Here is a 57671-nt window from a genome sequence, read left to right as displayed (position 1 = left end):
TACGTGCGCGGCGCCGAGGGCGCCTGGGTGGCCATGTCGCTCACCGCGCTCGCGGTGCTCGTCTGGCGCATGACGGAGCCGCCCGAGGGCTATCTGAAGGACGTCACGGCGGGGGTCTTCGCCGCCTTCTACGTGCCCTTCCTGGCCACGTTCGTCGCCCTGATGCTCACGGCGGACGACGGCCCGCAGCGGGTGCTCACCTTCCTGATCCTGACCGTGGTCAGCGACACCGGCGCGTACGCGGTCGGCTGGCGGTTCGGCAGGCACAAGCTGGCGCCGCGCATCAGCCCCGGCAAGACCCGCGAGGGCCTGCTCGGCGCGATCGCCTTCGCCATGGCGGCGGGCGCGCTCTGCGTGCACTTCATGATCGACGACGGCACCTGGTGGCAGGGCCTGGTCCTCGGCCTCGCGGTGGCGGCCAGCGCGACCCTCGGCGACCTCGGCGAGTCCATGATCAAGCGCGACCTCGGCATCAAGGACATGGGCACGCTCCTTCCGGGCCACGGCGGCATCATGGACCGCCTCGACTCGCTGCTGCCGACGGCGCCGGTGGTGTGGTTGCTGCTTGTGGTGTTCGTCGGGTCGGGGTGACCCGGTCGGCTCCATGTGATCCCGGCTGAGCTGGGGTTTTGTCGGTGAGGGGTCCGTTGTCCACAGGCGGCGGGCCCTTCGTCGTATCTCTGGGAGAATGGACGCATCATGCCCAAGCCCGGAGAACTCACGTTTGTCGCGCCGCGCGGAGCCAAGAAGCCACCGCGGCACCTCGCCGACCTCACGCCCGCCGAGCGCAAGGAAGCCGTCGCCGCCATCGGCGAGAAGCCGTTCCGCGCCAAGCAGCTCTCGCAGCACTACTTCGCGCGGTACGCCCACGACCCCGAGCAGTGGACGGACATCCCCGCCGGTGCCCGCGGCAAGCTCCAGGAGTCGCTGCTTCCGGAGCTGATGTCGGTCGTGCGGCACATCAGCTGCGATGACGACACCACCCGCAAGACGCTGTGGCGGCTGTTCGACGGCACGCTGGTCGAGTCGGTGCTCATGCGGTATCCCGACCGGGTCACCATGTGCATCAGCTCCCAGGCGGGCTGCGGCATGAACTGCCCGTTCTGCGCCACCGGCCAGGCGGGCCTCGACCGGAACCTGTCCACCGCCGAGATCGTGCACCAGATCGTGGACGGCATGCGGGCCCTGCGCGACGGCGAGATCCCGGGCGGCCCCGCGCGCCTCAGCAACATCGTCTTCATGGGCATGGGCGAGCCGCTGGCCAACTACAACCGCGTGGTGGGCGCGATCCGCCGCCTCACCGACCCCGAGCCGGACGGCGTGGGCCTCTCCCAGCGCGGCATCACCGTGTCGACGGTCGGCCTGGTGCCCGCCATCCACCGGTTCGCCGACGAGGGCTTCAAGTGCCGCCTCGCGATCTCCCTGCACGCGCCGGACGACGAGCTGCGCGACACCCTCGTCCCGGTGAACACGCGCTGGAAGGTCCGCGAGGTCCTGGACGCCGGCTGGGAGTACGCGGCGAAGTCGGGCCGCCGCCTGTCCATCGAGTACGCGCTGATCCGGGACATCAACGACCACGCGTGGCGCGGCGACCGCCTCGGGCGGCTGCTCAAGGGCAAGCCGGTGCACGTGAACCTGATCCCGCTCAACCCCACCCCGGGCTCGAAGTGGACGGCGTCGCGCCCCGAGGACGAGAAGGCGTTCGTCGAGGCCATCGCCGCCCACGGGGTGCCGGTGACCGTCCGCGACACCCGCGGCCAGGAGATCGACGGGGCCTGCGGCCAGCTCGCGGCGGCCGAGCGGTAGAGCGGTACGCTGACCGAAAGACAACCGCATATTCCACACATGCAGGCACCTGCATGTGCCGACAGGGGAGCGCCACAGCGCTGAGAGTGCGGCATCCGGCACCGGACGGCCGCAGACCCTCTGAACCTCGCCCAGGTCATTCTGGGTAGGAAGTTCGGTCACCACTCAAGCTGTTGCGCCCTGCCCGGGACCCGGTCGACGGTCCCGGGCGGGGCCGCGTCTCTTCCTGGTCATCTCCAGGAGGAATGAACTCACGTGAGCATCACCAAGAAGGTCACCGTCACCGCGGCCGCGGTGGGCCTCGGGCTCGTGGCGGTCACCGCGTGCGGATCGGACGACGGGGACTCCGCGAAGGACTCCAAGGACGTCACGCTCGTCACCCACGAGTCCTTCAACGTCTCCAAGGACGTCCTCAAGGACTTCGAGAAGGCTTCCGGCTACAAGGTCCGCCTGCTCAAGGACGGCGACGCGGGCGCCGCCGTGAACAAGGCGATCCTCTCCAAGGGCAACCCGCAGGGCGACGTGTTCTTCGGCGTCGACAACACCCTGCTGTCCCGCGCCCTCGACAACGGCCTCTTCCAGCCGTACGAGGCCAAGGGCGCGGACCAGGTCCTGCCCGCCTACCGGGCCGACGAGGGCAAGCACCGCGTGACCCCGGTCGACAGCGGCGACATCTGCGTCAACTACGACAAGAAGTACTTCGCCGACAAGAAGCTGGCCCCGCCGAAGACCCTCGACGACCTGGTCAAGCCCGCGTACAAGAACCTCCTTGTCACCGAGAACGCCTCGACCTCGTCCCCCGGCCTCGGCTTCCTGCTCGGCACCGCCGCGAAGTACGGCGACGACGGCTGGCAGGACTACTGGAAGAAGCTCAAGGACAACGGCGTCAAGGTCGTCGACGGCTGGACGCAGGCCTACGACCAGGAGTTCTCCGGCTCCGCGGGCGGCAAGAAGGCGGGCGGCGACCGTCCGCTCGTGGTGTCGTACGCCTCCTCGCCGCCCGTGGAGGTCCTGTACGCCAAGCCGCAGCCGAAGACCGCCCCGACCGGCGTCGCCACCGGCACCTGCTTCCGTCAGGTCGAGTACGCCGGGCTGCTCACCGGTGCCAAGAACGCCGAGGGCGGCAAGGCGCTCCTCGACTTCCTGCTGACCAAGCGGTTCCAGGAGGACATGCCGCTGAACATGTTCGTGAACCCGGTGCGCGAAGGCGCCAAGGTGCCCGAGCTGTTCACGAAGCACGGCGTCGAGGTCGACAAGCCGTACACCATGGACCCGAAGAAGATCGCCGACAACCGCGAGCCGTGGGTCAAGTCGTGGACCTCGCTCGTTCTGAAGTGACCGAGGCCCCGGCCCGCCGGGGCCGGTGGCTCACCCGGGGAGGCGCGGCGCGGCTCGGCCTGATGGCCCTGCCCGTCGCGTTCTTCGCCGTCTTCTTCGCCTACCCGGTCGCCATGATCGTCGCGCGCGGCCTGAAGGCGGACGGCGCCTGGCAGTTCGGGCGGTTCACCGAGGTGCTCGGCCAGTCCGACATCCAGCACGTCCTGTGGTTCACCACCTGGCAGGCGCTCGCGTCGACCGGGCTCACGCTGCTGCTCGCGCTCCCCGGCGCGTATGTCTTCGCGCGCTTCCACTTCCCCGGCAAGCAGCTCCTCCGGGCCGTCGTCACCGTGCCGTTCGTGCTGCCGACCGTCGTCGTGGGCACGGCCTTCCTCGCGGTCCTCGGGCGCGGCGGGCTCCTCGACGAGCTGTGGGGCGTGCGCCTGGACACCACGGTGTGGGCGATCCTGCTCGCGCACGTCTTCTTCAACTACGCCGTCGTCGTCCGCACGGTCGGCGGCCTGTGGGCCCAGCTCGACCCGCGCCAGGAGGAGGCCGCCCGTGTGCTCGGCGCCTCCCGGGCGCGCGCCTGGCGGACGGTGACGCTGCCCGCGCTCACGCCCGCCGTGGCCGCCGCCGCGCTCATGGTCTTCCTGTTCACCTTCACCTCCTTCGGCGTCGTACAGATCCTCGGCGGCCCCACGTACGCGACGCTCGAAGTGGAGATCTACCGGCAGACGGCCAACCTGCTCGACCTGCCGACCGCCGCCGTGCTGACGCTCGTGCAGTTCGTTGCGGTCGGCGCGGTGCTCGCCGTGCACGCCTGGACCGTGCGCCGGCGCGAGAGCGCGCTGCGCCTCGTCGACCCGGCGGTGACGGCGCGCAGGCCGCGCGGGGCCGGGCAGTGGGGCCTGCTCGGCTTCGTCCTGCTGACCGTGGCGGCGCTGGTCCTGCTGCCGCTCGGCGTCCTGGTGCAGCGCTCCCTCGACGCCCCCGGCGGCTACGGCTTCGCGTACTACCGGCAGCTCACCTCCACCGAGGGCGGCGCCTTCCTGGTCCCGCCGGTCGACGCGATCGGGAACTCGCTGCGGTACGCGGCCGTCGCCACGCTCATCGCGCTGGTCGTCGGCGGGCTCGCGGCCACCGCCCTGACCCGGCGCGCGGGCCGGTTCGTACGCGGGTTCGACGCGCTGCTCATGCTGCCGCTCGGCGTGTCCGCGGTGACCGTGGGCTTCGGGTTCCTGATCGCCCTCGACGAGCCGCCGCTCGACCTGCGGGCGTCGTGGTTCCTGGTGCCGCTCGCGCAGGCCCTCGTGGGCGTTCCCTTCGTGGTGCGCACGATGCTGCCCGTCCTGCGGGCGGTGGACGGACGGCTGCGCGAGGCGGCCGCCGTGCTCGGCGCGTCCCCGCTGCGGGCCTGGCGGGAGGTGGACCTGCCGCTGGTGCGGCGCGCGCTGCTCATCGCGGCCGGGTTCGCGTTCGCGGTGTCGCTCGGCGAGTTCGGCGCGACGGTGTTCATCGCGCGGCCCGACAACCCGACCCTGCCCGTCGCCGTGGCCCGGCTCTTCGGGCGCCCAGGCGACCTCAACTACGGCCAGGCGATGGCCCTTTCCACGATTCTGATGGTGGTGTGCGCGGTGTCGCTCCTGCTCCTGGAACGGCTGCGCACCACCCGCACGACGGGAGAGTTCTGATGACCGCCACGGCTGCCGCCACGGCCACCGCCACGGACGGGGCCGACGCGCTGCTGCGGCTCGAGGAGGCCACCGTGCGCTTCGGCGGGCGCGCCGTGCTCGACGGCGTCGGCCTCGACGTCGCCGAGCACGAGACCGTGTGCGTGCTCGGGCCGAGCGGCAGCGGCAAGTCCACCCTCCTGCGGGCCGTCGCCGGGCTCCAGCGCCTGGACGCCGGGCGGGTCCTGCTCGGCGGGCGCGACCAGGGCGGGGTGCCCACGCACAAGCGGGGCGTCGGCCTCATGTTCCAGGACCACCAGCTGTTCCCGCAGCGGGACGTGGCGGGCAACGTCGCCTTCGGGCTGCGCATGCGCGGCGCGCCGCGCGCCGAGCAGGCCCTGCGGGTCGCGGAACTCCTCGACCTGGTGGGCCTGCCGGGCGCCCAGAAGCGGGCCGTCGCCTCCCTGTCCGGCGGTGAGCAGCAGCGGGTGGCGCTCGCGCGGGCCCTCGCGCCCCGGCCCCGGCTGCTGATGCTCGACGAGCCGCTCGGCCAGCTCGACCGCTCGCTGCGCGAGCGCCTGGTCGCCGAACTCCGGGAGCTGTTCCAGGAGTTGGGCACGACCGTGCTCGCGGTCACGCACGACCAGGGGGAGGCGTTCGCGCTCGCCGACCGGGTCGTGGTGATGCGGGACGGCCGGATCGCCCAGTCCGGCACGCCCCTTGAGGTCTGGCGCAGGCCCGCCGACGAGTTCGTGGCGCGCTTCCTCGGCTTCGACAACGTGGTCGACGCGAGTGTCACCGGCGGGTCCGCCGAGACCGCCTGGGGCAAGGTCCCGGTGCCGGACGGCACGGCGGACGGCCGCTGCCGACTGCTCGTACGGCCCGCGGGCGTACGGCTCGTGGCGGCGGACGCGGGGCTCGCGTGCGTGGTGACGGGGCGGACGTTCCGGGGCACGCACGTCGCCGTGCGCCTGGAGCCCGTCGACGGTGAGGGCGTGCCGCGCATCGAGGCGGCGTGCGGGCTGCGGGAGGCGCCGGAGCCGGGCGCGCGGGTGGGCGTGCGCTTCGCCGCGGAGGAAATCGTCGTACTACGGAGGAAAACGTCGTACTGAGGCGGGCGGCCAGCCTTAGTGTCGAGGGATGACCACTCTCGCGTACGAGCGCTACTGCGCCGAGGTCGCCGTGCAGCTGCGGAGCCTGCGGGCGGCGCTGCACGGGGCCGACCTGTCCGTGACGGTGCCGACCTGCCCCGACTGGACCCTCGACCAGCTGGTGCGGCACGCGGGCGGCGCGGTGCGCTGGGTCGAACTGCACGTGCGCACCCGGGCGAAGGCGAACATCCCGAGCGAGGACGTGCCCGGCTTCGAGGGCCCGGAGGGCACAGGACCGGCCGCGCTCGACGCCTGGCTCGCCGAGACCGCCGAGCGGTTCGGCGAGACCATGCGGGGCGCCCAGGCCGACACCCCGGTGTGGACCTGGGCGGGCGAGGGCACCGCCGGGTTCTGGGCGCGGCGGATGACGCACGAGGTGGCGATCCACCGGGCGGACGCGGAGATCGCCGCGGGCGTGGAGTACGCGCTCGCGCCGGAGGTCGCCGTGGACGCGATCGACGAGTGGCTAGAGATCGTGCGGTACGCGCAGCGCTCCAAGATGGGCAAGCGGGCGGGTGAGCTGCGCGGCGAGGGCCGCACCCTGCATCTGCACGCGACGGACGCGGGGCCCGAACTGGGCGCCGAGTGGACCATCACGCTCGGCCCGGACGGGGTCGCCTGGGAGCACGGGCACACGAAGGCGGACGTCGCGCTGCGCGGGCCGCTGACGGAGGTGCTGCTCGCCTTCTACCGGCGGCGGTCGCTGGACTCGGGGCGGGTCGAGGTGCTGGGGGACCGGGGGCTGCTGGAGTTCTGGCTGGAGCGGGCTTCGTTTGGGTGAGGGTGGAGGTGGGGCGTGGTCCGCTGGTTTCAGCCGGTCTGTCGGGTCAGCGACGCCAGTGTCTCCGCGGCCTCGTCCACGTCGTCCACCAGCGCGATCCGCGGGGCCATCGGGCGGCCCTCGGCCAGGGCCCGCAGCAGGGGCCACGCCGGGAGCCGGGCCGTCCAGTGGTCCCGGCCCACGAGGACCATCGGGGTGGGCTCGCCGCGCGACTCGTAGTAGTTGGGCGTCGCGTTGTCGAAGATCTCCTGGACGGTCCCTGCGGCTCCGGGCAGGAAGATGACGCCTGCGGTCGAGCGGGTGAGCAGCCCGTCCTCGCGGGTGGCGTTGGCGAAGTACTTCGCGAGGTGCGCGGCGAAGGCGTTCGGCGGCTCGTGGCCGTAGAACCAGGTGGGGATGCCCACGGAGGGACCGCCGTCCGGCCACCGCTCGCGCACGGCGAACGCGGCCCTCGCCCACGCGGTGACCGACGGCGTGAACGACGGCGCCTTGGCGAGCAGTTCGAGCGATGCGTCCAGCATGGCGTCGTCGTACGCGGCGGCGTACCCGCCGAGGTTCGCCGCCTCCATGGCGCCCGGGCCGCCGCCCGTCGCCACCGTGAACCCGGCGCGCGCCAGGGCGCGCCCGAGCCGGGCCGCGCCCGCGTACGCGTCCGTGCCGCGGGCCAGCGCGTGGCCGCCCATGACGCCCACCACGCGGGCGCCGCGCAGCAGTTCGTCGAGCGCGTCGGAGATGGCGTCGTCGTGGACCGCGCGCAGCATCGAGGCGAAGACGTCGCCGTCGGCCTTCGTCCGCTGGAACCAGGCGTGGGCGCGGGCGTCCGGAGTCGCCTCGTAGCCCCCGTCGGCCAGGCCCGCGTACAGGTCGCCGGGCGGGTAGAGCCGGGCGCGGTACGGGTCGAAGGGCAGCCCCGGCACGGGCGGGAAGACCAGTGCCCCTGAGGCCCGCACATGGGCCGCCGCGTCCTGGCGCATGGGGCAGCCCAGGAAGACGGCGTCCGTGGTGTCGGCCGTGAGCAGGGCCTTCGTACGGTCCGTCAGGTCGACGGCCTGGACGCGGCAGCCGGTGAGCGAGCCGTGGTCCGCGATGACCGCGTCGAACTGGGCCAGCGTTTCGATCTCGCGGGCGCGGCCACGCGCTGGCCCGGGGCGGGCCGGTCCGCTCAGCCCTCGGCCTGCGCCGGGTCCATCCACATGATCTCCCAGGTGTGGCCGTCCAGGTCGTCGAACGACCGGCCGTACATGAAGCCGTAGTCCTGCGTCCGGCCCGCCGTGCCGCCCGCCGAGACGGCCTTGTCGACCAGGGTGTCGACCGCGGCGCGGCTCTCGGCGCTCAGACACAGCAGGACCTCGCTGGTCTTCTTGGAGTCCGCGATCTCCTTGGTCGTGAAGTCCTGGTAGCGCGGCTTGCTCAGGAGCATCGCGACGATCGTGTCGCTGATGACGACGCAGGCGCAGTCGTCCGAGGAGAACTGGGGGTTGAGGGTGTAGCCGAGCTCCGTGAAGAACTTCTGGGAGGCGGTGACGTCGGCGACGGCCAGGTTCACGAAGATCATCTGCTGGGTCATGGGGTGTCTCCCGAGGGGTGTGAGGTGGGGTGGGTGGGTTGTGCTCCTTACGAAGAGGTAGACGGGTGGGTGGGGCGGGACTCATCGATCGGGGGAAAGTTTTTTCGGGTGGGTGTGGGTGTGGGTGTGGGTGTGGGTGCGGGTGCGGGTGGGTGGTCCTCGCGGTGCGCCCCAGGCCCGCCCCTTCCCGAAACCGGGGCTGCCGCCCCGGGCCCCGCCCACAAGCATTGGCGCTTCGCGCCTCGTCCTCAAACGCCGGACGGGCTTGATGTTCAGCTCGTGAGGGGCATGGCCGCAAGTTCCGCCACTGTCCAGGTCAGGGGGATGAAGACCGCTGCCAGCGCGGCTGTTCTCAGGGCCGCTGAGGCGCGGAGGAGGGTGGCGGGGGCGCCTAGGCGGTGGAGGGCCGCCTGGGTGGGGGCGCGGGTGTGGCGGGCCTGGGTCGCGGCGGTGGCGAGGGTGAGGACCGTGCAGCCCGCGATGAGGAGGGAGCCCAGGGTGGTGAGGGGGCCGATGTCCGCGTGGCCCGTGGCGGCGTGGAGGGTGCCCGCCGCGTACGCCGCCGACGCCACCGCGCACACCACGCCCAGGGGCTGGCCGATCCGCCGGGCCTCGCGCATCAGGACGCGCCCGGCGAGCAGCCGAAGGGCGCCGGGCCGCACCGCCTGGAGCAGCCTGCCGCACAGATGGGTGAGGCCGGGCCCGGCGACGGCGAGGCCGGTCGCGGTGAGCGCCCATCCGGCGAGCACCTCGGCGGGGCTGCCGCCGAGGTTGCCGGGCATGCGGAGACCGCCGCCGCCGTCGGCCCCGCTCGCGTACGTCTCGACGGCGAGCCCGGCGGCGAGCAGCGCGACGCCCCAGGGCAGCCCGCCGGGCGCGGGGGCGGGCGCGTCGGGGTCGGGCGGCTCCTCGCCGGGCTTCGTGCGGCGCGGACGCAGCGCGAGCGCGGCGGCGACCGACGCGGCGACCGGTACGAGCGCGAGCAGGGTGAGGGCGGCGGCGAGCGGCAGCGGCCGGTCGGCGGCGAGGAGTTCACCGGCGGCGCCGTCGAAGGGCAGGCCGGTCAGGTCGCCGCGCAGATGCAGGAAGAACAGCAGCGCGACCATGGAGCCGAGCGCGCAGGCCACGGCGGTGGTCATGGCGGAGACGACCATGAGCCGCCCGGGGCCGAGGCCGACCGAGGCCAGGCCGGGGCGGGGCTTGGTGCCCGGGTCGGTGCGGGCCACGGCGACGGCGAAGTACACGGTGGCGGCGAGCGGCAGGGCGCACCAGGCGAGGCGCAGCGCGGAGCCGGTGGACCCCGGGTGGCTAAGGGCGTGGCCGAGCGCGCACAGGAGCAGGAACCCGGTCCCGGCGGCGGCGGTGGCGACGAGCAGCCGGCGCAGCAGGACCAGCGGGTGGGCGCCGCGGGCTAGACGGAGAGCGAGCACGCGGCCCGGCCTTCCGCGGGGGAGGAGACGGCGGCGAGGGTGTCGTCCGGCAGGTGGACCGTGTGGACGCGCCGCCCGTCGAGCAGCGCGACCGTGCGGTCGGCGAGGGTGGCGACCTCCGCGTCGTGCGTGGCGAGGACGACAGTGATGCCGTGCGAGCGGGCGGCGGTGGTGAGGGTGCGCAGCACGTGCGCGCGGTCGGCGCGGTGCAGGGGCGCCGTGGGTTCGTCGGCGAAGAGCACGGCGGGCGTGGCGGCCAGGGCGCGGGCGACGGACACGCGCTGGCACTCGGCGCGGGTGAGCGCGTGCGGGCGCTTGCGGGCGCAGTCACCGGCGTCGAGGCGCTCCAGCCACTCCAGGGCGGCGCGTTTGGCGGTGCGGTGCGGGGCGCCGCGCAGGAGCAGCGCGAGCGCGGCGTTCTCCCAGCCGGTCAGCTCGGGCACGAGCTGGGGTTCGGGGTCGATCCAGCCGAACCGGTCGCGGCGCAGCCGTTCGCGCGCGAGGGGGCTCATGGTGTGCACCGGCACGGAGTTGAACCAGACCTCGCCCTGCCCCGGCGGCAGTTGGGCGGACAGGCAGCGCAGCAGGGTGGTCTTGCCGCTGCCGCGCGGGCCGCCGACGGCGAGGATCTCGCCCTCGCGGACACCGAGCGAGACGCCGGTGAGCGCGGGAGAGCCGTTGAGCGTGACGTGCAGGGCGCGTGCCCACAGCACGTCGTTGTCCGGCGGGGCCACCATCGCGTACACCTCGGTTCAGATCAGATTGCCTCCCCCGTACGGGGGAACGAAGGCTGGGCCGATCGGTCACTGGGCACGCTAGGGATTCGGCGCCGGGCGCCGGACAAGGACGCGGCCCGGGTGCGCCCATCCCACTCGGATGGGCGCACCCGGGCCGTGCCGGGGTGACGGGTCAGATCTTGGTCCAGGCCTCGGTGAGGACCTGGCGGACGATCGACTCGATCTCGTCGAAGGTGGACTGGTCCGAGATCAGCGGCGGCGACAGCTGGATGACGGGGTCGCCGCGGTCGTCGGCGCGGCAGTACAGGCCGTACTCGAAGAGCTTCTTGGAGACGAAGCCGTACAGGATCCGCTCGGACTCCTCGTCCGTGAAGGACTCCTTGGTGGCCTTGTCCTTCACCAGCTCGATGCCGTAGAAGAAGCCGTTGCCGCGGACGTCGCCGACGATCGGCAGGTCGTGCAGCTTCTGGAGGGTGCTCAGGAACGCGCCCTCGTTGTCGAGCACGTGCTGGTTGAGGCCCTCGCGCTCGAAGAGGTCGAGGTTGGCGAGGCCGACGGCCGCGGAGACCGGGTGGCCGCCGAAGGTGTAGCCGTGCAGGAAGGTGTTGTCGCCCTTGTAGAACGGCTCGGCGATGCGGTCGGAGACGATCGCGGCGCCGATCGGGGAGTAGCCCGAGGTCATGCCCTTGGCGCAGGTGATGATGTCGGGGACGTAGCCGAACTTGTCGCAGGCGAACATCGTGCCGAGGCGGCCGAAGGCGCAGATGACCTCGTCCGAGACGAGAAGCACGCCGTACTTGTCGCAGATCTCGCGCACCCGCTGGAAGTAGCCGGGCGGGGGCGGGAAGCAGCCGCCCGCGTTCTGCACCGGCTCAAGGAAGACCGCGGCGACGGTCTCGGGGCCCTCGAAGAGGATCTCCTGCTCGATCTGGTCGGCGGCCCAGCGGCCGAAGGCCTCGGGGTCGTCGCCGTGGATCGGGGCGCGGTAGATGTTGGTGTTGGGGACCTTGTGGGCGCCGGGCACGAGCGGCTCGAAGGGGGCCTTCAGGGCGGGCAGGCCGGTGATGGCGAGGGCGCCCTGCGGGGTGCCGTGGTAGGCGACCGCGCGCGAGATGACCTTGTACTTCGTGGGGTTGCCGGTGAGCTTGTGGTACTGCTTCGCCAGCTTCCAGGCGGTCTCGACGGCCTCGCCGCCGCCGGTGGTGAAGAAGACCTTGTTCAGGTCGCCGGGCGCGTAGTGGGCGAGGCGTTCCGCCAGTTCCACGGCGCTCGGGTGGGCGTACGACCAGATGGGGAAGAAGGCGAGGTCGGCGGCCTGCTTGGCGGCGACTTCGGCGAGCTCCCTGCGGCCGTGCCCGGCCTGGACCACGAACAGGCCCGCGAGACCGTCGAGGTACTTCTTTCCCTTGTCGTCGTAGATGTAGGTGCCTTCACCGCGGACGATGGTGGGCACCGGCGCGTTCTCGTACGACGACATGCGCGTGAAGTGCATCCACAGGTGGTCGTACGCGGTTTTGCTGAGGTCCTTGCTCACGGCTATCGGGTTCCCCACATGTAGGTCTGCTTCTTCAGCTTGAGGTAGACGAAGCTCTCGGTGGAGCGCACGCCGGGGAGCGCGCGGATCCGCTTGTTGATGACGTCGAGCAGATGGTCGTCGTCCTCGCAGACGATCTCCACGAGCAGGTCGTGCGAGCCCGCGGTCATCACCACGTACTCCGCCTCGGGCATCGCGGCGACCGCGTCGGCGACCGGGTCCACATCGCCCTCCACGTTGATGCCGACCATCGCCTGCCGCCGGAAGCCCACGGTGAGCGGGTCCGTGACGGCGACGATCTGCATCACACCCTGGTCGAGGAGCTTCTGGACGCGCTGGCGCACGGCCGCCTCGGACAGGCCGACGGCCTTGCCGATGGCGGCGTACGGACGGCGGCCGTCCTCCTGGAGCTGCTCGATGATCGCCAGGGAGACGGCGTCGATCGTCGGGGATCCGCTCGGGCCGCGGGGGCTGGGGTCTGCGCTTCGACTGGCCACGACTTCACTGTGCACGACGTCTCGACAGTTCCGCAAGCCCGGATCAATGAAATTCGTTGTGGATGGTGCGTGGAAGCACGGATTTCGCAGTGATGGGCAGCTGGGTATGTTGAAAGCGTCGGTGTACGGACTAGGGTGGTGTCTCATCCACTGGACACTGACTGGAGGGCCGGAAGTGAGCACCGAGCTGCGGCGTCTGCGCAACTACATCGACGGAGAATTCCGGGACGCGGCCGACGGGCGGACCACCGAGGTGATCAACCCGGCGACCGGTGAGGCGTACGCCGAGGCGCCGCTGTCCGGCCAGGCCGACGTCGACGCGGCCATGAAGGCCGCCGCCGACGCCTTCCCCGCCTGGCGCGACCTCGTGCCCGCGGAGCGGCAGAAGGCCCTGCTGAAGATCGCGGACGCCTTCGAGGAGCGCGCCGAGGAGCTCATCGCCGCCGAGGTCGAGAACACGGGCAAGCCGATCGGCCTGACCCGCTCCGAAGAGATCCCGCCGATGGTCGACCAGATCCGCTTCTTCGCGGGCGCGGCCCGGATGCTGGAGGGCCGCGCCGCCGGTGAGTACATGGAGGGCCTGACCTCCATCATCCGCCGCGAGCCGGTCGGCGTCTGCGCGCAGGTCGCGCCGTGGAACTACCCGATGATGATGGCCGTGTGGAAGTTCGCCCCGGCCCTCGCCGCGGGCAACACGGTCGTCCTGAAGCCCTCGGACACCACCCCGGCGTCGACCGTCCTGATGGCCGAGATCATCGGCTCGATCGTGCCGAAGGGCGTCTTCAACGTCATCACCGGCGACCGCGACACCGGCCGCATGATGGTCGAGCACTCCACCCCGGCGATGGCCTCCATCACCGGTTCGGTGCGCGCGGGCATGCAGGTCGCCGAGTCCGCCGCCAAGGACCTCAAGCGCGTGCACCTGGAGCTCGGCGGCAAGGCGCCCGTCGTGGTCTTCGAGGACACCGACATCGCCAAGGCCGTCGAGGGCATCTCGGCGGCGGGCTTCTTCAACGCGGGCCAGGACTGTACGGCCGCGACCCGCGTCCTGGTCCACGAGTCCATCCACGACGAGTTCGTGACCGCCCTCGCCAAGGCCGCCGCCGACACCAAGACGGGCCAGCCGGACGACGAGGACGTGCTGTACGGGCCGCTGAACAACGCCAACCAGCTGAAGCAGGTCTCCGGCTTCATCGAGCGCCTTCCCGCGCACGCCAAGGTCGAGGCGGGCGGCCACCGGGTCGGCGAGAAGGGCTACTTCTACGCGCCGACCGTCGTCTCCGGGCTCAAGCAGGACGACGAGATCATCCAGAACGAGGTCTTCGGCCCGGTCATCACCGTCCAGCCCTTCGCCGACGAGGCCGAGGCCGTCGCCCACGCCAACGGCGTCGACTACGCCCTCGCCTCCTCGGTGTGGACCAAGGACCACGCCCGCGCGATGCGCCTGTCCAAGGCCCTCGACTTCGGCTGCGTCTGGATCAACACGCACATCCCGCTGGTCGCGGAGATGCCGCACGGCGGCTTCAAGAAGTCCGGCTACGGCAAGGACCTGTCGGCGTACGGCTTCGACGACTACACCCGCATCAAGCACGTGATGACGTCGCTCGACTGACGTCGTTCGCCCCGCGCGGCCGACTCCGCGCGGGGCTGACGTTCTGAGTCGTCTTCGGGGCGGGCGGTGGACACCTTGTCCATTGCCCGCCCCGTGTGCGTGAAGTGAGGGTGGGGGCATGACAGTTGCCGCACGTCGTGCGTTCCTCAAGGGCATCGGCGCGGCCGGAGCCCTCGGCGCCCTCGCGGGCTGCGGGGTGCCCGCCGCGTACATCGAGCCGTCCGACCGCGCCGCGCAGGACCTCTCGGGCCGGGACAAGAAGCTGACGTTCGCCAACTGGCCGCTGTACATCGACACCGACGACAAGGACAAGACCAGACGGCCCACCCTGGACGCCTTCGAGAAGCGGACCGGCATCGACGTCCGCTACACCGAGGAGATCAACGACAACGACGAGTTCTTCGGCAAGATCAGCCCGTCCCTGATGAACCACCAGGAGACAGGCCGGGACCTCATCGTCACCAGCGACTGGATGTGCGCGCGCTTCGTGCGCCTCGGTTGGGTCCAGGAGATGGACCGCTCCCGCCAGCCCCACGTGGCCGAGAACCTGGACCCGCTGCTGCGCTCGCCGCACTTCGACAAGGGCCGCGCGTTCACTGTGCCCTGGCAGTCCGGCATCACCGGCATCGCGTACAACAAGCGCAGGCTCGGCCGGGAGATCCGGCGGGTGTCGGACCTGTGGGCGAGCGACCTGAAGGGCCGCGTCACGCTCCTGTCCGGCCTGGACGAGGCGTTCGCGCTGCTGATGCAGGGCGACGGCGTCGACGTCACGCGGTGGACCGGCGACGACTTCCACCGCATGTGCGACCAGGTGGAGAAGCGCGTCCGCGGCCACCACATCCGGCGCTTCACCGGCAACGACTACATCAAGGACCTCGCCAGCGGCGACGTCCTCGCCTGCCAGGCCTACAGCGGCGACGTCATCCAGCTCCAGGCCGACGACCCGGACATCGTGTTCGTCGTGCCCGAGGAGGGCGCGGAGCTGTGGGCCGAGTCCCTGATGATCCCCAACCTCGCCCGCCACAAGCGCAACGCCGAGCGCCTCATCGACCACTACTACGTCCCCGAGGTCGCCGCGGAGCTCGCCGCCTGGGTCAACTACGTCTGCCCGGTGCCCGCCGCCCGCGACGTCCTCGCCGACTCCGGGGACAAGGAGCGCGCCGCGCTCGCCGAGGACCCGCTGGTCTTCCCCGACGGCGCGCTGCGCGAACGGCTCGCGATCGCACGGGACATCACGGCCAGCGAGCGCCCGGAGTTCGCCAAGCGGTGGAACTCCATGGTGGGCCTGTAGCCGGGTCCAGGGGTCCAGGGGCCCTCAGGCGGGCGGCATGACCACCACGTCCCAGGCCGCCATCGCCCGGTCCACCGTCTTGTGCAGGTCCGCGGCCGTCGCGCCGTCGCGGGCCTGCACCGACATGCCCTGGACGACGGTGGTGTAGAAGTCCGCCGCGGCCCGGGTGTCGGTGGCCGCGGGGAGTTCGCCCTCCGCGACGGCGCGGTCCAGGCGCTCGGCCATCAGGTCGGCGCCCGCCCTGCGCCACGTCGCCAGGTGCTCCCGCACCGGCTCGTTCGCCGCCGAGCAGTTCGTGGCGGCCAGCACGATCATGCAGCCGCTCGGTCTGCCCTGCTCGGCGTAGACGCGCGCGTTCTCACGCAGGACGGCCTCGACCGCGGCGCGCGCGGTGGGCTCCTCGGTGAACGCGCGCGTCATGGCCGCGCCCTCCGTGGCGTTGTACAGCGCCACGGCCTCCTGGAACAGCCGCTCCTTGGAGCCGAACGCGGCGTACAGGCTGGGCGAGGCGATGCCCATGGCGGAGGTGAGGTCGGTCATCGACGTCGCCTCGTACCCCCGCAGCCAGAACACCTCCATGGCCCGCCGCAGCGCCGTGGCCCGGTCGAAGCTCCGCGGGCGTCCGCGTCCCGCCATGGCCCGCACCTCCTTCTCACCGCTCCCGCTGTTTTCTGTAGTGACCGACAAATATAAGCCTTGACGTGGCGGAACGCCTGTGTGAAAGTTTCTGTGTCGATCGGCACAGAAATACGGCGAGCGACATCCGACGAGCGACCGCTCATGAGCGACACCTCATGAGTGACACATCGAGACATTTGGGGCTGGGATGAAGGACCTCCAGGGCAAGGCGGCGCTGGTCACGGGCGGCAGCCGGGGTATCGGGGCGGCGATCGTGAAGCGGCTCGCACGGGACGGCGCCGACGTGGCGTTCACCTATGTGAGCCCGGCGGGCAAGGCGAAGGCCGAGGCCGTGGTCGCCGAGGTGGAGGCCCTGGGGCGGCGGGCGGTGGCCATCCAGGCCGACGCGGCGGACGCCGACGCGGTGGTCGACGCCGTCGCCGGGGCCGCGCGCGAGCTTGGTCGCCTCGACATCCTCGTGAACAACGCGGGCGTCTACCCGCACGGGCCGTTCGAGGAGGTCACCCTCGAAGAGCTGGACCGCACGCTCGCGATCCACGCCCGCGCCGCCTTCGTCGGCGCGCAGGCCGCGCTCGCGCACCTGCCCGAGGGCGGGCGCATCGTCAGCATCGGCAGCAACCTCGTGGACCGCGTGCCGTTCCCCGGCATCGTCCTGTACTCGATGAGCAAGTCCGCCCTGATCGGCTTCACCAAGGGCCTCGCCCGCGAGCTCGGACCGCGCGGGATCACCGTCAACCTGGTCAACCCCGGCTCGACGGACACCGACATGAACCCGGCCGACGGCGCCGCCGCCGACTTCCAGCGCGGCCTCTCCGCCCTCGGCCGCTTCAACGAGGCCGAGGACATCGCGGCGACGGTCGCCCACCTGGTGGGCCCCGGCGGTCGCGCCATCACGGGCGCGGAGTTCACCGTGGACGGCGGGACGAACGTCTGAGCACGGCGGGAACGGGGGCACCGCCGCGGTGCCCCCGTCCGAGTGCGGGGGGCGGTGCGCGGGGTGCGGGGTCAGCGGGCGTCGCCCGCGTTCCTGAGCGCCGCCGCGATGATCCGCTGGATGACGGGGTTGGTCCCCTCGCTCTTGGCGTCGGTGGAGTTGACGGAGTAGACGAGCGTGACGTCCAGGTCGCGGGTGGCGGCGATGACCGAGCTGTAGCCGTGGCGGCTGCCGGTCTTCAGCCAGACGACCCGCTTGTCGGGCGTCTCGTACCGGGTCAGGCCCGCGCTCATCGAGGCGCCCTCGATGCCGGCGGGGACCGTGAACATCTCCTCCAGCTGCGGCTTCGGCACGAGCCCGCCGCTGAACAGGGCCACCGTCAGGCGCTCCAGGTCGGCGGTCGTCGAGATCAAGTCGCCGCCCGCGAACCGGTCCCGCTGGTTCCACTCGGTCACGTCGACGAACCGGGTGCCGCCGTCCGGCTGCCGCACGGCCTGGTAGCCGCGCTGGTGGGGGCCGCGGACGCGCGGGTCGGTGCCGGGGAAGGACGAGTGCCGCATCCCCGCCGCCCTGAGCACGCGCCGGGTGGCCTCGCGCTCGTACGAACGTCCCGTGACCTTCTCCACGAGGAGGCCGAGCAGCGTGTAGTTGACGCCCAGGTACTCCTGCCGCACCCCCGGGTCGTGCGCGGGGCCCTTGGCGATCGACGTGGCCGCGACCTCCTGGGGCGTGAGCGTCTCGAACCGGCGGGCGTACAGCTCGTCGAAGGTCTCGCCGAGGGCGCGTCCCGGCCGCAGGCCGCTGGTGTGGTTGAGGAGCTGCCGCACGGAGATGGGCTTGGTGAACGCGTCCGCGTTCGGCGCGAAGACCTCGGGGAGGTAGCGCTGGACGGGCGCGTTCAGGTCGACCTCGCCCTCGCTCGCGAGCTGGAGTACGACGGCCGCCGTGACCACCTTGGTGACGGACCCGGCGCGGAAGCGCGCGTGCGGGTCGGCGTCGCGGCGCGTCACCAGGTCCCGGACGCCCGAACTCCCCTGCCAGGCACCCCTCTTACCGCCGACGCGGACCAGGGCGGCGGTCGCGTCCGCGTTCGGGAGCCCGGCGAGCGCGGCCCGCAGGGCCTTGGCGTCGGGGCCCTGCGCGCGGGTCGCGGCGGCGGGCGCGTCGGCCAGGGCGGGGGCCGTGGCGGCGGCGGTCAGGCCGAGGGCCAGGACGACGGTGAGCGCGGCGGCGGTGCGGGAACGTCTGCGCATGGGCTGCTCCGGGGTGAGTGGCTGCTGTGCGCCTCATCCTTCGCGAGCCGCAGGCGCCACGGATCCTCACCTAGGAGGGCGGCGACCCTGCCCTGACGTCCGGGGCAACTGCCTGGTAGGTCAGGGGTGTTGGCGGGGTGATCCCTTAGGGGGCTGGGGCGCGCCACAGGGATGCGCTTCAACGGGCGGCGCGGCGGCCTCCGCCCGGTCCTGGGCCGCGAGCACCTCGTCCCCGTGCTGAGCCGCCCACAGTCCGAACGCCTTGATCGGCGGCAGCAGCGACTCGCCGAGCGCGGTCAGGCCGTACTCGACGCGCGGCGGTGACCCGGCGTACGCCCGCCGGTCCACCAGGCCGTTGTACTCCAGGCGGCGCAGCGTCTCGGTGAGCACCTTGGCGCTGATGCCGCCGATGCGCCCGCGGAGCTCGCCGGGGCGGCGCGGGCCGCCCCGCAGCGCCCACAGCACCACGGCGTTCCAGGTGTGGGAGAGCAGGTCGAAGGTCAGCCGGGCCCGGCAGTCGGCCAGGAAGTCATGGGGCTCGCTCACATCGTTCACGTACCGCATGGTGCCTGAGGTCCTTCCTACTGTCGTGCCGTGCCCCTGACCTGGGGCGCGACAGCAGGGAGGAACAGGCATGCGGATCGGTGTCATTGGTACGGGGAACATGGCGGACGCGCTCGGCGGGCAGTGGGCGCGGGCCGGACACGAGGTCTTCGTCGGCGGACGCGACCGGGGCGGGGCGGCGGCGCTCGCGGCGCGGATCGGGGCCGTGGGGCACGGCTCGCCGCGCGAGGCCGCGGAGTTCGGGGACGGCGCGGTCCTGTGCGCGCTGCCGTACGCGGTGGGCGAGGAGGTGGCCGCCGGGCTCGCGGACGCGCTGGCCGGACGGGTCCTGGTGGACTGCTGCAACCCCGTGGGGGAGGGCTTCTCCTTGCGCACCGGCGGGGGTCCGGCCGCCGCCGAGCGGCTCGCGGCCGCCTCGGGCGCGCGCGTGGTCAAGGCCTTCAACCTGTGCCACGAGAGCGTGTGGCGGCTGACGCCGCCGGTGTTCGACGGGCGGCCGCTCGGAGTGCCGCTGTGCGGGGACGACGCCGAAGCGCTCGCTGTCGTACGGGAGTTGGTCCGCGACCTGGGCTGCGCGCCCTACGACGCGGGCGGGCTCGACCGGGCGGGGCTCGTGGAGGCCACGGCGGCCCTGCTGATCGGCCTGTGGGTGGGGGAGGGCGTGGACGCCCAGGCGATCGCGCCGCCGCTGGAGCGGGCCGGGGGCGAAGGGGCCTGACGCGGCTGGGTCTTGAACCCGGACCTCGCTACGCCTTGAACCCGACCGCGCCGAACTGCGGCACGGCGGCCGCGCTCGGGAACCGCCAGCGCGAACAGGACTCGACGCCGGGTTCGAGCAGGTCGAGGCCCTCGAAGAAGGCCAGGAACTCCGCGCGGGTGCGGCCCCGGATCGGCGGGGTCGCGTTCGCGTTCCAGAAGTCCATCGCGGGCTGGTTGTCCGCGCCGCCGACGTCGGCGTCCAGGGTGGGGTGGGTCATCACGAGAAAGCTCCCCGACGGCACGCCCGCCATGAGGGTCCGCACGATGCCGAGGCAGTCCTCGGTGTCCGGGATGAAGTTCAGGATGCCCAGGAGCAGCACGGCGACCGGGCGCGAGAGGTCCAGGGTGCGGGCCGCGGTGTCGAGGATCGAGCGGGCGTTGCGGGCGTCCTCGTCGATGTACGTGGTGACGCCCTCGGGGGAGCTGGTGAGCAGCGCCTGGGCGTGGGTGAGGACGATCGGGTCGTTGTCGACGTACACGACGCGCGCGTCCGGCGCGTGGCGCTGGGCCACCTCGTGGGTGTTCTCGCCGGTGGGCAGGCCGGTGCCGATGTCGAGTAACTGGCGGACGTCCCGGTCGGCCACCAGGTGGGCGACCGCGCGGCCGAGGAACGCCCGGTCCGCGCGCGCCACTTCGCCGATGCCGGGGAACATCTCGGTGACCTGGTCGCCGACGGCCCGGTCCACCTGGTAGTTGTCCTTGCCGCCCAGCCAGTAGTTCCACACCCGGGCGTTGTGCGCGATGTCCGTGCGGATCCTGCCGATGCCCTCTGCTGCGCTCACGCGTGCGGTTCCTTCCCGGTGCCCTGGCTGGTGCCCTGGCCGTGTCGCCGCAGGACGTCGGCGAGCGCGTCCACGCGGTTGGTCGTGATCGAGTCCACTCCGTGGGAGAGGAGCTTACGCATGGTGCGGGGGGTGTCGGCGGTCCAGGCGGAGATCAGCAGACCGCGGGCGTGGACGTGGTCGACGAGCTCTGGACTCACCAGGCCGAAACGGTAGTTGAGCCAGCGCGGGGCGAGGGCGTCCAGCAGGACGGGCCGGGGCGGCGCGAGCGACTTCCAGGTCAGCGCGATCTCCGCGGCGGGGTCGGCGGCGCGCACCGCGAGCATCGCGTCGGGCCCCGCGCAGTAGTACACGCGGCTCTCCGCGCCGCAGTCGGCGACGGTGCCGACGACCGCGCGGGCCGTTTCGGGCGTCGCCTCGGGCAGGTCCACGAGGACGCGGTGGCCCTCGGTCTCCTTGAGGGCCCGGGCCAGCGTGGGCACGCCGCCCGCGGTGACGCCCCGCACCTCGTCGGAGGAGAGGGCGGCGAGCGGGCGGTCGTGCTCCCACAGCCGCTTCAGGGACGCGTCGTGCAGCAGCACGGGCACGCCGTCGGCGGTCAGGCGGACGTCGATCTCCACCGCGTCCGCGCCCCGGTCGTACGCGGAGCGCAGCGAGGGCAGGGTGTTCTCGCGGACGCGGTAGGGATCGCCTCGGTGGGCCACGGCGGTGACGGTGCGCATGGGCCCATTGTGACGTGGGGTGCGGCGGTCAGCGGGCCAGCCACGACTCGGTGTAGGCGTCGATCTCGGTGGTGATCCGCCGCTTGCCCGCCTCGTCCAGGAACGACACCTCGACGGCGTTCTTCGCGAGCGCCGCGATGCCGCGCTCGTCGAGGTCGAGGAGGCGGGCGGCGACCGCGTACTCGTTGTTGAGGTCGGTGCCGAACATCGGCGGGTCGTCGGAGTTGATCGTCACCACCACCCCGGCGTCCACGAACTGCTTCAGGGGGTGCTCGTCGAGCGTGGCGACGGCGCGCGTCGCTATGTTCGACGTCGGGCAGACCTCCAGCGGGATGCGGTGCTCGGCGAGGTGCGCGAGGAGCTCCGAGTCCTGGGCGGAGCTGGTGCCGTGGCCGATGCGCTCGGCGCGCAGGTGCGTCAGGGCGTCCCACACCGTCTGCGGGCCCGTGGTCTCGCCCGCGTGCGGCACCGAGCGCAGGCCCGCGGCGATCGCGCGGTCGAAGTACGGCTTGAACTGCGGGCGCGGCACGCCGATCTCGGGGCCGCCGAGGCCGAAGGAGACCAGGCCCTCGGGGCGGATGCCGTCGGTCGTGGCCAGGCGCAGGGTCTCCTCGGCGGAGACGAGCCCGGCCTCGCCCGGGATGTCGAAGCACCACCTGAGCACGACACCGAGCTCCGACTCGGCCGTCTTGCGGGCGTCCTCGATGGCGGCCATGAAGGCGCGCTCGTCGATGCCGCGGCGGGTGGAGGAGTACGGGGTGATGGTCAGCTCCGCGTAGCGCACGTTCTGGCGGGCCAGCTCGCGGGCGACCTCGAAGGTGAGCAGCCGCACGTCGTCCGGGGTGCGGATGAGGTCGACGACCGACAGATAGACGTCGATGAAGTGCGCGAAGTCCGTGAACGAGAAGTACTCCGCGAGCGCCTCGACGTCCCTCGGCACCTTGGAGTCGGGGTGGCGGGCGGCGAGGGCGGACACAATGCGCGGGGAGGCCGAGCCGACGTGGTGGACGTGCAGTTCCGCCTTGGGCAGCCCTGCGATGAAGGTGGTGTGCGTGCTCTCGGTCACGGCGGTTCCTCCCCGGAACGGTTTGATCGGCTGATCGGGCGACCCCAAGGGGTCCGGATCATCGTAGGCGCGCGCCGCTCGGGCCTTCGCGGGGCGCCCCAGGCCCGCCCCTTCCCGAACCATGGGGCTCCGCCCCCTGTCACCCCCGAAAAGCATTGGCGCTTCGCGCCTCGTCCTCAAACGCCGGACGGGCTGAAGATCCCCGGCCGTGGCTGAGACGGATTTCAGCCCGTCCGGCGTTTGAGGACGAGGCCGAAGGCCGATTGCTGTGAGCGGGGGAACGGGGGCAGCCGCACCCGGAGCGGGAAGGGGCGGGTCTGGGGCGCGCCGCGAGCGCCGCGTGCTTCGCCGTCACGGCCGCCGAGCGAATCCCGGCCGTATGCGCCCCCGCGATCTAGGTCATGCACGCCACCCCGGCACGGACCACGGACACTCCGTCCCCCCTTTCCCGGGCCGACTCGACACCTGGTCGACAGATTCCGTCGCGTAACCAAAAGGCAACTACGGAATCACTTGTTGGACTATCGGCCCTCTGTCAGGATCGGCACTCAAATCGATCTGGAGCTACGCCGTCCCCCTCGGTCGAGGGCGGTGGCGGAGGAGAGCGGTATGCACACAGCCCAGGCGCGCGACGGCCTCTTCCCGGCGCGGGAGCGCTTCGCGAACGGCGCGCAGTACATCGCGGGGCGGCTCACCCGCGGCACCTCGGGGCGGCGCCACGCCGTGGTGGACCCGGCCACCGGCGCGGAGGTCCTCGACTACGAGCTCGCGGGGGCCGCGGACGTGGACGCCGCCGTCGCCGCCGCGGCGCACGCGTTCCCCGGCTGGGCGGGCGCGAGCCCCGGCGAGCGCTCCGACGCCATGCACCGGTTCGCCGCCGAGCTCGCGGCCCGCGCCGAGGACCTGGCGCGCGCGGAGTCCCTCCAGTGCGGCAAGCCCATCAAGCTCAGCCGCGAGTTCGACGTCCCCGGCACCCTCGACAACACGGCCTTCTTCGCGGGCGCAGCCCGGCACCTGGCGGGCCAGTCCGCGGGCGAGTACGACGGCGGCGACCACACCTCGTACGTACGCCGTGAACCCATCGGCGTCGTCGGCTCCATCGCGCCCTGGAACTATCCGCTCCAGATGGCGGCCTGGAAGGTGCTCCCGGCCATCGCCGCCGGGAACACCATCGTGCTCAAGCCCTCCGAGCTGACGCCGTTCACCTCGCTGATGTTCGCCGAGGCCGCCACGGCTGCCGGGATTCCCGACGGGGTCGTCAACGTCGTTACCGGCGCGGGCCGTGACGCCGGGGAGCGCCTCGTCGGCCACCCGGGCGTCGCCATGACCTCCTTCACCGGGTCCACCGGCGTCGGCAAGCGCGTCGCGGAGATCGCCACCGCCACCGTCAAGCGCCTGCACCTGGAGCTCGGCGGCAAGGCGCCCTTCGTCGTCTTCGACGACGCCGACCTGGAGGCCGCCGTGCACGGCGCCGTCGCGGGCGCCCTCATCAACAGCGGCCAGGACTGCACGGCCGCGACCCGCGCCTATGTGCAGCGCCCCCTGTACGACGCCTTCGTCGACGGGGTCGCCGAGCTCATGGGGCAGGTGCGGCTCGGGGACCCCTTCGACCCCGCCACCGACCTCGGCCCCCTCATCTCGGGCGCCCACCGCGACCGCGTCGCGGGCTTCGTCGAGCGGGCCAGGGTCTACGCCCGCGTCGTCACCGGCGGCGCGGCGCCCGAGCACCCGGGCGCGTACTACAAGCCCACGCTCATCGCGGACGCGGCGCAGGACAGCGAGGTGGTCCAGGCCGAGATCTTCGGCCCCGTGCTCGTCGTGCTGCCCTTCGACGGCGACGACGAGGGGCTCCGGCTCGCCAACGACACGCCCTACGGCCTCGCCGCCTCCGCCTGGACCCGCGACGTCTTCCGCGCGAACCGCGCGACGCGCGAGATCAAGGCCGGGTGCGTCTGGGTCAACGACCACATCCCGATCCTCAGCGAGATGCCGCACGGCGGCTACAAGGCCTCCGGCTACGGCAAGGACATGTCCGCGTACTCGTTCGAGGAGTACACCCAGATCAAGCACGTCATGTTCGACAACACCGCGGTCGCGAGGAAGGACTGGCACCGCACGATCTTCGGGGACAGATAGCCAGCACGGGCCGGGGCGCCGCGAGACCGGGCGGCGCCCGCCCTCAACCCTCCCGCAAGGGACCCTCCCGAAAGGGCAGACCAGCGCATGGAGCAGTACGAGCCGGACCGTCTCTCCCCGGCCCAGCGGGCCGCCCTGCGGCGCGGCCTGACCAGCGGCCGGGCCGCGCTCACCCGCCGCTCCCTCCTCCGCGCCACCGGCGGCGGCGCCCTCGCCGCGGGCGGGCTCGGCGCCCTGAGCGCCTGCGGCATCCCCGCCGCGGGCAAGGGCACGGGCGGCATCGCCGCCGAGGACCGCTCGGCCAAGGAGAAGCGCGTGCACTTCTCCAACTGGACCGAGTACATGGACGTCGACGACGACAAGCGGCGGCCGACCCTGGAGGCGTTCACCAAGCGCACCGGCATCTCGGTCAAGTACACCGAGGACATCAACGACAACAACGAGTTCTTCGGGAAGGTCAAGCCGCAGCTCGCCGCGGGGCAGGACACCGGCCGCGACCTCATCTGCGTCACCGACTGGCTCGCCGCCCGCCTGATCCGCTTCGGCTGGGTGCAGCGGCTCGACGCCTCCCAGCTGCCGCACGCCTACGCCAACCTGTCCGCCCAGTTCCGCTCGCCGGACTGGGACCCCGGACGCGCCTACTCCTACCCCTGGACCGGCATCTCCGCCGTCATCGCGTACAACAAGAAGGCGACCGACGGCAAGGAGATCACCTCCGTCTCGCAGCTGCTCGACGAGCCGAAGCTGAAGGGGCGCGTCGGGTTCCTCTCCGAGATGCGCGACACCGTCGGCATGACGCTGCTCGACATGGGCAAGGACCCGTCCGACTTCAAGGACGACGACTTCGACGCGGCCATCGCCCGCCTCCAGAAGGCCGTCGACAAGCGGCAGATCCGCCGCTTCACCGGCAACGACTACACCGCCGACCTCGACAAGGGCGACATCGCCGCCTGCGTGGCCTGGGCCGGTGACGTCGTCCAGCTGAAACTGTCCAACCCCGACATCGAGTTCGCGATCCCCGACAGCGGCTACGTCACCTCCACGGACAACCTGCTGATCCCCAACAAGGCGCGCCACAAGCGCAACGCCGAACGGCTCATCGACTACTACTACGAGCCACAGCCCGCGGCCCGCCTGGCCGCGTACATCAACTACGTGTGCCCGGTCGACGGCGTCCGCGACGCCCTCGCCGAGATCGACCCCAAGGCGGCCCGCAACCCGCTGATCCTGCCCGACAAGGAGATGGCGGCGAAGTCCCGCGCCTTCCGGTCGCTCACGCCGAAGGAAGAGACCGCGTACGAGGGGAAGTTCGCCCGGCTCACCGGGTCCTGAACACCCTCTCCCGACCGCCGCCTTGACCGCTCACCACTTGGGAAGAACTCATGACCGACACCAGCGGCGACGTCCGCCTGACGGGGATCAGCAAGACGTACGGCTCCTTCACGGCCGTGCATCCGCTCGACCTCACCGTGCCCCAGGGCTCGTTCTACGCGCTGCTCGGCGCGTCCGGCTGCGGCAAGACCACCACCCTGCGCATGATCGCGGGCCTGGAGGAGCCGAGCACAGGGACCGTGTGCCTCGGCGAGCAGGACGTGACCGCGCTGCCGCCGTACAAGCGCCCCGTGAACACGGTCTTCCAGTCGTACGCGCTCTTCCCGCACCTCGACATCTTCGAGAACGTCGCCTTCGGTCTGCGCCGGCGCGGCATCAAGTCGGTGAAGAAGCAGGTCGGCGACATGCTCGACCTGGTCCAACTGGGCGAGCAGGCCCGCAAGAAGCCGCACCAGCTCTCCGGCGGCCAGCAGCAGCGCGTCGCCGTGGCCCGCGCCCTCATCAACCACCCCAAGGTGCTGCTCCTCGACGAGCCGCTCGGCGCCCTCGACCTCAAGCTGCGCCGCACGATGCAGCTGGAGCTCAAGCGCATCCAGACCGAGGTCGGGATCACCTTCGTGCACGTCACGCACGACCAGGAGGAGGCCATGACCATGGCCGACACCGTCGCCGTGATGAACGGGGGCCGCGTCGAACAGCAGGGCGCGCCCGCCGACCTGTACGAGAACCCGGGCACTACGTTCGTCGCCAACTTCCTCGGCACCTCCAACTTCATCGAGGCCGAGGTCGGCTCCGCCAGCGGCGGCGATCTCGTCCTGCGCGCGGGCGGCGGCAAGCTGACCCTGCCCAAGGCCCGCTGCCACGCCCCGCACGGCACCGGCGTCAAGGTTTACGTCGGCATCCGGCCCGAGAAGATCAGCCTCACCCACGCCGACGACGCGGGCACCGTCCCCGACGGCCGCAACCGCGTCACCGGCCGCATCGTCCACTCCAGCTTCATCGGCGTGTCCACCCAGTACGTGGTGGACACCCCCGTCTGCGCGGGCTTCCAGGTGTACGCGCAGAACATCGAGCGCGACCCGCGCCTGACCCCCGGCGCCGATGTCGTCCTGCACTGGAACCCCGCGCACACCTTCGGCCTCGACGCGGCGCAGGACGCCGAGGCGGGCATGGAGCAGACGGAGACAGCGAAGGCGGGGGAAGACGCGTGACCGCCCCCACCACGGCCCCGGCGGCCGAGGAGGCCCAGGACCCGGCGCCCTCCCCGCGTCGCAGGCGCGGCCGACTCGTCCCGTACTGGCTGCTGCTGCCCGGCATCCTGTGGCTGCTCGTCTTCTTCGCGCTGCCGCTGGTCTACCAGGCCTCCACGTCCGTCCAGACCGGCTCCCTCGAAGAGGGCTACAAGGTCACCTGGCACTTCGCCACCTACTGGGACGCGCTCGGCGACTACTGGCCGCAGTTCCTGCGGTCGGTGCTCTACGCGGGCGTCGCCACGGTCCTTTGCCTGCTGCTCGGCTATCCGCTGGCGTACCTCATCGCCTTTCGCGCGGGACGCTGGCGCAATCTGATCCTCGTCCTGGTCATCGCGCCGTTCTTCACCAGCTTCCTCATCCGGACGCTGGCGTGGAAGACGATCCTCGCGGACGGCGGGCCCGTCGTCGGCGCGCTGAACTCGCTGCACCTGCTCGACGTCACCAACTGGCTCGGCGCCACCGACGGCGACCGCGTGCTCGCCACGCCGCTGGCCGTGGTCTGCGGACTCACGTACAACTTCCTGCCGTTCATGATCCTGCCGCTGTACACGTCCCTGGAGCGGATCGACCCGCGCCTGCACGAGGCGGCGGGCGACCTCTACGCGCGGCCGTCCACGACCTTCCGCAAGGTCACCTTCCCGCTGTCGATGCCGGGCGTCGTCTCGGGCACGCTGCTCACCTTCATCCCGGCCGCCGGTGACTACGTGAACGCCGATCTGCTCGGCTCCACCGACACGCGCATGGTCGGCAACGTCATCCAGACGCAGTTCCTGCGCATTCTGGATTACCCCACGGCGGCCGCGCTCTCCTTCATCCTCATGGCCGCCATCTTGTTCATGGTGACCTTCTACATCCGCAAGTCCGGGACGGAGGACCTCGTCTGATGGCCGCATTCTTGCGCTGGCTGCGCAGAAACCTCGTCGTCATAGCGGGCTTGCTGACGCTCGCCTATCTGCTGCTGCCCAATGTCGTCGTCACGGTCTTCTCCTTCAACAAGCCCAAAGGCCGTTTCAACTACTCCTGGCAGGAGTTCTCGCTGGACGCGTGGAAGGAGCCGTGCGGCGTCGCCGACATGTGCGGCTCGCTGTCGCTGAGCCTGCGGATCGCCTTCTGGGCGACGCTCGGCGCCACCGTGCTCGGCACCATGATCGCCTTCGCCCTGGTGCGCTACCGCTTCCGGGCGCGCGGCGCGGTGAACTCGCTGATCTTCCTGCCGATGGCCATGCCCGAGGTGGTGATGGCGGCCTCGCTGCTCACCCTGTTCCTCAACATGGGGGCGCAGCTCGGCTTCTGGACCGTCCTGATCGCGCACATCATGTTCTGCCTGAGCTTCGTGGTGACGGCCGTGAAGGCGCGCGTCATGTCCATGGACCCGCGCCTGGAGCAGGCCGCGCAGGACCTCTACGCCGGGCCCGTGCAGACCTTCCTGCGGGTCACGCTGCCCATCGCGGCGCCGGGCATCGCGGCGGGCGCGCTGCTCGCCTTCGCCCTGTCGTTCGACGATTTCATCATCACGAACTTCAACGCCGGTTCGACTGTGACCTTCCCCATGTTCGTCTGGGGATCCGCGCAGCGCGGCACGCCCGTTCAGATCAATGTGATCGGTACGGCGATGTTCCTCATCGCCGTCATTCTCGTCCTGGCCGGAATGTTCGTCGGCAGGCGCCGCGACAAGAAGGCTCTCTGAGAATTCTGAAGGAGTTGGAAATCATGGCCCCACGTGCCATGAACCGCTGGACCGCCGCTCTCGCCGAAGCCAAGCCGGTCGCGTACTGGCTCGACGACCCCGGCAGGCCCGCCCCCGAACCCGCCCTCGTCGGCGACGAGCGCTGCGACCTGCTCGTCGTCGGCGGCGGCTACAGCGGCCTGTGGACCGCCCTGATCGCCAAGGAGCGCGACCCCCAGCGCGACGTCGTCCTCGTCGAGGGCCGCGAGATCGGCTGGGCCGCCTCCGGGCGCAACGGCGGCTTCTGCGCCGCGTCCCTCACCCACGGCGTGCCCAACGGCCTGGCCCGCTGGCCGGACGAGATCGCCGACCTTGAGCGGCTCGGCGCCCGCAACCTCGACGAGATCGAGGCCGCCGTCAAGCACTACGCCATCGACTGCGACTTCGAGCGCACCGGCGAGATCGACGTCGCGACGCAGCCGCACCAGCTCGCCGAACTCCACGAGATGTACGAGGAGATGGCCGCCCACGGCCTGACCGGCACCGCCGAGATGCTCGACGCGGACGAGGTGCGCGCACAGGTCGACTCGCCGACCTTCCTCGGCGGCTTCTGGGACCGCGAGGGCGTCGCCATGCTGCACCCGGCGAAGCTGGCCTGGGGCCTCAAGCGCGTCTGCCGCGAGCTCGGCGTGCGCGTCTACGAACACACCCCGGCGCTCGACCTCGCCTCCTCCGGCGCGGGCATGGCGATCCGCACGCCCTACGGCCGGGTCTTCTCGCGCCAGGTCGCGCTCGGGACCAACGTCTTCCCCTCGCTGGTCAAGCGGGCGCGCGCGTACACCGTCCCGGTGTACGACTACGCGCTCATGACCGAGCCGCTCACCCCCGAGCAACTGGCCTCGATCGGCTGGCAGGGCCGCCAGGGCCTCGGCGACGCGGCCAACCAGTTCCACTACTTCCGGCTCTCCGCGGACAACCGCATCCTGTGGGGCGGGTACGACGCGATCTACCCCTTCGGCGGCAAGGTGCGCGCCGAGTACGACCAGCGCCCCGAGACGTTCGCGAGGCTGGCCCGGCACTTCTTCACCTGCTTCCCGCAGCTGGAGGGGGTGCGCTTCACGCACGCGTGGGGCGGGGCGATCGACACGTGCACGCGGTTCTCGGCGTTCTTCGGCACGGCGCACGGGGGCCGGGTCGCCTACGCGGCGGGGTACACGGGCCTCGGTGTCGGGGCCACCCGCTTCGGCGCCGACGTGATGCTCGACCTGCTGGCGGGCGAGCGCACCGAGCGGACGTCCCTGGAGATGGTCCGCTCCAAGCCGCTGCCGTTCCCGCCCGAGCCGTTCGCCTGGACGGGCGTGACCGTCACCAAGTGGGCGCTGGCCCGCGCGGACGCCAACGGCGGGCGGCGCAATCTGTGGCTCAGGTCCCTGGACCGCCTCGGCCTGGGCTTCGACAGCTGACGCCGCCTCACCCGTGCGGGCGGCGCGCCGCCGCGCACCGGCCGTCGGCCGCCCCCCGGCGTACGCCCGTCCAGTGCCGTGAGCCGATTCACTACCAACGAGTAGCCGAAGCCGCGTAATGCCGGGGCCCCGGGCCCCTCTTCCACGTGCCGCGCACCCGCGCGGACCCGAAATCACGGGAAAACCACGGGAAGAGGGAGGTTGGTCCATGAGTGGCTCAGGGGCGAAAACGGCGGTGGAGTGGCTGGTGTCGGTGGCGCCGGATCCGGATGCCTGCCGCTGGGAGTGGGAGCGCAACCCGCTGGGGGTCACACTGCTTCCGGCGGGCAGGCTCTGGGACGTCCTGATCCTGCCGGGCGAGCTCGGCCACCCCACCCTCGACGTGCTGACGCGGGTGGTCGACCGGCCGGGTCCGGTGCTCGCCGACTTCGGCGACTCCCGGATGGGGTTCTTCGTGCCGCCGGGCACGGTGGCGCGCTGGGTGGGGACGGGGGTGCGGGGCGCGGGGCGCGGCACCTGGATCGTCGTTCCGTATCCCGGACGCTCCACGGGGGCGGTGCGCTGGCTGATCCCGCCGGACGGCTCGGGCACGCTCGTCGACCCCGCGCTCCTGGAGCTCGCCATGCACGAGGCGGCGGCACTGCTGGCACGGGAGCCGGGGGAGGGGCCCACGGAGTCGCCGTCAGGCTGACACGGGGTCGCCGTCAAGCTGACAGGGCCTTGACAAGTTTATTTGGTCTGGACCAACTTGAGTGTGTCCTGCTCTCCACCACCCCCACTTCCGGAGGCAGTTGTGGCACGCTCCCGTTCCCGGTCGCCCAGGCCCAGACTCCTCACCGCGACCGCCGCCCTGGCGCTCGCGGCATCCGGCATGCTCGTGGCGCAGAGCCCCGCCGACGCGTCGGCGGGCTCCACGCGCGCCCCGGCCACCGTCGACACGGCGGGTGCGGCCCTGCCCACCCACGCCCTGGTCGGCTACCTCCACACCAGCTTCGCCAACGGCTCCGGCTACACGCGCCTCGCGGACACCCCGGACAGCTGGGACGTCATCGACCTGGCCTTCGGCGAGCCGACCTCCGCGACCTCCGGCGACATCCGCTTCGGCCTCTGCCCGAAGACGGAGTGCCCCAACGTCGAGACCAAGGACGAGTTCAAGGCCGCGATCAAGGCCAAGCAGGCGGCGGGCAAGAAGGTCCTGATCTCCATCGGCGGCCAGAACGGCCAGGTCCAGCTCACCACCACGGCGGCCCGCGACAAGTTCGTCTCGTCCGTCTCGGCGATCATCGACGAGTACGGCCTCGACGGCCTCGACATCGACTTCGAGGGCCACTCGCTCTCGCTGAACGCGGGCGACAGCGACTTCAAGAACCCCAAGACCCCGGTGATCGTCAACCTGATCTCCGCCGTGAAGACCCTCAAGGCCAAGTACGGCTCCGGCTTCACCCTCACCATGGCGCCGGAGACGTTCTTCGTGCAGCTCGGCTACCAGCACTACGGCCCAGGACAGTGGGGCGGCGACCCGCGCGCGGGCGCGTATCTGCCCGTCATCCACGCGCTGCGCGACGAGCTGACCCTGCTGCACGTCCAGGACTACAACTCGGGCCCGGTCATGGGCCTCGACAACCAGTACCACCAGATGGGCGGCGCCGACTTCCACATCGCCATGACCGACATGCTGCTCACCGGCTTCCCGGTCAAGGGCAACACCGCGAACGTCTTCCCGCCGCTGCCGCCCGAGAAGGTGGCCATCGGCATGCCCGCCTCGCCCCAGGCGGGCAACGGCCACGTCGCGCCCGCCGAGGTCAACAAGGCCCTGGACTGCCTGACCAAGAAGACCAACTGCGGCTCGTACCGGACCCACGGCACCTGGCCCGCGCTGCGCGGCCTGATGACCTGGTCGATCAACTGGGACCGCTTCAACAACCGGGAGTTCTCGAAGAACTTCGACGCGTACTTCGGCTGACCCGCCCGGTCACCGCTCGGCGGGCCGCCGCCCGTGGCGCGCCCACACCAGGAGCACGCCCGTCAGGAGCGTCCCGCCGAGCAGCCAGCTCGCAAGGACGTCCGCGGGCCAGTGGTAGCCGCGCACGACCAGGCCGAGGCCGACCGCGAGGTTCAGCAGGGCGCAGCCGGTGAGCAGAGCGCGCGGGAAGCGGACACGGGGGAGCAGCAGGAGCGCGGCCGCGCCATAGGCGACGACGGCGGTCGCCGTGTGCCCGGAGGGGTAGTAGCCGGTGCCGTCCATGCCCGGCGGCGCGGGCCGGGCGACGGCCGCTTTCAGCGGTACGACGAGGGCGGGCACGGCGGCCATGGCGAGCGCCGCGGCCAGCGGCGGCAGCCACCACCGGAAATCGGCCGCGCGGCGCCCGCGCCAGGCGGCGTACCCGAGCGCGAGGGCGAGAACCGGCAGCGCGACCGCCATGTTGCCGAGGTCGGCGCAGAGTTCAGCGACGCCGCGCGGCAGCAGGCGGCCCCGCAGCGCGCGATCGAGACGCTCGTCGAGGCGGCGCACGGGGCCCTCGATGAGGATCAGCCAGGTGAGCAGCGCGAAGGCGAGGGCGCCGAGGCAGACAAGGACGGTCGGCCGCCCCAGGACAGGGGGCCTGCTGCCTTGCGGGGCAGGCGCGCGCTGAGGGGTCCGGTCCGAGGGGGCGATCATGGGCCACAGCCTGACAGGAAAGCTCCCTTACCGCTTTCCGCCGCCGGACCCCAGTCGCTACCGTGGTCGGGAGCCGGGCGCGGGTACAGCTCCCGCCCTCCGGCCACGCTCCACCGCAACGAGATTCCGCATGTCAGCTCAGCAACTCCATCTCACCGTCATGACGCCATCGCGACGCACTCACGACGCACTCACGACGAAAGAGGAGAACTGATGCACAGCTTACGGAAGTTCGTGATCCCAGCGGTCGTCCCCCTGATGGTGCTCGTCGGCGTCACCGCGAGCGCCTCCGCGGGCCCTCGCGAGGAGAAGCCGGCCACCTCGTCCTCGGACCTCAAGAGACTCGCTGGTGTGTGGCACAACCAGTTGGGGTCCGTCATGAGGCTGAAGGTCAGCCCTGACGGCCAGTTGAGTGGTACGTACGAGTCCGCGGTCGGCAACGCGGAGCGCCAGTACGTCCTGACCGGCCGCGTCGACGCCAAGCCCGCGGGCGGGGGTGAGGGCACGACGCTGGGGTGGACCGTCTCATGGCGCAATGAATTCCGGAACGCGCACTCGAACACCACGTGGAGCGGTCAGTTCTTCAGCGAGGGCAAGGAACGCATCAACACCCAGTGGCTGCTGACCCGCGACACCACGCCCGCCAGCGAGTGGGAATCCACCTGGATCGGCCATGACGAGTTCGCCAAGGGGCTGCCCCCGGCTGACCTCGCCAAGAAGGCGCAGCGGCCCGGCGGCAAGGCGTCCGCCCCCGACCTCTTGCCGTCCGGCGGGTGAGGACTTCGCCCACCACAACACTGAAGGGCCAGCGCAAGGGGGGGTATGCGCTAGCCCTTCAGTGGGACTCGGCCGTGTGGCCGACGTGACCGGGCTGCCGCGCGCCCCGGGGGGTTTGGGGCGGGTGGCCATCCGGTCGGTGAGGAGTTCCGGAGCCCAAGGCTCCGGGTGTGTGCGCGATGGCACGCCCAGGGCGGGGCTGGGGAGGCTCCGACCTGGAGTCGCTCACGGTCTCCCGTGAGCGGGTGTTTCTCTCATCTGCAGAAACCGTACGTCAGGAGTTCAGGGGTCGACAGGCGCAACGGCATCCCGCCATGGGGCTCGCACACGTTCTTCACAGGCCCTGACCGTCACCCCAGGTCACGGCTGCCGCACCGGGCGAGGTCCACACATGTCAGGAGGTGTTCCGCGGCTCATTCGCAGCAGGTCGCGGCATACGGAAAGCCGGGGCCGCCCCGCGTGGGACGGCCCCGGCTCCAGTGGTCCAGACCGGCGGCGGCGAGCCGCGCCCGCCGACGGGTCAGAGCGCGGCGAGTGCCGACTCGATGATGTCCAGGCCCTCGTTGAGGAGGTCCTCGCCGATCACGAGCGGCGGCAGGAAGCGCAGCACGTTGCCGTAGGTGCCGCAGGTCAGGACGAGCAGTCCCTCAGCGTGGCAGGCCTTGGCCAGGGCGCCGGCCGCCGCCGCGTCCGGCTCCTTGGTGGCGCGGTCCTTGACCAGCTCGATCGCGATCATCGCGCCCCGGCCGCGGATGTCGCCGATGAGCTCGTGCTTCTCGGCCATGGCGGTCAGCCGGGCCTTCATCACGGCCTCGATCCGCTTCGCCTTGGCGTTGAGGTCGAGCTCCTTCATGGTCTCGATGGCGCCGAGCGCGCCCGCGCAGGCCACCGGGTTGCCGCCGTAGGTGCCGCCGAGGCCGCCCGCGTGCGCGGCGTCCATGATCTCGGCGCGGCCGGTGACGGCGGCGAGCGGCAGGCCGCCCGCGATGCCCTTGGCCGTCGTGATCAGGTCGGGGACGATGCCCTCGTCCTCGCAGGCGAACCACTGGCCGGTGCGGCAGAAGCCGGACTGGATCTCGTCGGCCACGAAGACGATGCCGTTGTCTGAAGCGAACTGGCTGATCGCGGGCAGGAAGCCGGCGGCGGGCTCGATGAAGCCGCCCTCGCCGAGCACCGGCTCGATGATGATCGCGGCCACGTTGTCCGCGCCGACCTGCTTGGAGATCTGGTCGATCGCCTGGGCGGCGGCCTCGGGGCCGGCGTTCTCGGCACCGGTCGGCCAGCGGTAGCCGTACGCCACCGGCACCCGGTACACCTCGGGCGCGAACGGGCCGAAGCCCTGCTTGTACGGCATGTTCTTCGCCGTCAGGGCCATCGTGAGGTTGGTGCGGCCGTGGTAGCCGTGGTCGAAGACGACGACGGCCTGGCGCTTGGTGTACGCGCGGGCGATCTTGACGGCGTTCTCGACGGCCTCGGCGCCGCTGTTGAACAGCGCCGACTTCTTGGCGTGGTCACCGGGCGTGAGCTCGGCGAGGGCCTCGGCGACGGCCACGTAGCCCTCGTACGGCGTGACCATGAAACAGGTGTGGGTGAAGTCCGCCAGCTGCGCGGAGGCGCGGCGGACGACGGCCTCGGCGGAGGCGCCGACGCTCGTCACCGCGATGCCGGAGCCGAAGTCGATCAGACGGTTGCCGTCGACGTCCTCGATGATGCCGCCGCCCGCGCGCGCCGTGAACACGGGCAGGACGGAGCCCACGCCACCGGCCACCGCGGCGAGACGGCGGGCCTGCAGCTCCTGGGACTTCGGCCCGGGGATGGCGGTGACGACGCGGCGCTCCTGGGGAAGTGCGGTCATGAGGGGCTCCTGGGGGTGGATCGTGCGGACGTCCTCGGGGCACGCGGCTTGTGGACGTTTTCTTGGCCTTTCTCCGCAGGTTAGGGGCGGCGGGGGAGCACGGGCATGCTCCACGGGGGAGAGGTTGGGCGTGGCGCTTGTCCGTGGTGGACATAGCCAGGACATAGCCAGGAAAGGGACGGCCCGGCGGCCCGCCCTGGCGTGATCGGCGCGCACACGGCCCAACGACGCGGCGCGGGCACTAGATTGAGCCGCGAACCAGCAGACAGGGCAGGTCAGGGGGCAAGGGCCATGACTTCCGACGGCACGTACGACGCGCGCGGTACGCACGCCACTCCGGCGCCCCGCGTGGCGCCGCCGCGCGGTGGCGCGGCCCACCCGCCGGCGCCCGCGGCTCCGCCCCGGCCCGCTCAGGCGCCGGGCGCGCCCCCGGGGGCCCAGGGGGAGGAGTTCCTCGCCTGGCTGCGCGCGCCCCGGCCGAAGACGGCGCCGGGCGTCTGGCGCTTCGGGCATACGCCCCGGCCCGAGCTGGAGCCGGAGGTGATCCCGACGCGGCAACTGCTGAGCGGCGCGGTCATCGCCTTCCTGGTGGGCTGGCTCGTCTGGTCGCTGCTGTGGAACGGCTATCTGGGCGGCTGGTGGGTGGTGCCCCTGGAGCTGTTCCTGCCGGACGCCTGGATCTACACGGGCAGCAAGGTCGGCAACGCCGTCGTCTGGAACGTGTACTACACCGCGATCGCCCTCGCCATCATGGTCGGCGCCGGGCGGATCGGCCGCTGGGGCGAGGTGTGGCGCCGGTTCGTCGCGCCCCGCCTCAAGCGCCCCGAGCCCGCGGCGCCGCCGCCCCCGCCCGAGGACGACCCCGCCCTCTGGCCCCAGCTGCGGCAGGCGGGCGCGGGCCCCGCGGCCGACCGGCTCGCCGCCGACGCCCGCGCCGGTCTGATGAAGGACATCGACGCCGCCCGCATCGCCCGCGCCTGGCGCACGGTGCGCTCGGGGAACAACACGCTCGCCGCGTTCACCGAGGCCGTCGTGCGCGACGGCGCCGCCGCCTGCCCGCACCCCTCCGGCGACCGGGACCTGCCCGCCCGGGCCGCCCGGCACGACCTGCGCACCTCCCAGGTGCGGCTCGGCACCACCCTGGACGACCCGCGCAACCCGTACGCCTACCGCGACACCGGCCTCGGCATCGGCCCCGAGCTGATCGGCACCTCGCTGCTCGCCGTCGGGCCCGCCGGGTCCGGCAAGACCGGCAGCGTCGTCTGGCCGATCGCCGAGGCCTTGTGCCTGCAGGCGCTCGCCGGGCGGGCCGCCGTCGTCGTGGTCGGCGCGGCGGGCGCGGGCCTCGGCCCCGCCGACGACTACGACGTGGTCGTGCGGGTCGGCGCCCCCGACTCCGTGTACGACCTCGACCTGTACGGCGGCGCCACCGACCCGGACGAGGCCGCCGCCGTGCTCGCCGAGGCGCTCGTCGGCGACCTCGTCGACCCGCACCTGGGCGCCGACACGCGCCGCTCGACGACCGTCCTCGCCCAGCTCCTCGGCCCCTACCACGCGGTCAACGGCCGCTTCCCCGGCGTGCCCGAGCTGCGCGCCCTGCTCGACGGCGTGCCTGGACCGCTCGGCGAGCTCCGCAAGGGCCTGACCGAGGCCGGGCACGAGGCCATGCTCCGCGAACTCGACGCCCGCGAGCGGCAGCTGGGGCACCCCGGCGACCTGGGGGCCACCCTCGCCGACCGGATCGCGCTCCTGGACCGGCCCGCGTTCGCCGCGTTCTTCGACACCTCCGGGCAGAGCACCCCCTTCTCGCTGCGGGCCCTAGACCACCCCGTGCGGGTCCGCATCGACCTGCCCGAGCGCGGCCACGCCGACGCCTCGCGCATCCTCGCCCGGCTCGTCCTCGCCCAGTTCACGTCCAGCGCCGCCGCGCGCGACGACCGCTCGCTCTTCGCCTGCCTCGTCCTCGACGACGCCACCGGCACCGTGACCCCCGAGTCGGTGCGCAGGCTCCAGCGGCTGCGCTCGGCGAACGCGGGCGTCGTCATGACCCTGCGCACCCTCGACGACGTCCCGCGCCCCCTGCGCACCCCGCTGCTCGGCGCCGTCGGCTGCCGCATGGCCCTGTCCGGGCTCACCCCCTGGGACGGGCAGGACTTCGCCGAGGTGTGGGGCAAGGAGTGGACCGAGGCGCGGGACGTCACCGACCGGCAGATCATCGCCGAGACCCCCGCGGGCAAGGCCCTCCACGTCCTGCGCCGCGTGATCACCGGCAAGGCGCCCACCGCCCGCGCGGTGACCGTGCGCCAGGTCGAGCGCGAGCGCTGGTCCGCCTCCGAACTCGCGCACGCCGTGCCCCCCGGGCACGCGGTGCTCTCCCTGACGGACGTACGCGGGGAGCACGCGCCCCCGCTCCTGGTGGACCTGCGCGCCTAGGCTGCCGCCCGCTTCAGCCGCCGGGTGCCGCCGCTGCGCGGCTGGTCCTCAAACGCCGGACGGGCTGGATCGTTCGGGCCTGCGCTTGATCTCACGGTTGCGGGGATCGAGCCCGGGTGCGGAGGATCAAGCCCGTCCGGCGTTTGAGGACGAGGCCGAAGGCCGATACACGGGTCCCGGAAACCCGGCGGAGCCCCCGTGGCGACCGTACGGTGAGGCAGAATCGACGGTAGCCGTCATACGCGTCGGCCAAGAGAGATCAGCCACCCGCAGGCCCCCACCGCCGTACGACCTGAAGGTCCCATGCCCCCCACGCTCGCCTCGCTCGTCCAGCACTCCGCGCTCAAGCTCGTCGTGCGCGCGGGCGAGAGCGGCCTGGACACCCCCGTGCGCTGGGCCCACGTCAGCGAGCTCGCCGACCCCGTCCCGTACATGGAGGGCGGCGAACTGCTCCTGATCACCGCGCTCCAGCTGGACGCGGAGGACCCGGAGGCGATGCGGCGGTACGTGAAGCGGCTGGTCGGCGCGGGCGTCATCGGGCTCGGCTTCGCCGTCGGCGTCAACTACCCCGACATCCCCGACGCGCTGCTCGCCGCGGCGGCCGCGGAGGACCTGCCGCTCCTTGAGGTGCCACGGCGCACCCCCTTCCTCGCCATCAGCAAGGCCGTGTCGGCGGCCATCGCGGCCGACCAGTACCGCGCGGTCACCGCGGGCTTCGCCGCCCAGCGCGAGCTCACCCGGCAGGCCCTCGGCGAAGGCCCCGAGGGGCTGCTCGCCGCGCTCGCCGCGCAGGTCGACGGCTGGGCCTCGCTGTACGACGCCTCCGGCGCTGTCGTCGCCACCGCGCCCGAGTGGGCCGCGCGCCGCGCCGCCCGCCTGACCGCCGACGTCGAGCGGCTGCGGGAGCGCACCGCTCCCGCGAGCCTCGTCGTGGCCGGCGCCGAGGACCGCGTCGAGCTGCACTCCCTCGGCACCGGGCGCCGCCCCCGCGCCGCCCTCGCCGTCGGCACGGCCGGAGCCCTCGGCACCGCCGAGCGCTACGCCGTGCACTCCGCGATCGCCCTCCTCACCCTCACCACCGAGCGCTCCCGCTCCCTCCAGGCCGCCGAGGGGCGCATCGGGGCTGCCGTGCTGCGCATGCTGCTCGCCGCGGAGCCCGACCACGCCCGGGCCGTCGCCGGGGACCTGTACGGCGAGCTGCTCGACGCGCCGTTCCGCCTCGTCGTGACCGAGTCCGCGGCCACCCCGGCCACCCCGGACGCGCCCTGGTCCGGGCCGCTCGTCGACGCCGTCGAGTCGGCCGCCGCCCGCGTCGGCGAGGCCCTGCTCGTCGTGCCCGACGGCGAGCGGCTCGTCCTCCTCGTCCAGGACGGCGGGGCGGCGCAGCGGGCCGCCGTCGCCTACGCCTCCGGGTCCGGCGCGGCCGGTGACGGCGGCGAAGGGCCCGGGCTCCTGATGGGCCTGTCCGCGCCCGCCGGGCCCATCGCGGCCGCGCCCGCCTACAAGCAGGCCGAACAGGCGCTCTCCGTCGCGCGGCGGCGCGGGAAGGTCCTCGTGGAGCACGAGGAGCTGGCCGCCGGGTCGGTCCTTCCGCTGCTCGCCGACGACGCGGTGCGGGCGTTCGCGGACGGCCTCCTGCGGGCGCTGCGCGAGCACGACGCGACCGGGCGGGGCGATCTGGTCGCCTCGCTGCGGGCGTGGCTCTCCCGCCACGGGCAGTGGGACGCGGCCGCCGCCGACCTCGGCGTCCACCGGCACACCCTCCGGTACCGGATGCGGCGGGTCGAGGAGATCTTGGGGCGGTCCCTGGATGACCCCGATGTGCGGATGGAACTGTGGCTGTCCCTGAAGGCGACGTCTACGCCACCGGACTGAGGCCCGCGTGGGACGCCCCAGACCCACCCCTTCCCGAACCGGGTGCTGCCGCCCCCGTCCCCCCGCTCAAAGCGATCGGCGCTCCGCGCCTCGTCCTCAAACGCCGGACGGGCTGAAACCTGCCGGTTGCGGCAGGTGTTTCAGCCTCTCCGGCGTTTGAGGAGCGGGGTCTGGGGCGGAGCCCCAGTTCGGGAAGGGGCGGGTCTGGGGCGCACCGCGAGGGCACGCCAATACGGCGCGCCAGGCCCCACCAGTACGCCGACTCGGACAACCCCCCACAGATTCCCGCCCCCCTACGGTGGAACGCATGACTTCCATTCACGCCTTCTGGCTCGCCGGTCGCCAGACCACCGGCGAGACGACCCTCGACGTCACCTCGCCGTGGGACGGCCGGCTCGTCGGCAAGGCGGCCGTCCCGACCGACGCCCAGGTGGAGGAGGCCGTCGCCGCCGCGTACGCCGTGCGCGAGGAGTTCGCGGCCACCCCGGCGCACGTCCGCGCCGCCGCCCTCGACCACGTGAGCCGCAGGCTCGTGGAGCGCACCGAGGAGATCGCGCTGCTGATCTCCGCCGAGAACGGCAAGCCGATCAAGTGGGCGCGCGGCGAGGTCGGCCGCGCCATCTCCGTGTTCCGGTTCGCGGCCGAGGAGGCCCGCCGGTTCAACGGCGGCGAGGCGCAGCGCCTGGACACGGACGCGGGCGGCCAGGGCAGGCTCGCCCTCACGCGCCGCTTCCCCAAGGGCGTCGTCCTCGGCATCGCGCCGTTCAACTTCCCGCTGAACCTGTGCGCCCACAAGGTCGCCCCGGCGATCGCCGTCGGCACGCCGATCATCCTGAAGCCCGCCCCGGCGACCCCGCTGTCGGGCCTGATCCTCGGTGAGCTGCTCGCGGAGACCGAGCTGCCCGCCGGGTCCTGGTCGGTGCTCCCGGTCGCCAACGACAAGATGCCCGCCCTGGTCCAGGACGAGCGGCTTCCGGTCATCTCCTTCACCGGCTCCGACAAGGTCGGCTACGCGATCATGGACTCGGTGCCGCGCAAGCACTGCACCCTGGAGCTCGGCGGCAACGGCGCGGCCGTCGTCCTCGGCGACTTCTCCTCGGACGCCGACCTCGACTGGGCGGCCTCGCGCATCGCGACCTTCTCCAACTACCAGGGCGGCCAGTCCTGCATCTCGGTGCAGCGCGTCATCGCCGACGCCTCCGTCTACGACCGGCTCGTGGCGCGCGTCGTGAAGGCCGTCGAGGCGCAGGTCACCGGCGACCCCACGGACCCGGCGACGGAGGTGGGGCCGCTGGTGAACGAGGCCGCCGCCCAGCGCGTGGAGTCCTGGGTCGACGAGGCCGTCAAGGCGGGCGCCACCCTCCTGACCGGCGGCGAGCGCGACGGCGCCACGTACGCCCCGACCGTGCTCGCCGACGTGCCCGCCAACGTGACGCTCGCCCGCGAGGAGATCTTCGGGCCGGTCCTCACGGTCACGAAGGTGGACGGCGAGCAGGCCGCCTTCGACGCCGTGAACGACTCCAAGTACGGCCTCCAGGCGGGCGTGTTCACGCACGACCTGCAGACCGCCTTCCGCGCCCACCGCGCCCTGGAGGTCGGCGGCGTCGTCATCGGCGACGCGCCCTCCTACCGCGCGGACCAGATGCCGTACGGCGGCGTGAAGCAGTCCGGCGTGGGCCGCGAGGGCGTCCGCTACGCCATGGACGACTACACGTACGAGCGCGTCATGGTCCTCACGGGCCTGGACCTGTAGCGGCGGCACCACGTGGCGCGAGGACGGCCGGAGCCCGCTGTGCGGGGGCTCCGGCCGTCTCGTTGTGCGCCGTTCGCTACGAGAGGGCTGGTGACAATGGTCGGAATCGGGTACCAACGATCCAGTAGCACCGGTGAGTAACCATCCGGGGCGATCACGCCCTACGCGGTGATCGCACCGGTTCGGACCCATGATCCCGACTCGCGGCGAGGTGAGCCTCATGTCCGCACCACACACCCCACCCTCCGTACGCCCGGCCGTCACCGAACGCGAGGCGCGCCAGGTCGCCGAGGCCGCCCGGGAGCAGGAGTGGCGCAAGCCCAGCTTCGCCAAGGAGCTCTTCCTCGGCCGCTTCCGGCTCGACCTGATCCACCCGCACCCGCTGCCCGCCGCCGACGACGCCCGCAGGGGCGAGGAGTTCCTGGCCAGGCTGCGCGACTTCTGCGAGACGAAGGTCGACTCCGCCCGCATCGAGCGCGAGGCGCGCATCCCCGACGAGGTGGTCGCGGGCCTCAAGGAGCTCGGCTGCCTCGGCATGAAGATCGACACCAAGTACGGCGGGCTCGGCCTCACGCAGGTGTACTACAACAAGGCCCTCGCCCTGGTCGCCTCCGCGTCCCCGGCGATCGGCGCGCTCCTTTCCGCGCACCAGTCGATCGGCGTGCCGCAGCCCCTGAAGCTGTTCGGCACCCAGGAGCAGAAGGACGCCTATCTGCCCCGCTGCGCCCGCACCGACATCAGCGCGTTCCTGCTCACCGAGCCCGACGTCGGCTCGGACCCGGCACGGCTCGCCACGACGGCGGTCCCGGACGGCGACGACTACATCCTGGACGGCGTGAAGCTCTGGACGACCAACGGCGTCGTCGCCGACCTCCTTGTGGTCATGGCGCGGGTGCCGAAGTCGGAGGGCCACAAGGGCGGCATCACCGCGTTCGTCGTGGAGGCCGCGTCGCCCGGGGTCACCGTCGAGAACCGCAACGCCTTCATGGGCCTGCGCGGCCTGGAGAACGGCGTCACGCGCTTCCACCAGGTGCGGGTCCCCGCCACCGACCGCATCGGCCCGGAGGGCGCGGGCCTCAAGATCGCCCTGACCACGCTCAACACGGGCCGCCTCTCGCTGCCCGCGACCTGCGTCGGCGCGGGCAAGTGGTGCCTGAAGATCGCCCGCGAGTGGTCGGGCGCCCGCGAGCAGTGGGGCAAGCCCGTCGCGTACCACGAGGCCGTCGGCGCGAAGATCTCCTTCATCGCGGCGACGTCCTTCGCCCTGGAGGCCGTGCTCGACCTGTCCTCCCAGATGGCCGACGAGGACCGCAACGACATCCGCATCGAGGCCGCCCTCGCCAAGCTCTACGGCTCCGAGATGGCCTGCCTGATGGCCGACGAGCTGGTGCAGATCCGCGGCGGCCGCGGCTTCGAGACCGCCGCGTCCCTGAAGGCGCGCGGCGAGCGCGCGGTCCCCGCCGAGCAGATGCTGCGCGACCTGCGCATCAACCGCATCTTCGAGGGCTCGACGGAGATCATGCACCTGTTGATCGCCCGCGAGGCCGTCGACGCCCACCTGAAGGTCGCGGGCGACCTCATCGACCCGGACAAGACCCTCTCCGACAAGGCGCGCGCGGGCGCGGCGGCGGGCGCCTTCTACGCCCGCTGGCTGCCGAAGCTCGTCGCGGGCGCGGGGCAGCTCCCGGGCAGCTACGCCGAGTTCCACCCGGCGGGCCACCCCGACCTGTCCGGACATCTGCGCTACGTCGAGCGCTCGGCCCGCCGCCTGGCCCGCTCCACGTTCTACGCCATGTCGCGCTGGCAGGGCCGGATGGAGACCAAGCAGGGCTTCCTCGGCCGGATCGTCGACATCGGCGCGGAGCTGTTCGCGATGAGCGCGGCCTGCGTGCGCGCCGAGCTCCTGCGCTCCACCGAGGACTACGGCAAGTCCGCCTACCAGCTGGCCGACGTGTTCTGCCGCCAGTCCCGCATCCGCGTCGACGAACTGTTCGGCCGCCTGTGGACCAACACCGACGACCTGGACCGCAAGGTCGTGCGGGGCGTCCTCTCCGGTGCGTACACCTGGCTGGAACAGGGCGTCATCGACCCCAGCGACGACGGCCCCTGGATCGCGGACGCGACCCCGGGCCCCAGCGAACGGGAGAACGTCCACCGTCCCATCCACTGACGCGGAGGCCGGAAGCCCGCGTGGGACGCCCCAGGCCCGCCCCTTCCCGATCCTGGGGCTCCGCCCCAGACCCCGCTCCTCAAACGCCGGAGGGGCTGAATCTTCGCGGCCCGAGCCGGATGGTTCCAGCCCGTCCGGCGTTTGAGGACGAGGCGCGAAGCGCCAATGCAGTTGGGCGGGGGGCCGGGGGCGGCAGCCCCCGGTTCGGGAAGGGGCGGGCCTGGGGCGCACCGCGAGGCCCCTATCCGAGAGGCGCTGTCGGATAAGGGCCCCGCTCCGGCCACAATGGGGGCATGAGCGATAGCCCCGCCCCCCTCGCCGACCCGCACCTCGTCTTCGACCCCGTCCCCACGGACGGCCCGCGGGAGATCGCCGTCCTCGGCTCCACGGGCTCGATCGGCACGCAGGCGATCGACCTCGTCCTGCGCAACCCCGACCGCTTCCGGGTCACAGGCCTGTCCGCCGCGGGCGGCCGCGTGACGCTGCTCGCCGAGCAGGCCCGGCGGCTGCGCGTGCGCACCGTCGCGGTGGCCCGCGAGGACGTGGTGCCCGCGCTGCGCGAGGCCCTGCGCGAGGAGTACGGGGCGGGGGAGCCGCTGCCGGAGATCCTCGCGGGCCCGGACGCGGCCACCGAGCTCGCCGCCTCGCCCTGCCACACCGTCCTGAACGGCATCACGGGCTCCATCGGCCTCGCCCCCACGCTCGCCGCCCTGGAGGCGGGCCGCACGCTCGCCCTCGCCAACAAGGAGTCGCTGATCGTCGGAGGGCCGCTGGTGAAGGCCCTGGCCAAGCCCGGCCAGATCATCCCGGTGGACTCCGAGCACGCCGCGCTCTTCCAGGCGCTCGCCGCGGGCACCCGCGCCGACGTCCGCAAGCTGGTCGTCACGGCCTCCGGCGGCCCCTTCCGCGGCCGTACGAAGGCCGAGCTGGCGGACGTCACGCCGAAGGACGCCCTCGCGCACCCGACGTGGGCGATGGGCCCGGTGATCACGGTGAACTCGGCGACCCTGGTGAACAAGGGCCTGGAGGTGATCGAGGCCCACCTCCTGTACGACATCCCCTTCGACCGCATCGAGGTCGTCGTGCACCCCCAGTCGTACGTGCACTCCATGGTCGAGTTCACCGACGGCTCCACGCTCGCCCAGGCCACGCCGCCGGACATGCGCGGGCCCATCGCGATCGGGCTCGGCTGGCCCGAGCGGGTGCCGGACGCGGCGCCCGCGTTCGACTGGACGAAGGCCTCCACCTGGGAGTTCTTCCCGCTGGACACTGAGGCGTTCCCGTCCGTGGGGCTCGCCCGGCACGTCGGGGAGCTCGCCGGGACGGCTCCCGCGGTGTTCAATGCGGCCAACGAGGAGTGCGTGGACGCCTTCCTGGCGGGCACGCTGCCCTTCAACGGGATCATGGAGACCGTGACGCGGGTCGTCGCCGAGCACGGCACGCCCCGCTCGGGAACCTCCCTGACCGTGGCGGACGTCCTCGAAGCGGAGACCTGGGCGCGCGCCCGGGCCCGCGAACTGACGGCCGCGTCGACCCAGACGCCCCAGACGCCCCAGACAAAACAGTCGCCCCAGACGACCGCGGAGGCTCGTGCATGACGACCCTGATGATGATCCTCGGCATAGTCGTCTTCGTGGTCGGGCTGCTCTTCTCGATCGCCTGGCACGAGCTCGGCCATCTCTCTACGGCCAAGATGTTCGGCATCCGCGTGCCGCAGTACATGGTCGGCTTCGGCCCGACGCTCTTCTCCCGGAAGAAGGGCGACACCGAGTACGGCGTCAAGGCGATCCCCCTCGGCGGCTACATCCGCATGATCGGGATGTTCCCGCCGGGTCCCGACGGGCGCATAGAGGCGCGGTCCACCTCGCCCTGGCGCGGCATGATCGAGGACGCCCGCTCCGCGGCGTTCGAGGAGCTCAAGCCCGGCGACGAGTCCCGGCTCTTCTACACGCGCAAGCCGTGGAAGCGCGTGATCGTGATGTTCGCCGGTCCTTTCATGAACCTGATCCTGGCCGTCGTGATCTTCCTCGGCGTCATGATGACCTTCGGCATCAGCACCCAGACCACCAGCGTCGGCAAGGTCTCCGACTGTGTGATCGAGGCCAGCGAGAACCGCGCCACGTGCGCGAAGGGCGACAAGCCCGCCCCCGCCAAGGCCGCGGGCCTCAAGGCGGGCGACAAGATCGTCGCCTTCCAGGGCAAGTCCGTCGACGACTGGTCGGCGCTCCAGTCCCGCATCCGCGAGACCGTGGGCCCGGCCACGATCACCGTCGAGCGCGACGGCAAGCGGGTCGACCTGCACGCCAACCTGATCAAGAACCAGGTCAGCAAGACCGACGGCGACGGCGGCTACGTCGAGGGCAAGTACGTGTACGCCGGGTTCCTCGGCTTCACCCCCGCCTCCGGCATCGTCCAGCAGTCCTTCGGCCAGTCCGTGGACCGCATGGGCACCATGATGGAGAACGGCGTCGAGTCGATCATCGCCCTGCCCTCCAAGATCCCCGACCTGTGGGACGCGGCCTTCGGCGACGGCGACCGCAAGCAGGACTCCCCGATGGGCGTGGTGGGCGCGGCCCGCGTCGGCGGTGAGGTGTTCACCCTGGACATCCCGCCGCAGAACCAGATCGCGCTGATGCTGTTCCTGCTCGCCGGGTTCAACCTCTCGCTGTTCCTGTTCAACATGCTGCCGCTGTTGCCCCTGGACGGCGGGCACATCGCGGGTGCACTGTGGGAATCGCTGCGCCGGAACGTGGCGAAGGTCCTGCGGCGGCCCGACCCCGGCCCGTTCGACGTGGCGAAGCTGATGCCCGTGGCCTATGTGGTGGCGGGGATCTTCATCTGCTTCACCATTCTGGTGCTGATCGCGGATGTGGTGAACCCGGTCAGAATTTCCTAGTCGTACGAAGTTTGCGGTGGCCGGACACGGGGTGTGTCCGGCCACCGTCGTTTGTGCGGTACCACCCGCCAATGGGTGGACATCGGGGTGGGATGTGCTTGGGGCCTGTGGGGTGTCGTAACCTCGAACCCGCGAACTAGCGATGTCGCGGCGCGCAGCCGCGAAGCCCGGAGCCCGCCGGACTCGGGACCTTGATCCACACTTAGGGATGCACGCCAGATGACTGCCGTTTCTCTCGGAATCCCGTCCGTTCCGACCAAGCTGGCCGACCGCAGGATCAGTCGCAAGATCCAGGTCGGGTCGGTGGCTGTGGGCGGGGACGCGCCGGTGTCGGTGCAGTCGATGACGACGACGCGTACGTCGGACATCGGGGCGACGTTGCAGCAGATCGCGGAGCTGACGGCGTCGGGCTGTCAGATCGTGCGGGTGGCGTGTCCGACGCAGGACGACGCGGACGCGCTCGCGGTGATCGCGCGGAAGTCGCAGATTCCGGTGATCGCGGACATTCATTTCCAGCCGAAGTACGTGTTCGCGGCGATCGACGCGGGCTGTGCGGCGGTGCGGGTGAACCCGGGGAACATCAAGCAGTTCGACGACAAGGTCAAGGAGATCGCCAAGGCGGCGGGCGAGGCCGGGACGCCGATCCGGATCGGTGTGAACGCGGGCTCGCTGGACGCGCGGCTCCTGAAGAAGTACGGCAAGGCGACGCCGGAGGCTCTGGTGGAGTCGGCGCTGTGGGAGGCGTCGCTGTTCGAGGAGCACGGCTTCCGGGACATCAAGATCTCGGTGAAGCACAACGACCCCGTGGTCATGGTCAACGCCTACCGCCAGCTGGCCGCCCAGTGCGACTACCCCCTCCACCTGGGCGTCACCGAGGCGGGCCCGGCCTTCCAGGGCACGATCAAGTCCGCCGTCGCCTTCGGCGCGCTGCTCGCCGAGGGCATCGGCGACACGATCCGCGTCTCGCTCTCGGCGCCCCCCGCTGAGGAGATCAAGGTCGGCATCCAGATCCTGGAGTCCCTGAACCTGCGCCAGCGCCGCCTGGAGATCGTGTCCTGCCCGTCGTGCGGCCGCGCCCAGGTCGACGTGTACAAGCTCGCCGAGGAGGTCACGGCGGGCCTGGAGGGCATGGAGGTGCCCCTGCGGGTCGCGGTCATGGGCTGCGTCGTCAACGGCCCCGGCGAGGCGCGCGAGGCGGACCTGGGCGTCGCGTCCGGCAACGGCAAGGGCCAGATCTTCGTGAAGGGCGAGGTCATCAAGACCGTGCCCGAGTCCAAGATCGTGGAGACCCTGATCGACGAGGCCATGAAGATCGCCGAGCAGATGGAGAAGGACGGGGTCGCTTCGGGCGAGCCGTCCGTGTCGGTCGCGGGCTGACTTTCGTCCGTACGCTGCGCAGAGTCCCGCCACCCTTGGGGTGGCGGGACTCCGTCGTTCCTGCCTCCGGCGGTGTTGTACGCGTACACGGCGCGCTTGTACGCGCGTGAGCCGTAACCCAGGGCGGGGTGGGGGCGGTGAGCAGTGCATGAGAGAAGACGAGGACGTGCCGGTACGGGAGGAATCGGAAGAGCCGGAGGGAGAAGGGGGGTACGGAACGGACTCGGGCATGCCCCGGGTCTTCGGGCGGCTCATGAAGCGGCTGCGCGGCCAGGCGGGCCTGGAGCGCGCGGAGCTCGGGCGGCGCACCGGGTACTCGGAGTCGACGATCGCCTCCTTCGAGCTGGGCAGACGCATTCCGCCAGCGGCGTTCATCGCGCGGGTCGACGAGGTGCTTGGAGCGCACGGGGTGCTGGCCGAGCTGACGGAGGACATGGAGCGGGCGCGGTATCCGGCCTTCTTCCAGGGCGCGGCGGTGCTGGAGAAGACGGCGGTGGGGGTGCACGTGTTCGCCGTGCAGGCGGTTCCCGGGCTGTTGCAGACGAAGGAGTATGCGGAGGCGGTGTTCACCTCATGGCGGCCCGCGTTGGACGCGGAGACCGTTGAGCAGCGCGTGACGGCGCGACTGGCCCGACAGGCGATCTTCGAGCGGAAGCCCGCGCCCACCACCAGTTTCGTGCTGGAGGAATCCGTTCTCCGTAGGCGACTCGGGGGACTGGCCGTCATGCGAGGCCAGTTGGAGCGCATCCTGCTGGCCGCGCGGCGGCGTACTGTGGAGATCCAAGTCATGCCGGACGACTGCGAGGAGCACGCGGCGCTCTTCGGCTCCTTCACTTTGATCGAGACGAAGAAGGGGCGCAGGGTCGCCTACGTACCCGCGTACAAGGCGAGCCGCCTCTTCACCGACCGCTCAACGGTCAGGGAACTGGAGGACCAGTACGGCCTCTTGCGCGCCCAAGCCCTGCCTCCACGCAAGTCGTTGGCCCTCGTAGAGAAGCTACTGGGAGAGACATGAACGTCGAAGAGCCGTCCAGGATGGTGTGGTTCAAGAGCAGCTACAGCAGTGGCGCGGGCGGCGAGTGCGTAGAGGTCGCCCTCGACTGGCGCAAGTCCAGCCACAGCGCGGGCGACGGCGGCGAGTGCGTAGAGATCGCCGCCTGCCCCTCCGCCATCCACATACGCGACTCCAAGCACGCCCCTGACACCGGTCCCACTCTCGCGGTGGGGCCCATAGCCTGGGTGGCTTTCCTCGGACTGGCCGCCCAGGCCGCGTAGCCGCTGGGAGTGACATGAGGAACGAAGAGCCGTCCAGGCTGGTGTGGTTCAAGAGCAGCTACAGCAGTGGCGGGGGAGGTGAATGCATCGAAGTCGCCCTCGACTGGCGCAAGTCCAGCCATAGCAGCGGCGAGGGCGGCGAATGCGTAGAGATCGCCCCCTGCCCCACCGCTATCCACATACGCGACTCCAAGCACGCCCGTGACACCGGCCCCACTCTCGCGGTGGGGTCCACGGCCTGGGTGGCCTTCCTCGGACTGGCCGCGCAGGTCGCGTAGCCGCTGGGAGTGACATGAGGACCGAAGGGCTGTATGAGCTGGTGTGGTTCAAGAGCAGCCACAGCAGTGGTGAAGGCGGGCAGTGCGTAGAGGTCGCCCTCGACTGGCGTAAGTCCAGCTACAGCGATGGCGAGGGCGGCGAATGCGTAGAGGTCGCCCTCGATTGGCGCAAGTCCAGCTACAGCACAGGCCAGGGCGGCGAATGCGTCGAAGTCGCCCTCGCCTGGCGCAAGTCCAGCCACAGCGCAGGCGACGGCGGCGAATGCGTAGAGGTCGCCCCCTGCCCCACCGCCATCCACCTACGCGACTCCAAGCAGCCCCCGGGCACCGGCCCCACTCTCGCGGTGGGGCCCACGGCCTGGGAGGCGTTCCTCGGATTCGCCGCCCGTCCCTGAAGTAACGCGCTCCGGGGTGGGCGCACCATCTTGACAGCTCCGATGTATCGCAGGACCTTGTTCGGGCGGCTGGGCCGAGAGCGCGCTGTCTCGGCGCAGCCGCGTACCCATCGGTGGCGATTCATCCGATGACCCGTCGGGACGGGCGGGTGCGCCGGGTCGGGTCAGGCCGGTCCGGGGGGCCCTCCCCGCCACCGGGCCACGTCCGCACCCACCCCCGAGCAGGTGATCCCCGTGCGCCCCCACCCCACCCGCCGCACGGCCCTCGCGGCAGGCGCCCTCGCCGCGTCGGCGGCGCTGCCGCGCGCCCCCGCCGCCCGCGCCGCCGCCCCGGACGCCGACCCCTGGTTACGCGTGCCCGAGATCCTGGCCCGCGTCCAGCCGCCCCGCTTCCCCCAACGCCGGTTCGACGTACGGGACTTCGGTGCCGTCGGGGACGGCGTCACGAAGAACACCGCCGCCTTCCGGCGCGCCGTGGACGCCTGTCACCGCGCGGGCGGCGGCCACGTCGTCGTCCCCGAGGGCGGCCGCTTCCTGACCGGCGCCATCCGGCTGCGCGACCGCGTGAACCTGCGCGTCGACGGCACCGTCCTGTTCTCCACCGACCCGGCCGACTACCTCCCGATGGTCCTCACCCGCTGGGAGGGCACCGAGTGCTGGAACTACTCGCCCTTCGTCTACGCCCACGGCCAGCGCGACCTCGCGATCACCGGCCACGGCACCCTCGACGGACAGGGCATGGCGGGCCCCTGGAAGAGCTGGCGCGACCCCGGCGGCGGCCAGGGCGCCGACCAGGCCGCGCTGCGCGAGATGGGGGAGCGGGGCGTCCCCGTCGAGCGGCGGCTCTTCGGCGCCGGGCACTACCTGCGCCCGAACATGGTGCAGTTCTACCGCTGCCGCAACGTCCTGATCCAGGACGTCACCGTCCTCGAACCCGCCATGTGGACCCTCCACCCGGTGCTCTGCTCCAACGTCCTCATCAAGGACGTCGACGTCGTCGGGCGCATCAACAACAGCGACGGCGCCGACCCCGAGGCCTGCGCCGACGTGCTCATCACCGGCTGCCGCTTCCACACCGAGGACGACTCGATCGCCGTGAAGTCCGGCCGCGACGAGGACGGCCGCCGCGTGGGCGTGCCCAGCCGCGGCATCGTCGTGCGCGACTGCGTGTTCTCCGGGCGCTGGGGCGGCATCGCCGTCGGCAGCGAGATGTCCGGCGGCGTGTACGACGTCTTCGCCGAGGACTGCCGGATCAACCCCGCCGACTTCCCCGGCCGCCACAACCCCCGCCACCCCGTCTTCCTCAAGACCAACACCAAGCGCGGCGGCGCCATCGACGGCGTCCACGTCCGCCGCTTCACCGGCCGCCACATCGACCGGGACTGCGTGTACCTCACCACCCGCTACGCCGGGCAGACCGGCCCGCACCGCGCCGTCATCCGTAACGTCAGCGTCGCGCACATGGTCCACGACGGCGCCCGCCGCGCCCTGCACTTCGAAGGGCTCGCCACCGACCCCTTCGGCCCGGTCCGCCTCGCCCACTGCGACTTCACCGGCATCACCGAGCCCAACCTCATCGAGGCCGCCCCCGCGCTCTCCCTCCACCGGGTCTACGTCAACGGAACCGAGGTGCACCCATGAGACGCCGCCGCGCCCTGCCCCTGTGGGCCGCCGTGCTCGCCCTCCTCGGCGGCCTGCTGCTCGCCGGGACCGGAACCTCCACGGCCCGCCCGGCCGCACCCGCCGCCGACCCACCCCGCCAGACGACGCTCCGCGACGCCACCGCCGGGCTCTTCCTGCACTGGGGCATGTTCACCAGCCCCAAGCACGACGACTGCCGCGCGTGGGAGAAGGCCGTCACCGACGGCGGGTGGACCCCCGACTACTGGGTCGACGAGGCGAAGAAGCTCAAGGCCAGCTACATCGTCCTGGCCACCTTCCACTCCCGGCTCGGCTACGCCCGCCCCTGGCCCTCCACGATCCCCGGCAGCTGCTCCACCCGCCGCGACTTCCTCGGCGAACTGATTGAGGCGGGCCGGGCCAAGGGCATCAAGACGATCCTCTACATGACCGACGATCCCAAGTGGCACGCCGAACAAGGCGTCGAGACCCTCGACTCCGCCGCCTACTCCGCGTACAAGGGCCGCGACGTCGACCTCACCACACGGCCCGGCTTCGGCGAGTTCAGCTACGAGAACTTCTTCGAGGTCATGGACGGCTACCCCGGCCTCTCGGGCTTCTGGATCGACAACGACAACGAGTACTGGGAGCGCAACAGGCTCTACGAGCAGATCCGCGAGCGCCGCCCCGACCTGACCCTGAGCAACAACAACGAGGACACCCCGATCATGGACATGGTGTCCCACGAGCAGAAGACGGGCATGACCCCGCCCTACGACCAGCCGTCGGCGATCTGGACACCCATGCCGCGCCTGACCGAGTCCTGCTACAAGGTGCCGAGCACCGGCGCCTGGTGGTACGACGGCCAGGACCGCCCCGTCGACACCGGCCTCAACGTCCGCCGGTACGTGGCCAACGCGGGCACCTCCGTCAAGTCCCTGATGGACCTCCAGGCCATGGTCGACGGCAGGTTCCCGCCCCAGCAGCAGAAGTTCACCGACGCCATGAAGGACTACCTCCCGCCCATCTGGGAGTCCCTGCACGGCGTGCACGGCGGCGGCTACCTGTACGGCGGCATGCAGCCCGGCGCCTGGAACGACGGCGCGTACGGCTACGTCACCGTCAGCCGCGCGAAGCAGAACCCCACCCAGTACGTCCACGTCACCACCCGGCCCACGCGCGGCGACCAGGTCCGCCTGCGCGACAACGGCCACCGGGCCACGAAGGTCACCGACCTGCGCACCGGCAAGACCCTGCCGTTCTCGCAGGCCGACGGCAGCCTCACCATCCGGTCCATCAAGGACTGGGACGCCTACGACACCGTCTTCAAGGTCGAGACCACCAGGCAGCGCGAAGGCGTATACCCCACCGGCTCCGTCAAGGCGAACGAACCCGCCCTCACCGACGGCGACTTCACCACGTACACCGACAACCAAGGCCGCCTCCCGGTGTCCTTCACCCTCGATCTCGGCAGCCGCAAGAACGCCGCCTACCTGGGCGTCAACCAGCGCGAGTGGTCCCCGACCCACAACCGCTCCACCTTCGGCAGGCCCGAGGACTCCGCCCGGATCAAGGACTACACGGTCTCGGCGAGCGACGACGGCCGACGCTGGCGCACGATCAAGACGGGCGTCCTGGAGAGCGCCCGCGGCATCCGCTTCATCGACATCGGCGACGGCGTGCGCACCCGCCACCTCAAACTCGACGTGACCACCACCTGGGCCGCGGACACCGCCCCCACCTTCCACCGCCAGCTCAAGATCGACGAGATCCAGGTCGGGTACGGCCAGGTGAGGCGCCGCTGATGTCGTAACGCGCCGCTGACGTCGCGGGCCGCCTGCCCGGTCACCCCCGGTGACCGGGCAGCGTGGCGGAACCTCGCCAGGTACAGTGCGGAGATCAGCAAACCGTATGGTGAGGCCCCGCCCGTGTTGACCCAGACCACCACCAGGGTCCTCGAACCGAGTGACCTGGACGCCGCGCTCGCCGTCCTCGGCCGCGAGCCGGTCGCGAACGCCTTCGTCACGGCCCGGGTGCGCCTCGCGGGCCTCGACCCCTGGCGCCTCGGCGGCGAGATGTGGGGCTGGTACGCCGACGGCATGCTGGAGTCCCTCTGCTACGCGGGCGCCAACCTCGTACCGATCTGCGCGACGCCGCGCGCCGTCCGCGCCTTCGCCGACCGCGCCCGCAGGACCGGCCGCCGCTGCTCCTCCATCGTCGGCCCCGCCGAGTCCACCGCCCAGCTGTGGCGCCTGCTCGAACCCTCCTGGGGCCCCGCCCGCGAGGTCCGCGCCCACCAGCCGCTCATGGTCACCGACCGGCTTCCCGACGCCATCACGCCCGACCCGTACGTCCGCCGCGTCCGCAAGGACGAACTGGAGACGATCATGCCGGCGTGCGTGGCGATGTTCACCGAGGAGGTCGGCGTCTCCCCGCTCGCCGGGGACGGCGGCCTGCTCTACCAGGCCCGGGTCGCCGAGCTGGTCGGCTCGGGCCGCTCCTTCGCCCGCGTCGACGGCGAGGGCCGGGTCGTGTTCAAGGCGGAGATCGGCGCCGCGACCGCCGAGGCCTGCCAGGTCCAGGGCGTGTGGGTGGCCCCCGAGTACCGCGGCAAGGGCATCGCCGCCCCCGCCATGGCCGCCGTCCTGCGCTACGCCCTCGCGGACGTGGCACCCGTCGTCAGCCTGTACGTCAACGACTTCAACACCCCGGCCCGCGCCACCTACCGCAGGGTGGGCTTCCGGGAAGTCGGCGCGTTCATGAGCGTGCTGTTCTGAACGCCGGGCACCACCGGGCGTACCGCCCTCCGGCTTGATCCGTTCCTTCGCCCCGCACAGGCCCGTACTGCCACGACGAGCTGCGAAGTAGGGTGCGCGCATGACTGACGACGTCGTGATCGGCCCCCTCGACCTGGCCGCGCGGGTGGACGAGGCCCTGCGCGTGCAGGCCCTCGCCTTCGGGCTCGGCGACGACGAGGTGGCCGTACGACGGCAGATCGTGCTCCGGCACCTCACCTACCCGGGAGCGCGGGCGCTCGGCGCGACCACCGGCGACGGACGGCTCGTCGGCTTCGTCTACGGCATGCCCAACGACCGCGCCCACTGGTGGTCCACCGTCGTCGAGCCCTATCTGCGCGCCCAGGGCCTCGACGGCTGGCTCGACCACTCCTTCGTGATCACCGAACTGCACGTACGCCCCGGCTACCAGGGCCTGGGCATCGGCCGCGCCCTCATCACCACCCTCACGGACACCGCCGTCGAGCCCCGCTCGATCCTCTCCGCGATCGACGTCGAGAGCCCCGCCCGCGGCCTGTACCGCTCCCTCGGCTACCAGGACCTGGCCCGCCAGGTCCTCTTCCCCAGCGCCCCCAAGCCGTACGCGGTGATGGGCGCGCCCCTGCCGCTGAGCCGTCCCGTCGGCCGCTAACCGATTTCCGCACGCGCCCGTGCCCCGGATAACCTGCGCCCATCACTTTTGGATAGCAGCCAGGGGGGATTCAGCCCGTCCGGCGCTTGAGGACGAGGCCGAAGGCCGGTCCACGGCACGAGACGCCCCCGTCAGGAAACCGCAGGAGTTCATCATGGCCCAGGTCCAGCGCATGTCCCGGTTGATGGTCAAGACACTGCGCGACGACCCGGCGGACGCGGAGACGCTCAACCACAAGCTGCTCGTCCGCGCGGGCTACGTGCGCCGCACCGCCGCCGGCATCTGGACCTGGCTGCCGCTTGGCAAGAAGGTCTACGAGAACGTCGCCCGCGTCGTCCGCGAGGAGATGGACGCCATCGGCGGCCAGGAAGTCCTCCTGCCCGCCCTGCTGCCCAAGGAGCCCTACGAGGCGAGCGGCCGCTACGAGGAGTACGGCGACCTGCTGTTCCGCCTCAAGGACCGCAAGGGCTCCGAGTACCTCCTCGGCCCCACCCACGAGGAGATCTTCACCCAGGTCGTCAAGGACCAGTGCGCGTCCTACAAGGACCTGCCGGTGATCCTCTACCAGATCCAGACGAAGTACCGCGACGAGGCCCGTCCGCGCGCGGGCGTCCTGCGCGGCCGCGAGTTCCAGATGAAGGACTCGTACTCCTTCGACACCACCGACGAGGGCCTCGCCGAGGCCTACGCCCTGCACCGCGCCGCCTACCAGCGCATCTTCGAGCGCCTCGGCCTCGACTACCGCATCGTCTCCGCCGTCTCCGGCGCCATGGGCGGCTCCGCGTCCGAGGAGTTCCTGGCCCCGGCGCCCGCCGGTGAGGACACCTTCGTCGACTGCCCCGCCTGCGACTACGCCGCCAACACCGAGGCCGTCACCTTCGCCCTGAAGCCGGTCGAGGGCGCCGAGCACGGCCCCGTCGAGGAGCTCGACACCCCCGACACCCCGACCATCGAGACCCTCGCCGAGCACCTGGGCGTCCCGGCGTCGGCCACCCTGAAGAACCTCCTCGTCAAGGTCGACGGCGAGATCGTCGCCGTCGGCGTGCCCGGCGACCGCGAGGTCGACCTCGGCAAGCTCGGCGAGCACCTCGCGCCCGCCGAGGTCGAGCTGGTCACCGCCGAGGACTTCGTCGGCCGCGAGGACCTCGTCCGCGGCTACGTCGGCCCGCAGGGCCTGGAGAAGGTCCGCTACCTCGCCGACCCGCGCGTCGCCCCCGGCACCGCCTGGATCACCGGCGCGAACAAGGCCGACACCCACGCCAAGAACGTCGTCTGCGGCCGCGACTTCGAGGTCGACCAGTACCTGGACGTCGTCGTGGTCCAGGAGGGCGACCCCTGCCCCTCCTGCGGTACGGGCCTGAAGCTCGGCCGGGCGATCGAGATCGGCCACATCTTCCAGCTGGGCCGCAAGTACGCCGACACCTTCCAGCTCGACGTCCTCGGCCAGAACGGCAAGCCCGTCCGCGTCACCATGGGCTCGTACGGCATCGGCGTCTCCCGCGCCGTCGCCGCGCTCGTCGAGCAGACCGCCGACGAGCAGGGCCTGTGCTGGTCCAAGGAGATCGCCCCCGCCGACGTGCACGTGGTCGCCGCGGGCAAGGCCGTGCAGACCGAGCTGGCCCTCGACGTCGCCGAGAAGCTCAACGCGGCCGGGGTGCGGGTGCTCGTGGACGACCGCGCCGGGGTGTCGCCGGGCGTGAAGTTCACCGACGCGGAGCTCATCGGCGTACCGAAGATCCTGGTCGCCGGGCGCCGCTCCGCCGAGGGCGTCCTTGAGCTGAAGGACCGCCGCACCGGGGAGCGCGAGGAACTCACGGTCGAGGCCGCGATCGCCCGCCTGTCGGCGTAGCCGGGGCCCTCGCGGGGCGCCCCAGACCCGCCCCTTCCCGAACTGGGGCTCCGCCCCAGACCCCGCTCCTCAAACGCCGGAGGGGCTGGAATTTCCAGCCCGTCCGGCGTTTGAGGACGAGGCGCGAAGCGCCGATGCTTTTCGGGGGTGACAGGGGGCGGAGCCCCATGGTTCGGGAAGGGGTGGGTCTGGGGCGTCCCACGCGGGCTACAGCCAGGTCGCGAACTCCAGGAGGAGCTCCGCGTCCTGGGGCCGCCCCACGCGCAGGGCCCGTACGCCGGACTCCACCGCCCGGAACAGCGTCCACCCCCGCAACCGCTCCTGGTCCACGTCAAGGGACTCCGCGAGCCGCTTCACGCGCCGCCGCGCCACCGCCGTCCCCGACGGCGACCCGATCAGATCCTCCACCCGGTCCCGCACCAGGCGCGCCAGATCGAACGCGCACTCGCCCACCACCGGATCAGGGCCCACGGCCAGCCACGGCACCCGCTCACCCGCGAGCACCTTGCTCTGCCGGAAGGTGCCGTGCAGCAGCACCCCGTCCGGCGCGTCGGCGAGCAGCTCCGCGCGCGCGGCGAGGGCGGCGTCCACCAGCGGCACCACGTCCGCGTCCGCGTCCGCGTCGGCGCACGCCCGCATCACCTCGGCCTGCCGCCCCGTCCGCTCGGCCACGGTCTCGAACCGGTGCCCGGCGGGCGGCTCGACCCACAGCCGCCGCAGCGTCCCCGCCGCCTCCAGCATCGACTTGGCCTCCGGCAGGGAGCGCACGGACACGTCCCGCCGCAGGCGTTCCAGGAGCAGCGCCCCGTCGTCGGCGGCCGCGTCGTCGAGCAGCCGCGCCGCCCCGAGCCCGCCCCAGTGCGCGAGCGCGGCCCGCTCGCTGAGCGGCCGCGACCGCGGCGGCACCAGCTTCAGGACGGCGGGGGTGGCGTCCGCGAGCCGCACGAGCACGACGAGGCCGCTGCGGCCCCCGGGCACCTGCACGCGCTCGACGGTGAGCCCACGCCGGGCCACGGCCTCCTCGGCCAGCTCCGGCAGCCTCCGCAGCCAGTCGTCGGTGTCCGCGTC

The 57671-nt window shown here is 72.0% G+C and carries 49 protein-coding genes and 1 pseudogene (2 of these 50 cut by a window edge); 35 read left to right on the top strand and 15 right to left on the bottom strand.

Translation table 11 applies throughout. The annotated features are described in order from the left end of the window. The 6 genes from AC07A4_RS28760 to AC07A4_RS28735 form a co-directional block, all read left to right on the top strand. On the top strand, positions 1–591 hold the 3' portion of the coding sequence (locus AC07A4_RS28760; protein WP_478603893.1) for a phosphatidate cytidylyltransferase. It extends 522 nt beyond the left edge of the window; the window shows 591 of its 1113 coding nt (coding positions 523–1113); its start codon lies off the left edge, out of view; its stop codon occupies positions 589–591. 108 nt (positions 592–699) lie between these two features. Further along, the gene (gene rlmN, locus AC07A4_RS28755; protein ID WP_478603891.1) at positions 700–1806 is read left to right on the top strand and encodes a dual-specificity RNA methyltransferase RlmN; all 1107 of its coding nucleotides are present in this window, start codon (positions 700–702) and stop codon (positions 1804–1806) included. 255 nt (positions 1807–2061) lie between these two features. After that, entirely contained in the window at positions 2062–3144 is a 1083-nt protein-coding gene (locus AC07A4_RS28750) for a thiamine ABC transporter substrate-binding protein (protein ID WP_478603888.1), read from the top strand. After that, positions 3120–4817 carry an ABC transporter permease gene (locus tag AC07A4_RS28745; protein WP_478604322.1) on the top strand — a complete coding sequence of 566 codons (1698 nt, stop codon included), beginning with the start codon at positions 3120–3122 and terminating at the stop codon, positions 4815–4817. Before AC07A4_RS28750 ends, AC07A4_RS28745 begins: the two co-directional genes overlap by 25 nt. Continuing rightward, entirely contained in the window at positions 4817–5908 is a 1092-nt protein-coding gene (locus tag AC07A4_RS28740; RefSeq protein WP_478603885.1) for an ABC transporter ATP-binding protein, read from the top strand. The genes AC07A4_RS28745 and AC07A4_RS28740 overlap by 1 nt, the downstream gene beginning before the upstream one ends. A 28-nt stretch (positions 5909–5936) precedes the next feature. Further along, the gene (locus AC07A4_RS28735) at positions 5937–6728 is read left to right on the top strand and encodes a maleylpyruvate isomerase family mycothiol-dependent enzyme (RefSeq protein WP_478603882.1); all 792 of its coding nucleotides are present in this window, start codon (positions 5937–5939) and stop codon (positions 6726–6728) included. 29 nt (positions 6729–6757) lie between these two features. Here AC07A4_RS28735 and AC07A4_RS28730 read toward each other — a convergent pair whose 3' ends face one another. From AC07A4_RS28730 to AC07A4_RS28705, 6 genes are all read right to left on the bottom strand, one after another. Continuing rightward, positions 6758–7894 (bottom strand): LOG family protein, encoded by a 1137-nt coding sequence (locus AC07A4_RS28730; protein WP_478604319.1) that lies wholly within the window; start codon positions 7892–7894, stop codon positions 6758–6760. After that, positions 7891–8295: a VOC family protein gene (locus AC07A4_RS28725; protein ID WP_478603880.1), complete on the bottom strand. Its 405-nt coding sequence runs from the start codon at positions 8293–8295 to the stop codon at positions 7891–7893. The genes AC07A4_RS28730 and AC07A4_RS28725 overlap by 4 nt, the downstream gene beginning before the upstream one ends. A 272-nt stretch (positions 8296–8567) precedes the next feature. After that, the gene (locus AC07A4_RS28720) at positions 8568–9725 is read right to left on the bottom strand and encodes a hypothetical protein (RefSeq protein ID WP_478603877.1); all 1158 of its coding nucleotides are present in this window, start codon (positions 9723–9725) and stop codon (positions 8568–8570) included. Continuing rightward, positions 9707–10462 (bottom strand): ABC transporter ATP-binding protein, encoded by a 756-nt coding sequence (locus tag AC07A4_RS28715; RefSeq protein ID WP_478603875.1) that lies wholly within the window; start codon positions 10460–10462, stop codon positions 9707–9709. The genes AC07A4_RS28720 and AC07A4_RS28715 overlap by 19 nt, the downstream gene beginning before the upstream one ends. Positions 10463–10634: 172 nt before the next feature. Further along, positions 10635–12014 (bottom strand): aspartate aminotransferase family protein, encoded by a 1380-nt coding sequence (locus tag AC07A4_RS28710; protein ID WP_478603873.1) that lies wholly within the window; start codon positions 12012–12014, stop codon positions 10635–10637. Next, positions 11999–12508, bottom strand: a complete 510-nt coding sequence (locus tag AC07A4_RS28705; protein WP_478603871.1) for an Lrp/AsnC family transcriptional regulator — start codon at positions 12506–12508, stop codon at positions 11999–12001. Before AC07A4_RS28705 ends, AC07A4_RS28710 begins: the two co-directional genes overlap by 16 nt. A 160-nt stretch (positions 12509–12668) precedes the next feature. Between AC07A4_RS28705 and AC07A4_RS28700 the strand changes: the two genes are divergently transcribed. Next, on the top strand, positions 12669–14105 hold the full coding sequence (locus AC07A4_RS28700) for a gamma-aminobutyraldehyde dehydrogenase (protein ID WP_478603868.1): 1437 nt from the start codon (positions 12669–12671) through the stop codon (positions 14103–14105). 118 nt (positions 14106–14223) lie between these two features. Continuing rightward, complete coding sequence (locus AC07A4_RS28695) at positions 14224–15396, top strand: polyamine ABC transporter substrate-binding protein (RefSeq protein WP_478603865.1); 1173 nt, start codon at positions 14224–14226, stop codon at positions 15394–15396. 24 nt (positions 15397–15420) lie between these two features. Here the strand turns inward: AC07A4_RS28695 and AC07A4_RS28690 are convergent, their stop codons facing one another. Then, positions 15421–16032, bottom strand: coding sequence for a TetR/AcrR family transcriptional regulator (locus AC07A4_RS28690; RefSeq protein WP_478603863.1), 612 nt, complete (start codon positions 16030–16032; stop codon positions 15421–15423). A gap of 190 nt (positions 16033–16222) precedes the next feature. Here AC07A4_RS28690 and AC07A4_RS28685 point away from each other — a divergent pair, with 190 nt between their 5' ends. Further along, a complete protein-coding gene (locus AC07A4_RS28685) occupies positions 16223–16969 on the top strand; it encodes an SDR family NAD(P)-dependent oxidoreductase (protein ID WP_478603861.1) in 747 nt (248 codons plus the stop codon). Between the two features lie 71 nt (positions 16970–17040). Here AC07A4_RS28685 and AC07A4_RS28680 read toward each other — a convergent pair whose 3' ends face one another. Together AC07A4_RS28680 and AC07A4_RS28675 are read right to left on the bottom strand one after the other, a co-directional pair. Beyond that, positions 17041–18222: a serine hydrolase domain-containing protein gene (locus AC07A4_RS28680; RefSeq protein ID WP_478603858.1), complete on the bottom strand. Its 1182-nt coding sequence runs from the start codon at positions 18220–18222 to the stop codon at positions 17041–17043. A 120-nt stretch (positions 18223–18342) separates the two neighbouring features. Further along, positions 18343–18786, bottom strand: coding sequence for a winged helix-turn-helix transcriptional regulator (locus AC07A4_RS28675; RefSeq protein ID WP_478603856.1), 444 nt, complete (start codon positions 18784–18786; stop codon positions 18343–18345). A 70-nt stretch (positions 18787–18856) separates the two neighbouring features. On the opposite strand from AC07A4_RS28675, the gene AC07A4_RS28670 reads away from it, so the two are divergent. After that, positions 18857–19504 (top strand): NADPH-dependent F420 reductase, encoded by a 648-nt coding sequence (locus tag AC07A4_RS28670; protein ID WP_478603855.1) that lies wholly within the window; start codon positions 18857–18859, stop codon positions 19502–19504. A 28-nt stretch (positions 19505–19532) separates the two neighbouring features. Here the strand turns inward: AC07A4_RS28670 and AC07A4_RS28665 are convergent, their stop codons facing one another. From AC07A4_RS28665 to AC07A4_RS28655, 3 genes are read right to left on the bottom strand one after another with little or no spacing between them, the layout of a single operon-like run. Next, the gene (locus AC07A4_RS28665) at positions 19533–20327 is read right to left on the bottom strand and encodes an SAM-dependent methyltransferase (protein WP_478603853.1); all 795 of its coding nucleotides are present in this window, start codon (positions 20325–20327) and stop codon (positions 19533–19535) included. Next, positions 20324–21049, bottom strand: coding sequence for a glycerophosphodiester phosphodiesterase (locus tag AC07A4_RS28660; RefSeq protein WP_478603850.1), 726 nt, complete (start codon positions 21047–21049; stop codon positions 20324–20326). The genes AC07A4_RS28665 and AC07A4_RS28660 overlap by 4 nt, the downstream gene beginning before the upstream one ends. Before the next feature lie 28 nt (positions 21050–21077). After that, positions 21078–22238 carry an adenosine deaminase gene (locus AC07A4_RS28655; protein ID WP_478603847.1) on the bottom strand — a complete coding sequence of 387 codons (1161 nt, stop codon included), beginning with the start codon at positions 22236–22238 and terminating at the stop codon, positions 21078–21080. Between the two features lie 486 nt (positions 22239–22724). On the opposite strand from AC07A4_RS28655, the gene AC07A4_RS28650 reads away from it, so the two are divergent. The 8 genes and pseudogenes from AC07A4_RS28650 to AC07A4_RS28615 all read left to right on the top strand — a co-directional run. Next, positions 22725–24251, top strand: a complete 1527-nt coding sequence (locus AC07A4_RS28650) for a gamma-aminobutyraldehyde dehydrogenase (protein WP_478603845.1) — start codon at positions 22725–22727, stop codon at positions 24249–24251. Between the two features lie 87 nt (positions 24252–24338). Further along, complete coding sequence (locus tag AC07A4_RS28645) at positions 24339–25583, top strand: polyamine ABC transporter substrate-binding protein (RefSeq protein WP_478603843.1); 1245 nt, start codon at positions 24339–24341, stop codon at positions 25581–25583. A gap of 50 nt (positions 25584–25633) precedes the next feature. Beyond that, the gene (locus AC07A4_RS28640; protein ID WP_478603841.1) at positions 25634–26794 is read left to right on the top strand and encodes an ABC transporter ATP-binding protein; all 1161 of its coding nucleotides are present in this window, start codon (positions 25634–25636) and stop codon (positions 26792–26794) included. Further along, on the top strand, positions 26791–27720 hold the full coding sequence (locus tag AC07A4_RS28635) for an ABC transporter permease (protein ID WP_478603838.1): 930 nt from the start codon (positions 26791–26793) through the stop codon (positions 27718–27720). Before AC07A4_RS28640 ends, AC07A4_RS28635 begins: the two co-directional genes overlap by 4 nt. Next, complete coding sequence (locus AC07A4_RS28630) at positions 27720–28523, top strand: ABC transporter permease (protein ID WP_478603836.1); 804 nt, start codon at positions 27720–27722, stop codon at positions 28521–28523. The genes AC07A4_RS28635 and AC07A4_RS28630 overlap by 1 nt, the downstream gene beginning before the upstream one ends. Before the next feature lie 23 nt (positions 28524–28546). Then, positions 28547–29965, top strand: a complete 1419-nt coding sequence (locus AC07A4_RS28625; protein ID WP_478603834.1) for an NAD(P)/FAD-dependent oxidoreductase — start codon at positions 28547–28549, stop codon at positions 29963–29965. Between the two features lie 208 nt (positions 29966–30173). Then, positions 30174–30656 carry a hypothetical protein gene (locus AC07A4_RS28620; RefSeq protein WP_478603831.1) on the top strand — a complete coding sequence of 161 codons (483 nt, stop codon included), beginning with the start codon at positions 30174–30176 and terminating at the stop codon, positions 30654–30656. 258 nt (positions 30657–30914) lie between these two features. After that, positions 30915–31928 (top strand): annotated as a pseudogene (locus tag AC07A4_RS28615) (chitinase); the annotation flags it as partial. 9 nt (positions 31929–31937) lie between these two features. On the opposite strand, the gene AC07A4_RS28610 reads toward AC07A4_RS28615, so the two are convergent. Next, a complete protein-coding gene (locus AC07A4_RS28610; protein WP_478603829.1) occupies positions 31938–32624 on the bottom strand; it encodes a phosphatase PAP2 family protein in 687 nt (228 codons plus the stop codon). A 213-nt stretch (positions 32625–32837) separates the two neighbouring features. On the opposite strand from AC07A4_RS28610, the gene AC07A4_RS28605 reads away from it, so the two are divergent. Further along, on the top strand, positions 32838–33401 hold the full coding sequence (locus tag AC07A4_RS28605; RefSeq protein WP_478603828.1) for an avidin/streptavidin family protein: 564 nt from the start codon (positions 32838–32840) through the stop codon (positions 33399–33401). A 520-nt stretch (positions 33402–33921) separates the two neighbouring features. Here the strand turns inward: AC07A4_RS28605 and gabT are convergent. Beyond that, positions 33922–35256 (bottom strand): 4-aminobutyrate--2-oxoglutarate transaminase, encoded by a 1335-nt coding sequence (gene gabT / locus AC07A4_RS28600; RefSeq protein WP_478603826.1) that lies wholly within the window; start codon positions 35254–35256, stop codon positions 33922–33924. Between the two features lie 291 nt (positions 35257–35547). Here gabT and AC07A4_RS28595 point away from each other — a divergent pair, with 291 nt between their 5' ends. From AC07A4_RS28595 to AC07A4_RS28520, 16 genes are all read left to right on the top strand, one after another. Beyond that, entirely contained in the window at positions 35548–37689 is a 2142-nt protein-coding gene (locus AC07A4_RS28595; protein WP_478603823.1) for an ATP-binding protein, read from the top strand. A gap of 303 nt (positions 37690–37992) precedes the next feature. Beyond that, positions 37993–39564 carry a PucR family transcriptional regulator gene (locus tag AC07A4_RS28590; RefSeq protein WP_478603821.1) on the top strand — a complete coding sequence of 524 codons (1572 nt, stop codon included), beginning with the start codon at positions 37993–37995 and terminating at the stop codon, positions 39562–39564. Between the two features lie 307 nt (positions 39565–39871). Next, positions 39872–41317, top strand: a complete 1446-nt coding sequence (locus tag AC07A4_RS28585; protein WP_478603819.1) for an aldehyde dehydrogenase family protein — start codon at positions 39872–39874, stop codon at positions 41315–41317. A 220-nt stretch (positions 41318–41537) separates the two neighbouring features. Next, positions 41538–43487 (top strand): acyl-CoA dehydrogenase family protein, encoded by a 1950-nt coding sequence (locus tag AC07A4_RS28580; RefSeq protein ID WP_478603817.1) that lies wholly within the window; start codon positions 41538–41540, stop codon positions 43485–43487. 293 nt (positions 43488–43780) lie between these two features. Further along, complete coding sequence (gene dxr, locus AC07A4_RS28575; RefSeq protein ID WP_478603815.1) at positions 43781–45085, top strand: 1-deoxy-D-xylulose-5-phosphate reductoisomerase; 1305 nt, start codon at positions 43781–43783, stop codon at positions 45083–45085. Next, on the top strand, positions 45082–46383 hold the full coding sequence (locus AC07A4_RS28570) for a M50 family metallopeptidase (RefSeq protein ID WP_478603812.1): 1302 nt from the start codon (positions 45082–45084) through the stop codon (positions 46381–46383). Before dxr ends, AC07A4_RS28570 begins: the two co-directional genes overlap by 4 nt. A 219-nt stretch (positions 46384–46602) precedes the next feature. Then, on the top strand, positions 46603–47760 hold the full coding sequence (gene ispG, locus AC07A4_RS28565) for a flavodoxin-dependent (E)-4-hydroxy-3-methylbut-2-enyl-diphosphate synthase (RefSeq protein ID WP_478603809.1): 1158 nt from the start codon (positions 46603–46605) through the stop codon (positions 47758–47760). A 148-nt stretch (positions 47761–47908) separates the two neighbouring features. Beyond that, on the top strand, positions 47909–48775 hold the full coding sequence (locus AC07A4_RS28560) for a helix-turn-helix domain-containing protein (protein ID WP_478603807.1): 867 nt from the start codon (positions 47909–47911) through the stop codon (positions 48773–48775). Next, positions 48772–49035: a DUF397 domain-containing protein gene (locus tag AC07A4_RS28555; RefSeq protein ID WP_478603805.1), complete on the top strand. Its 264-nt coding sequence runs from the start codon at positions 48772–48774 to the stop codon at positions 49033–49035. Before AC07A4_RS28560 ends, AC07A4_RS28555 begins: the two co-directional genes overlap by 4 nt. 14 nt (positions 49036–49049) lie before the next feature. Further along, on the top strand, positions 49050–49313 hold the full coding sequence (locus AC07A4_RS28550; protein ID WP_478603803.1) for a DUF397 domain-containing protein: 264 nt from the start codon (positions 49050–49052) through the stop codon (positions 49311–49313). A gap of 14 nt (positions 49314–49327) precedes the next feature. Beyond that, positions 49328–49708: a DUF397 domain-containing protein gene (locus AC07A4_RS28545; protein ID WP_478603801.1), complete on the top strand. Its 381-nt coding sequence runs from the start codon at positions 49328–49330 to the stop codon at positions 49706–49708. A 234-nt stretch (positions 49709–49942) separates the two neighbouring features. Then, entirely contained in the window at positions 49943–51349 is a 1407-nt protein-coding gene (locus tag AC07A4_RS28540; RefSeq protein WP_478603798.1) for a glycoside hydrolase family 28 protein, read from the top strand. After that, positions 51346–53133 (top strand): alpha-L-fucosidase, encoded by a 1788-nt coding sequence (locus AC07A4_RS28535; protein WP_478603796.1) that lies wholly within the window; start codon positions 51346–51348, stop codon positions 53131–53133. The genes AC07A4_RS28540 and AC07A4_RS28535 overlap by 4 nt, the downstream gene beginning before the upstream one ends. A gap of 123 nt (positions 53134–53256) precedes the next feature. Further along, on the top strand, positions 53257–54105 hold the full coding sequence (locus AC07A4_RS28530) for a GNAT family N-acetyltransferase (protein WP_478603794.1): 849 nt from the start codon (positions 53257–53259) through the stop codon (positions 54103–54105). Positions 54106–54205: 100 nt separating this feature from the next. After that, the gene (locus AC07A4_RS28525; protein ID WP_478603792.1) at positions 54206–54754 is read left to right on the top strand and encodes a GNAT family N-acetyltransferase; all 549 of its coding nucleotides are present in this window, start codon (positions 54206–54208) and stop codon (positions 54752–54754) included. 154 nt (positions 54755–54908) lie between these two features. Then, positions 54909–56603: a proline--tRNA ligase gene (locus AC07A4_RS28520; RefSeq protein WP_478603789.1), complete on the top strand. Its 1695-nt coding sequence runs from the start codon at positions 54909–54911 to the stop codon at positions 56601–56603. Between the two features lie 207 nt (positions 56604–56810). On the opposite strand, the gene AC07A4_RS28515 is transcribed toward AC07A4_RS28520, so the two are convergent. After that, positions 56811–57671: the 3' portion of an aminoglycoside phosphotransferase family protein gene (locus AC07A4_RS28515; protein WP_478603787.1), read on the bottom strand. The gene runs 54 nt beyond the window's last position; only the last 861 of its 915 coding nucleotides appear in the window; its start codon lies off the right edge, out of view — the gene reads right to left on this strand; its stop codon occupies positions 56811–56813.

Source organism: Streptomyces sp. NPDC043996 (assembly GCF_056435225.1).
This window is presented reverse-complemented; position numbering and strand designations above follow the sequence as displayed.

Excerpts from the sequence above, each read along its gene's own strand:
- AC07A4_RS28685 (WP_478603861.1), top strand. The coding sequence starts at position 16,223 with ATGAAGGACCTCCAGGGCAAGGCGGCGCTGGTCACGGGCGGCAGCCGG.
- rlmN (WP_478603891.1), top strand. The coding sequence starts at position 700 with ATGCCCAAGCCCGGAGAACTCACGTTTGTCGCGCCGCGCGGAGCCAAG.
- AC07A4_RS28550 (WP_478603803.1), top strand. The coding sequence starts at position 49,050 with ATGAGGAACGAAGAGCCGTCCAGGCTGGTGTGGTTCAAGAGCAGCTAC.
- AC07A4_RS28630 (WP_478603836.1), top strand. The coding sequence starts at position 27,720 with ATGGCCGCATTCTTGCGCTGGCTGCGCAGAAACCTCGTCGTCATAGCG.
- AC07A4_RS28725 (WP_478603880.1), bottom strand. The coding sequence starts at position 8,295 with ATGACCCAGCAGATGATCTTCGTGAACCTGGCCGTCGCCGACGTCACC.
- AC07A4_RS28655 (WP_478603847.1), bottom strand. The coding sequence starts at position 22,238 with ATGGTTCGGGAAGGGGCGGGCCTGGGGCGCCCCGCGAAGGCCCGAGCG.
- AC07A4_RS28525 (WP_478603792.1), top strand. The coding sequence starts at position 54,206 with ATGACTGACGACGTCGTGATCGGCCCCCTCGACCTGGCCGCGCGGGTG.
- AC07A4_RS28675 (WP_478603856.1), bottom strand. The coding sequence starts at position 18,786 with ATGCGGTACGTGAACGATGTGAGCGAGCCCCATGACTTCCTGGCCGAC.
- AC07A4_RS28690 (WP_478603863.1), bottom strand. The coding sequence starts at position 16,032 with ATGGCGGGACGCGGACGCCCGCGGAGCTTCGACCGGGCCACGGCGCTG.
- AC07A4_RS28560 (WP_478603807.1), top strand. The coding sequence starts at position 47,909 with ATGAGAGAAGACGAGGACGTGCCGGTACGGGAGGAATCGGAAGAGCCG.
- AC07A4_RS28520 (WP_478603789.1), top strand. The coding sequence starts at position 54,909 with ATGGCCCAGGTCCAGCGCATGTCCCGGTTGATGGTCAAGACACTGCGC.
- AC07A4_RS28695 (WP_478603865.1), top strand. The coding sequence starts at position 14,224 with ATGACAGTTGCCGCACGTCGTGCGTTCCTCAAGGGCATCGGCGCGGCC.
- dxr (WP_478603815.1), top strand. The coding sequence starts at position 43,781 with ATGAGCGATAGCCCCGCCCCCCTCGCCGACCCGCACCTCGTCTTCGAC.
- AC07A4_RS28740 (WP_478603885.1), top strand. The coding sequence starts at position 4,817 with ATGACCGCCACGGCTGCCGCCACGGCCACCGCCACGGACGGGGCCGAC.
- gabT (WP_478603826.1), bottom strand. The coding sequence starts at position 35,256 with ATGACCGCACTTCCCCAGGAGCGCCGCGTCGTCACCGCCATCCCCGGG.
- ispG (WP_478603809.1), top strand. The coding sequence starts at position 46,603 with ATGACTGCCGTTTCTCTCGGAATCCCGTCCGTTCCGACCAAGCTGGCC.
- AC07A4_RS28680 (WP_478603858.1), bottom strand. The coding sequence starts at position 18,222 with ATGCGCAGACGTTCCCGCACCGCCGCCGCGCTCACCGTCGTCCTGGCC.
- AC07A4_RS28625 (WP_478603834.1), top strand. The coding sequence starts at position 28,547 with ATGGCCCCACGTGCCATGAACCGCTGGACCGCCGCTCTCGCCGAAGCC.
- AC07A4_RS28535 (WP_478603796.1), top strand. The coding sequence starts at position 51,346 with ATGAGACGCCGCCGCGCCCTGCCCCTGTGGGCCGCCGTGCTCGCCCTC.
- AC07A4_RS28645 (WP_478603843.1), top strand. The coding sequence starts at position 24,339 with ATGGAGCAGTACGAGCCGGACCGTCTCTCCCCGGCCCAGCGGGCCGCC.
- AC07A4_RS28735 (WP_478603882.1), top strand. The coding sequence starts at position 5,937 with ATGACCACTCTCGCGTACGAGCGCTACTGCGCCGAGGTCGCCGTGCAG.
- AC07A4_RS28605 (WP_478603828.1), top strand. The coding sequence starts at position 32,838 with ATGCACAGCTTACGGAAGTTCGTGATCCCAGCGGTCGTCCCCCTGATG.
- AC07A4_RS28570 (WP_478603812.1), top strand. The coding sequence starts at position 45,082 with ATGACGACCCTGATGATGATCCTCGGCATAGTCGTCTTCGTGGTCGGG.
- AC07A4_RS28610 (WP_478603829.1), bottom strand. The coding sequence starts at position 32,624 with ATGATCGCCCCCTCGGACCGGACCCCTCAGCGCGCGCCTGCCCCGCAA.
- AC07A4_RS28660 (WP_478603850.1), bottom strand. The coding sequence starts at position 21,049 with ATGCGCACCGTCACCGCCGTGGCCCACCGAGGCGATCCCTACCGCGTC.
- AC07A4_RS28620 (WP_478603831.1), top strand. The coding sequence starts at position 30,174 with ATGAGTGGCTCAGGGGCGAAAACGGCGGTGGAGTGGCTGGTGTCGGTG.
- AC07A4_RS28580 (WP_478603817.1), top strand. The coding sequence starts at position 41,538 with ATGTCCGCACCACACACCCCACCCTCCGTACGCCCGGCCGTCACCGAA.
- AC07A4_RS28590 (WP_478603821.1), top strand. The coding sequence starts at position 37,993 with ATGCCCCCCACGCTCGCCTCGCTCGTCCAGCACTCCGCGCTCAAGCTC.
- AC07A4_RS28545 (WP_478603801.1), top strand. The coding sequence starts at position 49,328 with ATGAGGACCGAAGGGCTGTATGAGCTGGTGTGGTTCAAGAGCAGCCAC.
- AC07A4_RS28595 (WP_478603823.1), top strand. The coding sequence starts at position 35,548 with ATGACTTCCGACGGCACGTACGACGCGCGCGGTACGCACGCCACTCCG.
- AC07A4_RS28650 (WP_478603845.1), top strand. The coding sequence starts at position 22,725 with ATGCACACAGCCCAGGCGCGCGACGGCCTCTTCCCGGCGCGGGAGCGC.
- AC07A4_RS28555 (WP_478603805.1), top strand. The coding sequence starts at position 48,772 with ATGAACGTCGAAGAGCCGTCCAGGATGGTGTGGTTCAAGAGCAGCTAC.
- AC07A4_RS28670 (WP_478603855.1), top strand. The coding sequence starts at position 18,857 with ATGCGGATCGGTGTCATTGGTACGGGGAACATGGCGGACGCGCTCGGC.
- AC07A4_RS28715 (WP_478603875.1), bottom strand. The coding sequence starts at position 10,462 with ATGGTGGCCCCGCCGGACAACGACGTGCTGTGGGCACGCGCCCTGCAC.
- AC07A4_RS28585 (WP_478603819.1), top strand. The coding sequence starts at position 39,872 with ATGACTTCCATTCACGCCTTCTGGCTCGCCGGTCGCCAGACCACCGGC.
- AC07A4_RS28640 (WP_478603841.1), top strand. The coding sequence starts at position 25,634 with ATGACCGACACCAGCGGCGACGTCCGCCTGACGGGGATCAGCAAGACG.